The sequence below is a fragment of the Microbispora triticiradicis genome (assembly GCF_005864065.1).
Taxonomy (GTDB): Bacteria; Actinomycetota; Actinomycetes; order Streptosporangiales; family Streptosporangiaceae; genus Microbispora; species Microbispora triticiradicis.
The window spans coordinates 57,064-112,973 of record NZ_VANP01000002.1; the positions used below are offsets into that span (position 1 = coordinate 57,064).

General features: G+C 71.5%; 54 protein-coding genes (2 of these 54 only partly in view). 37 read left to right on the forward strand and 17 right to left on the reverse strand.

Going from position 1 to position 55,910, the window contains the following annotated elements; all coding sequences use genetic code 11:
• On the reverse strand, positions 1 to 34 hold the beginning of the coding sequence (locus tag FED44_RS05400) for a potassium channel family protein (RefSeq protein WP_111698081.1). 635 nt of this gene lie to the left of the window's left edge; the window shows 34 of its 669 coding nt (coding positions 1–34); the start codon lies at positions 32 to 34; its stop codon lies off the left edge, out of view.
• Between the two features lie 107 nt (positions 35 to 141).
• On the opposite strand from FED44_RS05400, the gene FED44_RS05405 reads away from it, so the two are divergent.
• The 5 genes from FED44_RS05405 to FED44_RS05425 all read left to right on the forward strand — a co-directional run bounded on the left by FED44_RS05405 (position 142) and on the right by FED44_RS05425 (position 8,638).
• Positions 142 to 2,184 (forward strand): APC family permease, encoded by a 2,043-nt coding sequence (locus FED44_RS05405; RefSeq protein WP_111698080.1) that lies wholly within the window; start codon positions 142 to 144, stop codon positions 2,182 to 2,184.
• Positions 2,185 to 2,207: 23 nt separating this feature from the next.
• Complete coding sequence (locus FED44_RS05410; RefSeq protein ID WP_138460240.1) at positions 2,208 to 3,494, forward strand: class I SAM-dependent RNA methyltransferase; 1,287 nt, start codon at positions 2,208 to 2,210, stop codon at positions 3,492 to 3,494.
• Between the two features lie 81 nt (positions 3,495 to 3,575).
• Positions 3,576 to 4,493, forward strand: a complete 918-nt coding sequence (locus FED44_RS05415) for an LLM class F420-dependent oxidoreductase (protein WP_111698079.1) — start codon at positions 3,576 to 3,578, stop codon at positions 4,491 to 4,493.
• A 45-nt stretch (positions 4,494 to 4,538) separates the two neighbouring features.
• Positions 4,539 to 6,074: a 3' terminal RNA ribose 2'-O-methyltransferase Hen1 gene (locus FED44_RS05420; protein ID WP_138459968.1), complete on the forward strand. Its 1,536-nt coding sequence runs from the start codon at positions 4,539 to 4,541 to the stop codon at positions 6,072 to 6,074.
• Entirely contained in the window at positions 6,071 to 8,638 is a 2,568-nt protein-coding gene (locus FED44_RS05425; protein ID WP_138459969.1) for a polynucleotide kinase-phosphatase, read from the forward strand. The genes FED44_RS05420 and FED44_RS05425 overlap by 4 nt, the downstream gene beginning before the upstream one ends.
• A 184-nt stretch (positions 8,639 to 8,822) precedes the next feature.
• Here the strand turns inward: FED44_RS05425 and FED44_RS05430 are convergent, their stop codons facing one another.
• On the reverse strand, positions 8,823 to 9,395 hold the full coding sequence (locus FED44_RS05430; protein ID WP_111698076.1) for a TetR/AcrR family transcriptional regulator: 573 nt from the start codon (positions 9,393 to 9,395) through the stop codon (positions 8,823 to 8,825).
• A gap of 87 nt (positions 9,396 to 9,482) precedes the next feature.
• Here FED44_RS05430 and FED44_RS05435 point away from each other — a divergent pair, with 87 nt between their 5' ends.
• From FED44_RS05435 to mug, 3 genes are read left to right on the forward strand one after another with little or no spacing between them, the layout of a single operon-like run.
• On the forward strand, positions 9,483 to 9,854 hold the full coding sequence (locus tag FED44_RS05435; protein WP_111698075.1) for a DUF4267 domain-containing protein: 372 nt from the start codon (positions 9,483 to 9,485) through the stop codon (positions 9,852 to 9,854).
• A 23-nt stretch (positions 9,855 to 9,877) separates the two neighbouring features.
• Positions 9,878 to 10,057: a hypothetical protein gene (locus FED44_RS05440; RefSeq protein ID WP_208758843.1), complete on the forward strand. Its 180-nt coding sequence runs from the start codon at positions 9,878 to 9,880 to the stop codon at positions 10,055 to 10,057.
• Positions 10,058 to 10,066: 9 nt separating this feature from the next.
• Positions 10,067 to 10,606, forward strand: a complete 540-nt coding sequence (gene mug / locus FED44_RS05445; protein ID WP_138459970.1) for a G/U mismatch-specific DNA glycosylase — start codon at positions 10,067 to 10,069, stop codon at positions 10,604 to 10,606.
• Positions 10,607 to 10,624: 18 nt separating this feature from the next.
• Here the strand turns inward: mug and FED44_RS05450 are convergent, their stop codons facing one another.
• Positions 10,625 to 11,584 carry an alpha/beta hydrolase gene (locus FED44_RS05450; protein ID WP_138459971.1) on the reverse strand — a complete coding sequence of 320 codons (960 nt, stop codon included), beginning with the start codon at positions 11,582 to 11,584 and terminating at the stop codon, positions 10,625 to 10,627.
• Positions 11,585 to 11,695: 111 nt separating this feature from the next.
• Between FED44_RS05450 and FED44_RS05455 the strand changes: the two genes are divergently transcribed.
• Positions 11,696 to 12,139: a MarR family winged helix-turn-helix transcriptional regulator gene (locus FED44_RS05455; protein WP_138459972.1), complete on the forward strand. Its 444-nt coding sequence runs from the start codon at positions 11,696 to 11,698 to the stop codon at positions 12,137 to 12,139.
• Between the two features lie 31 nt (positions 12,140 to 12,170).
• Here the strand turns inward: FED44_RS05455 and FED44_RS05460 are convergent, their stop codons facing one another.
• The 5 genes from FED44_RS05460 to FED44_RS05475 form a co-directional block, all read right to left on the reverse strand.
• On the reverse strand, positions 12,171 to 12,800 hold the full coding sequence (locus tag FED44_RS05460; protein ID WP_111698072.1) for a DUF6879 family protein: 630 nt from the start codon (positions 12,798 to 12,800) through the stop codon (positions 12,171 to 12,173).
• A 104-nt stretch (positions 12,801 to 12,904) separates the two neighbouring features.
• Positions 12,905 to 13,033 carry a hypothetical protein gene (locus FED44_RS38005; protein WP_259402306.1) on the reverse strand — a complete coding sequence of 43 codons (129 nt, stop codon included), beginning with the start codon at positions 13,031 to 13,033 and terminating at the stop codon, positions 12,905 to 12,907.
• An 80-nt stretch (positions 13,034 to 13,113) separates the two neighbouring features.
• Entirely contained in the window at positions 13,114 to 13,725 is a 612-nt protein-coding gene (locus tag FED44_RS37095) for a DUF1707 SHOCT-like domain-containing protein (protein WP_244301739.1), read from the reverse strand.
• Positions 13,726 to 13,727: 2 nt separating this feature from the next.
• Positions 13,728 to 14,495 (reverse strand): PadR family transcriptional regulator, encoded by a 768-nt coding sequence (locus tag FED44_RS05470; protein ID WP_111698071.1) that lies wholly within the window; start codon positions 14,493 to 14,495, stop codon positions 13,728 to 13,730.
• 139 nt (positions 14,496 to 14,634) lie between these two features.
• Positions 14,635 to 15,546: a hypothetical protein gene (locus FED44_RS05475; RefSeq protein WP_138459973.1), complete on the reverse strand. Its 912-nt coding sequence runs from the start codon at positions 15,544 to 15,546 to the stop codon at positions 14,635 to 14,637.
• 25 nt (positions 15,547 to 15,571) lie between these two features.
• Between FED44_RS05475 and FED44_RS05480 the strand changes: the two genes are divergently transcribed.
• The 3 genes from FED44_RS05480 to FED44_RS05490 all read left to right on the forward strand — a co-directional run bounded on the left by FED44_RS05480 (position 15,572) and on the right by FED44_RS05490 (position 17,857).
• The gene (locus FED44_RS05480; protein ID WP_138459974.1) at positions 15,572 to 15,991 is read left to right on the forward strand and encodes a DUF4158 domain-containing protein; all 420 of its coding nucleotides are present in this window, start codon (positions 15,572 to 15,574) and stop codon (positions 15,989 to 15,991) included.
• Between the two features lie 205 nt (positions 15,992 to 16,196).
• Positions 16,197 to 16,724 (forward strand): RNA polymerase sigma factor, encoded by a 528-nt coding sequence (locus tag FED44_RS05485; RefSeq protein WP_244301740.1) that lies wholly within the window; start codon positions 16,197 to 16,199, stop codon positions 16,722 to 16,724.
• The gene (locus FED44_RS05490) at positions 16,721 to 17,857 is read left to right on the forward strand and encodes a CU044_5270 family protein (RefSeq protein WP_138459975.1); all 1,137 of its coding nucleotides are present in this window, start codon (positions 16,721 to 16,723) and stop codon (positions 17,855 to 17,857) included. The genes FED44_RS05485 and FED44_RS05490 overlap by 4 nt, the downstream gene beginning before the upstream one ends.
• 111 nt (positions 17,858 to 17,968) lie before the next feature.
• Here the strand turns inward: FED44_RS05490 and FED44_RS05495 are convergent, their stop codons facing one another.
• Complete coding sequence (locus FED44_RS05495; RefSeq protein ID WP_208758844.1) at positions 17,969 to 18,244, reverse strand: hypothetical protein; 276 nt, start codon at positions 18,242 to 18,244, stop codon at positions 17,969 to 17,971.
• Positions 18,245 to 18,949: 705 nt separating this feature from the next.
• On the opposite strand from FED44_RS05495, the gene FED44_RS05500 reads away from it, so the two are divergent.
• Positions 18,950 to 19,672: a metal-dependent hydrolase gene (locus FED44_RS05500; RefSeq protein ID WP_111698065.1), complete on the forward strand. Its 723-nt coding sequence runs from the start codon at positions 18,950 to 18,952 to the stop codon at positions 19,670 to 19,672.
• A 208-nt stretch (positions 19,673 to 19,880) separates the two neighbouring features.
• Complete coding sequence (locus tag FED44_RS05505) at positions 19,881 to 22,655, forward strand: aconitate hydratase (RefSeq protein WP_111698064.1); 2,775 nt, start codon at positions 19,881 to 19,883, stop codon at positions 22,653 to 22,655.
• A 69-nt stretch (positions 22,656 to 22,724) separates the two neighbouring features.
• Here the strand turns inward: FED44_RS05505 and FED44_RS05510 are convergent, their stop codons facing one another.
• Together FED44_RS05510 and FED44_RS05515 are read right to left on the reverse strand one after the other, a co-directional pair.
• The gene (locus FED44_RS05510; RefSeq protein ID WP_208758845.1) at positions 22,725 to 23,057 is read right to left on the reverse strand and encodes a type II toxin-antitoxin system PemK/MazF family toxin; all 333 of its coding nucleotides are present in this window, start codon (positions 23,055 to 23,057) and stop codon (positions 22,725 to 22,727) included.
• A complete protein-coding gene (locus FED44_RS05515; RefSeq protein WP_111698063.1) occupies positions 23,054 to 23,374 on the reverse strand; it encodes a type II toxin-antitoxin system TacA family antitoxin in 321 nt (106 codons plus the stop codon). The genes FED44_RS05510 and FED44_RS05515 overlap by 4 nt, the downstream gene beginning before the upstream one ends.
• A 187-nt stretch (positions 23,375 to 23,561) precedes the next feature.
• On the opposite strand from FED44_RS05515, the gene FED44_RS05520 reads away from it, so the two are divergent.
• Positions 23,562 to 24,287 (forward strand): sulfite exporter TauE/SafE family protein, encoded by a 726-nt coding sequence (locus FED44_RS05520; protein ID WP_111698062.1) that lies wholly within the window; start codon positions 23,562 to 23,564, stop codon positions 24,285 to 24,287.
• 57 nt (positions 24,288 to 24,344) lie between these two features.
• Here FED44_RS05520 and FED44_RS05525 read toward each other — a convergent pair whose 3' ends face one another.
• Positions 24,345 to 26,324, reverse strand: coding sequence for an alpha-L-fucosidase (locus FED44_RS05525; RefSeq protein WP_138459976.1), 1,980 nt, complete (start codon positions 26,322 to 26,324; stop codon positions 24,345 to 24,347).
• Positions 26,325 to 26,658: 334 nt separating this feature from the next.
• On the reverse strand, positions 26,659 to 27,372 hold the full coding sequence (locus FED44_RS05530) for a FadR/GntR family transcriptional regulator (protein ID WP_111698060.1): 714 nt from the start codon (positions 27,370 to 27,372) through the stop codon (positions 26,659 to 26,661).
• Positions 27,373 to 27,699: 327 nt separating this feature from the next.
• Between FED44_RS05530 and FED44_RS38010 the strand changes: the two genes are divergently transcribed.
• Genes FED44_RS38010 through FED44_RS05545 form a run of 4 tightly spaced genes read left to right on the forward strand, consistent with a single transcriptional unit; the run spans position 27,700 to position 31,529 of the window.
• Positions 27,700 to 27,822 carry a hypothetical protein gene (locus FED44_RS38010; RefSeq protein WP_259402304.1) on the forward strand — a complete coding sequence of 41 codons (123 nt, stop codon included), beginning with the start codon at positions 27,700 to 27,702 and terminating at the stop codon, positions 27,820 to 27,822.
• Positions 27,819 to 28,907 carry a sugar ABC transporter substrate-binding protein gene (locus FED44_RS05535; RefSeq protein WP_165900480.1) on the forward strand — a complete coding sequence of 363 codons (1,089 nt, stop codon included), beginning with the start codon at positions 27,819 to 27,821 and terminating at the stop codon, positions 28,905 to 28,907. Before FED44_RS38010 ends, FED44_RS05535 begins: the two co-directional genes overlap by 4 nt.
• 5 nt (positions 28,908 to 28,912) lie before the next feature.
• Positions 28,913 to 30,484, forward strand: a complete 1,572-nt coding sequence (locus tag FED44_RS05540) for a sugar ABC transporter ATP-binding protein (protein ID WP_138459977.1) — start codon at positions 28,913 to 28,915, stop codon at positions 30,482 to 30,484.
• Positions 30,477 to 31,529 (forward strand): ABC transporter permease, encoded by a 1,053-nt coding sequence (locus FED44_RS05545; RefSeq protein WP_111698058.1) that lies wholly within the window; start codon positions 30,477 to 30,479, stop codon positions 31,527 to 31,529. The genes FED44_RS05540 and FED44_RS05545 overlap by 8 nt, the downstream gene beginning before the upstream one ends.
• Before the next feature lie 55 nt (positions 31,530 to 31,584).
• Here FED44_RS05545 and FED44_RS05550 read toward each other — a convergent pair whose 3' ends face one another.
• Entirely contained in the window at positions 31,585 to 32,661 is a 1,077-nt protein-coding gene (locus FED44_RS05550; protein ID WP_111698057.1) for a LacI family DNA-binding transcriptional regulator, read from the reverse strand.
• Positions 32,662 to 32,849: 188 nt separating this feature from the next.
• Here FED44_RS05550 and FED44_RS05555 point away from each other — a divergent pair, with 188 nt between their 5' ends.
• Genes FED44_RS05555 through FED44_RS05570 form a run of 4 tightly spaced genes read left to right on the forward strand, consistent with a single transcriptional unit; the run spans position 32,850 to position 37,227 of the window.
• Positions 32,850 to 34,208 (forward strand): ABC transporter substrate-binding protein, encoded by a 1,359-nt coding sequence (locus FED44_RS05555; protein WP_111698056.1) that lies wholly within the window; start codon positions 32,850 to 32,852, stop codon positions 34,206 to 34,208.
• Positions 34,209 to 34,214: 6 nt separating this feature from the next.
• Positions 34,215 to 35,138, forward strand: a complete 924-nt coding sequence (locus FED44_RS05560; RefSeq protein WP_111698055.1) for a carbohydrate ABC transporter permease — start codon at positions 34,215 to 34,217, stop codon at positions 35,136 to 35,138.
• A complete protein-coding gene (locus FED44_RS05565; protein WP_111698054.1) occupies positions 35,135 to 35,959 on the forward strand; it encodes a carbohydrate ABC transporter permease in 825 nt (274 codons plus the stop codon). The genes FED44_RS05560 and FED44_RS05565 overlap by 4 nt, the downstream gene beginning before the upstream one ends.
• 5 nt (positions 35,960 to 35,964) lie before the next feature.
• Positions 35,965 to 37,227, forward strand: coding sequence for a glycoside hydrolase family 68 protein (locus FED44_RS05570; RefSeq protein ID WP_208758846.1), 1,263 nt, complete (start codon positions 35,965 to 35,967; stop codon positions 37,225 to 37,227).
• On the opposite strand, the gene larE is transcribed toward FED44_RS05570, so the two are convergent.
• Together larE and FED44_RS05580 are read right to left on the reverse strand one after the other, a co-directional pair.
• Complete coding sequence (gene larE / locus FED44_RS05575; protein WP_138459979.1) at positions 37,174 to 38,040, reverse strand: ATP-dependent sacrificial sulfur transferase LarE; 867 nt, start codon at positions 38,038 to 38,040, stop codon at positions 37,174 to 37,176. The genes FED44_RS05570 and larE overlap by 54 nt on opposite strands.
• Before the next feature lie 13 nt (positions 38,041 to 38,053).
• Positions 38,054 to 39,343, reverse strand: a complete 1,290-nt coding sequence (locus FED44_RS05580) for an L-fuconate dehydratase (protein ID WP_111698052.1) — start codon at positions 39,341 to 39,343, stop codon at positions 38,054 to 38,056.
• Positions 39,344 to 39,511: 168 nt separating this feature from the next.
• Between FED44_RS05580 and FED44_RS05585 the strand changes: the two genes are divergently transcribed.
• The 12 genes from FED44_RS05585 (at position 39,512) to FED44_RS05640 (ending at position 51,666) form a co-directional block, all read left to right on the forward strand.
• Positions 39,512 to 40,360: a fumarylacetoacetate hydrolase family protein gene (locus FED44_RS05585; protein WP_111698051.1), complete on the forward strand. Its 849-nt coding sequence runs from the start codon at positions 39,512 to 39,514 to the stop codon at positions 40,358 to 40,360.
• On the forward strand, positions 40,357 to 41,091 hold the full coding sequence (locus tag FED44_RS05590; protein WP_111698050.1) for an SDR family NAD(P)-dependent oxidoreductase: 735 nt from the start codon (positions 40,357 to 40,359) through the stop codon (positions 41,089 to 41,091). The genes FED44_RS05585 and FED44_RS05590 overlap by 4 nt, the downstream gene beginning before the upstream one ends.
• Entirely contained in the window at positions 41,088 to 42,011 is a 924-nt protein-coding gene (locus FED44_RS05595; protein WP_182880028.1) for an aldo/keto reductase, read from the forward strand. The genes FED44_RS05590 and FED44_RS05595 overlap by 4 nt, the downstream gene beginning before the upstream one ends.
• Complete coding sequence (gene larA, locus FED44_RS05600) at positions 42,001 to 43,257, forward strand: nickel-dependent lactate racemase (protein WP_138459980.1); 1,257 nt, start codon at positions 42,001 to 42,003, stop codon at positions 43,255 to 43,257. Before FED44_RS05595 ends, larA begins: the two co-directional genes overlap by 11 nt.
• A 2-nt stretch (positions 43,258 to 43,259) precedes the next feature.
• On the forward strand, positions 43,260 to 43,682 hold the full coding sequence (locus FED44_RS05605; protein ID WP_138459981.1) for an RbsD/FucU family protein: 423 nt from the start codon (positions 43,260 to 43,262) through the stop codon (positions 43,680 to 43,682).
• Positions 43,679 to 44,380 carry a nickel pincer cofactor biosynthesis protein LarB gene (larB, locus tag FED44_RS05610; protein ID WP_138459982.1) on the forward strand — a complete coding sequence of 234 codons (702 nt, stop codon included), beginning with the start codon at positions 43,679 to 43,681 and terminating at the stop codon, positions 44,378 to 44,380. The genes FED44_RS05605 and larB overlap by 4 nt, the downstream gene beginning before the upstream one ends.
• The gene (gene larC / locus FED44_RS05615) at positions 44,377 to 45,510 is read left to right on the forward strand and encodes a nickel pincer cofactor biosynthesis protein LarC (RefSeq protein WP_138459983.1); all 1,134 of its coding nucleotides are present in this window, start codon (positions 44,377 to 44,379) and stop codon (positions 45,508 to 45,510) included. Before larB ends, larC begins: the two co-directional genes overlap by 4 nt.
• A gap of 8 nt (positions 45,511 to 45,518) precedes the next feature.
• Entirely contained in the window at positions 45,519 to 46,394 is an 876-nt protein-coding gene (locus FED44_RS05620; RefSeq protein ID WP_208758847.1) for an amidohydrolase family protein, read from the forward strand.
• A 662-nt stretch (positions 46,395 to 47,056) separates the two neighbouring features.
• Positions 47,057 to 48,181 (forward strand): sugar ABC transporter substrate-binding protein, encoded by a 1,125-nt coding sequence (locus FED44_RS05625; RefSeq protein ID WP_111698044.1) that lies wholly within the window; start codon positions 47,057 to 47,059, stop codon positions 48,179 to 48,181.
• Positions 48,182 to 48,357: 176 nt separating this feature from the next.
• Entirely contained in the window at positions 48,358 to 49,134 is a 777-nt protein-coding gene (locus tag FED44_RS05630; protein WP_111698043.1) for an ATP-binding cassette domain-containing protein, read from the forward strand.
• Positions 49,131 to 50,372: a sugar ABC transporter permease gene (locus FED44_RS05635; RefSeq protein WP_111698042.1), complete on the forward strand. Its 1,242-nt coding sequence runs from the start codon at positions 49,131 to 49,133 to the stop codon at positions 50,370 to 50,372. The genes FED44_RS05630 and FED44_RS05635 overlap by 4 nt, the downstream gene beginning before the upstream one ends.
• Positions 50,373 to 50,460: 88 nt before the next feature.
• Positions 50,461 to 51,666: an ROK family transcriptional regulator gene (locus FED44_RS05640; RefSeq protein WP_111698095.1), complete on the forward strand. Its 1,206-nt coding sequence runs from the start codon at positions 50,461 to 50,463 to the stop codon at positions 51,664 to 51,666.
• A gap of 35 nt (positions 51,667 to 51,701) precedes the next feature.
• Here FED44_RS05640 and FED44_RS05645 read toward each other — a convergent pair whose 3' ends face one another.
• Positions 51,702 to 52,496 (reverse strand): neutral zinc metallopeptidase, encoded by a 795-nt coding sequence (locus FED44_RS05645; RefSeq protein WP_138459985.1) that lies wholly within the window; start codon positions 52,494 to 52,496, stop codon positions 51,702 to 51,704.
• A gap of 237 nt (positions 52,497 to 52,733) precedes the next feature.
• Here FED44_RS05645 and dxs point away from each other — a divergent pair, with 237 nt between their 5' ends.
• Positions 52,734 to 54,647 (forward strand): 1-deoxy-D-xylulose-5-phosphate synthase, encoded by a 1,914-nt coding sequence (dxs, locus tag FED44_RS05650; RefSeq protein WP_111698040.1) that lies wholly within the window; start codon positions 52,734 to 52,736, stop codon positions 54,645 to 54,647.
• A 63-nt stretch (positions 54,648 to 54,710) separates the two neighbouring features.
• On the forward strand, positions 54,711 to 55,910 hold the 5' portion of the coding sequence (locus FED44_RS05655; RefSeq protein ID WP_111698039.1) for an amino acid permease. The gene runs 288 nt beyond the window's last position; the window shows 1,200 of its 1,488 coding nt (coding positions 1–1,200); the start codon lies at positions 54,711 to 54,713; the stop codon falls past the right edge of the window.

Here is a 55,910-nt window from a genome sequence, read left to right on the forward strand (position 1 = left end):
CGACCCGCCCGCATCCCATGATCACGATATGCATGCTCCCCCGCCGTGGGTGTGTGGCGGACTCCTATTGGAGACAGTATGTCGCCCATGCCGTACACCGCATGACCCGGGCATGGCGTGGGGGGACTAGGCTCAACAGACGTGTCCAAGGTGCCAGATCTTGTCAAGCGGCTCCTCGTGGGGCGTGCCCTGCGCAGCACCCAGCTCCACCACCAGCTGCTGCCCAAGCGTGTGGCACTGCCGGTCTTCGCGAGTGACGCGCTGTCCTCGGTCGCGTACGCACCGCAGGAGATCCTGGTCATCCTGTCGCTCGCCGGGGTCAGCCTCTACGCCATCAGCCCGTGGGTCGCGGCGGCGGTCGTCCTCGTCATGCTCGTCGTGGTCGCGTCCTACCGGCAGAACGTGCACGCCTACCCCAGCGGCGGCGGCGACTACGAGGTGGCCACGACGAACCTCGGCCCCACCGCCGGCCTGACCGTGGCGAGCGCCCTGCTCGTCGACTACGTGCTGACCGTGGCGGTGTCGGTCGCCAACGGCGCCGACTACGTGGGCGCGACGATCCCGTTCGTCGCCGAGCACCGCCCACTGGTGGCGATAGCCATCGTCGTGCTCCTGACGATCATGAACCTGCGCGGCATCCGGGAGTCGGGTGTCGCGTTCGCCGTGCCCACCTACGCCTTCATGGCCGCGGTCATCGGCATGATCCTGTGGGGCCTGTTCCGCGTGTTCCTGCTCGGTGACGAGCTGCGGGCTCCGACGGCGGGCTACCGGCTCCTCGCCGAGCAGACGGACCTCGCCGGGTTCGCGCTGGCGTTCCTAGTGCTGCGCGCCTTCTCCTCCGGCTGCGCCGCGCTGACCGGAGTCGAGGCGATCAGCAACGGCGTCCCGGCCTTCCGCAAGCCCAAGAGCAGGAACGCCGCGACGACGCTGCTCATGATGGGCCTCATCGCGGTCACGATGTTCGGCGGGATCATCTTCCTCGGCCTGGAGTCCGGGGTGAAGGTGACCGACCCGGCCACCGTGGCCAGGGACCTCATCATCGACGGGCACCCGGCAGGACCCGGCTACTACCAGCAGCCGATCATCGCGCAGGTCGCCTCGGCCGTCTTCGGCGACGGCTCGGCCCTGTTCGTCGTCATCGCCGCGGTGACCGCGCTGATCCTGTTCCTGGCGGCCAACACCGCGTTCAACGGCTTCCCCGTGCTGGGGTCGATCCTCGCCCAGGACCGCTATCTGCCGCGGCAGCTCCACACCCGCGGCGACCGCCTGGCGTTCAGCAACGGCATCGTCATCCTCGCGGCCGGGGCCTGCCTGCTCATCTGGGCGTTCGACGCGGACGTCAGCAAGCTGCTCAACCTCTACATCGTCGGCGTGTTCGTCTCGTTCACCCTCAGCCAGATCGGGATGGTCCGGCACTGGACCCGGCACCTGAGGACCGAGAGCGACGCGAAGGCCCGCTTCCGCATGATGCGCGCCCGGGTGATCAACGGCTTCGGCGCGGTCATGACCGGGCTGGTGCTCGTCGTCGTGCTGGCGACGAAGTTCACCCACGGCGCGTACATCGTCTGTCTCGCGATGCCGCTGCTCTTCCTCATGATGAAGGGCATCAGGCGGCACTACGACCGGGTCGCCGCGGAGCTCGCCGCGCCGGAGGAGACCGAGGTCGACGAGTCGATGCTGCCCGCCCGCAACCACGCGGTCGTCCTCGTCTCCAAGATCCACAAGCCCACGCTCCGGGCCCTCGCGTACGCCAGGGCGACCCGCCCGTCGAGCATCGAGGCCGTGACCGTCAGCGTGGACGCCGGCGAGGTGAGCAAGCTCAAGGACGAGTGGGAGCGGCGCGGCATCGGGGTGCCGCTGAAGATCCTCGACTCGCCGTACCGCGAGATCACCGGTCCGGTGCTGGAGTACGTCAAGTCGCTGCGCCGGAGGTCGCCGCGCGACGTCGTGACCGTCTACATCCCGGAGTACGTGGTCGGCCGCTGGTGGGAGCACCTGCTGCACAACCAGAGCGCGCTGCGGCTCAAGGGCCGCCTGCTGTTCAAGCCCGGCGTGATGGTCACGAGCGTGCCGTGGCAGCTCGCCTCCTCCGACCGGCTCAAGCGACGCAGGGAGCCGTCCGCGCCCGGCGCATCACGCCGTTCCTACCAGCAGCCGTCGAAGGACGCGCAGGTCGGGGCATGACCGATACGAAAGGGGCCGGCCGGATGAACGGGAACGGCAGCACGGCACCGCAGGAGCCGGGCGGGACGCACCCCGCGCGGCTCGAACTGACCGTGGGCGCCGTCGCCAACGGCGGCTGGTGCGTGGCCAGGCACGAGGGCCGGGTCGTGTTCGTCCGGCACGCGCTGCCGGGCGAGCGGGTCGTGGCCGAGGTCACCGAGGAGACCACCCGGTTCCTGCGGGCCGACGCGGTCGAGATCCTGGAGGCCTCACCGGACCGGGTGACGCCGCCCTGCCCGTTCGCCGGCCCCGGCCGGTGCGGCGGGTGCGACTGGCAGCACGCGTCACTGGAGGCGCAGCGCCGGCTCAAGGCCGACGTCGTCGCCGAGCAGTTGCGGCGCCTGGCCGGGCTGGACCACAAGGTCGTGGTCGAGGAGGTGCCGGGGGCGCCGGACGGCCTCGGCTGGCGCACCCGGGTGCAGTTCGCCGTCGACCGGGACGGCTCGGCCGGGCTGCGCAGGCACCGGTCGCACGAGATCGAGCACATCACCGGCTGCCTCATCGCCCATCCCGCCGTCGAGGAGGCCGGGGTGGAACGGCTCGCCTGGCCCGGAGCCTCCTCGGTGGAGGTGGTGGCGGCCTCCGGCGGGGACCGGGCCGTGATCGTCGAGCCCCTGCCGCACCGCAGGGCGACGATCCCGGACGTGGACGCCGCGGTCCTCCTCGACGAGGGCAGGCGGGGGACCCGCGCGCTGCGCGGCCGGGCCTCGCTGACCGAGCGGGTGGGGGAGCGGGACTACCGGGTCACCGCGAGCGGGTTCTGGCAGGTCCACCCCGGCGCGGCGGCCACACTGCTCGGCGCGGTGCTCGACCTCGGCCGTCCCGAGCCGGGGGAGTGGGCCCTCGACCTCTACTGCGGTGCCGGTCTGTTCGCCGCCGGCCTGGCCGAGGGGGTCGGCCCGGAGGGCGCCGTGCTCGGCGTCGAGTCGGATCCGCAGGCCGTCCAGGACGCCCGGATCAACCTGCGTGACCTGCCGCAGGCGCAGATCGAGAGGGGAAAGGTCGAGGAGGCCCTCGACCGGCTCGGGATCGAGCGGGCCGACCTGGTGGTCGCCGACCCGCCCCGCGCGGGCCTCGGCCGCCCGGTCGTCGAGCGCGTCGCGCGCCTGGAGGCCCCGCGGGTCGTCTACGTCTCGTGCGACCCCGCCACCCTGGCGCGGGACATCGCGTGGTTCGCGCCGTACGGCTACCGCCTGGAGGACCTGCGGGCGTTCGACCAGTATCCGATGACCCACCACGTCGAGTGCGTGGCGCTGCTCGTGCGGGAGTGATCCGGTCCCGCCCGTGCCTCGCGCGCTCCGGCGAGCCGGGGCGCACGAGGCGGGATATCCCGAAAGCGGGATAATGGACGGATGAAATTGAGGATCTTCACCGAGCCGCAGCAGGGCGCGACCTACGAGGACCTGCTCCGGGTGGCGCAGACGGCCGAACGCCTCGGATTCGACGCCTTCTTCCGGTCCGACCATTACCTGCGGATGGGAGACGGCGACCCGGGGCCGGGTCCCACCGACGCCTGGATCACCCTGGCTGGGCTCGCCCGGGAGACCTCGCGCATCCGGCTGGGCACGCTGGTGACCGCCGGGACGTTCCGGCTGCCCGGCCCGCTGGCGATCAGCGTCGCCCAGGTGGACCAGATGAGCGGCGGGCGCGTCGAACTGGGCCTCGGCACCGGCTGGTTCGAGGAGGAGCACACGGCGTACGGCATCCCGTTCCCTCCGCTGGGCGAGCGGTTCGAGCGCTTCGAGGAGCAGCTCGAGATCGTCACCGGGCTGTGGGCGGCGGCGAAGCCGTTCTCCTTCGACGGCGCGCACTATCGGCTGGTGGACTCGCCCGGGCTGCCGAAGCCGGCGCAGCGGCCGCGGCCGCCCCTGATCGTCGGCGGCGGGGGCGCCAAGCGGACCCCGCGGCTGGTCGCGCGGTTCGCCGACGAGTACAACGTGCCGTTCCTCCTGCCCGAGGACACCGCCGCCGCCTTCGACCGGGTCAGGGCGGCGTGCGAGGCGGCGGAGCGGGAGACCGTCCTGCTGTCGGCGGCGCAGATCGCCGTCGTGGGCCGGGACGAGGCGGAGGTCGCCCGGCGGGCCGCCGCCGTCGGCCGGGAGGTCGGCGAACTGCGTGTCAACGGCCTGGCCGGCACCCCGCAGGAGGTCATCGACAAGATCGGCCGGTTCGCCGAGATGGGCGCGGAGCGTCTCTACCTCCAGATCCTCGACCTCGACGACCTGGAGCACCTGGAGTTGATCGCCACCGAGGTGCTGCCGCACGTCTGAAAAGCCGGTAGCCGGTGAAAGGGGGCATCCGGCACACTTTGCCGGGTGCTCCTGACGATCACGACGACCATGCGGCCCGCCACGGACCTCGGTTACCTCCTGCACAAGCATCCCGGCCGGGTGCAGGAGTTCGGGCGATCGTTCGGCACCGCGCGGGTCTTCTACCCGGAGGCGGACGGGGACCGCTGCACGGCGGCGCTGCTCCTGGAGGTCGACCCCGTCCGGCTGGCGCGCTCGCGGGGCTCGTCCTCGCCCGACTTCTCGCTGAGCCAGTACGTCAACGACCGGCCGTACGCCGCGTCGTCGCTGCTGGCGTCGGCGCTCGCCGACGTGTTCCGCACCGCGCGGACCGGGCGCTGCGCCTCCCGGCAGGACCTCGCCGACTCGGCGATCCCGCTGGAGATCACGCTGCCCGCACTGCCCTGCCGGGGCGGGGCCGACCTCGCGCTGCGGCTGTTCGCGCCGCTGGGCTGGGAGGTCGACGCCGAGGCCGTACCGCTGGATCCCGGCTTCCCCGAATGGGGCGACTCCCGGTACGTACGGCTCGCGCTGCGGGGGCGGGTGCGCCTGGCCGACGCGCTCAACCACCTGTACGTCCTGCTCCCGGTGCTCGACGACGCCAAGCACTACTGGCTGGCCGGCGACGAGGTCGACAAGCTCGTCCGCGCCGGTGAGGGATGGCTCGCCGGGCATCCGGACAAGGCACTGATCACCCGTCGCTACCTCGGCCGGCGCAACGCGCTGACGCGCGACGCGTTCGCGCGCCTGGCGGAGGTCGGCGACGACGTCGAGGAGGCCCTGGAGCCACCGGTCGAGGAGGAGCCGGGCACCGAGACCCCCGAGCCCGCCGAGACCCCAGAGGCCACCGGGATCACCGAGCTGCCCGGGACCACCGAGCGGCCCGGCCCCGGCGATGACAGCGGTCTCGGGAACGACAGCGGTGCCGGGAGTGAGCCCGCCGAGGCCCGGGTGCCGCTGAACACCCTGCGCCGGGACGCGGTCGCCGCGGTGCTGACGGAGATCGGCGCGCGCTCGGTGATCGACCTGGGCTGCGGCTCGGGACAGCTGCTCGGCGTCCTGCTGCGCGACCCCGCCCTCACCCGGGTGACCGGCATGGACGTGTCGGCCCGCGCGCTCGCGCTCGCCGGGCGCCGTCTGCGCACCGACCGGATGCCGGACGCCGTGCGCGCCCGCTTCACGCTCTTCCAGGGCTCGCTGACGTACACCGACGCGCGCCTGGCCGGGTACGACGCCGCGGTGCTGATGGAGGTCGTCGAGCACGTGGACCCGCCGCGGCTGCCCGCCCTCGAACGGGTGGTCTTCGGCACGGCCAGGCCGTCCCACGTGATCGTGACGACTCCCAACGTGGAGCACAACGTGAGGTACGAGTTCCTCGCGGGCGACCGGCGGCACCCCGACCACCGGTTCGAGTGGACCCGCGCGGAGTTCGCGCGGTGGGTCGCGGGCGTCTGCGCGGCGTACGGATACACGGCCGATCTGCGGCCGGTCGGCGAGGACGACCCCGAGGTGGGCCCGCCGACCCAGATGGCGGTCTTCGGCAGGAGGGAGGAGCGGCCGTGACGGAGGTCAGCGTGCCGGAGCTGTCGCTGGTGGTGCTGGTGGGCGTCTCCGGCAGCGGCAAGTCGACGTTCGCCGCCCGGCACTTCGCGCCCACCCAGGTCGTCTCCTCCGACTTCTGCCGCGGCCTGGTCTCGGACGACGAGAACGACCAGACGGCGACGTCCGAGGCGTTCGACCTGCTCCACCACATCGTGGGCGTCCGCCTGCGGCGCGGCCTGCTCACGGTGGTCGACGCGACCAACGTGCAGTGGGAGGCCCGCAAGCGGCTGATCGAGCTGGCCAGGTCGCACGACGTGCTCGCCGACGCGATCGTGCTCGACGTGCCCGAGGAGGTGGCCCGCGCCCGCAACGCGGCCCGGCCCGACCGGGCCTTCGGGCCGCACGTCATCACGCGGCAGCGCAGGGAGCTGCGCCGGTCGCTCGGCAAGATCTCCAGGGACGGTTTCCGCCGGGTGCACGTCCTGAGCGGCGACGAGATCGACGACGTCACCGTCACGCGCGAGAAGGCGTGGACCGACAGGACCCACCTCACCGGGCCGTTCGACGTCATCGGCGACGTGCACGGCTGCCGGGCGGAGCTGGAGTCGCTGCTGACCAGGCTCGGCTGGGAGGTCGGGCCGGACGGCGCGGTCCACCCCGAGGGCCGTACGGCGGTCTTCGTCGGCGACCTTGTCGACCGCGGCCCGGACACGCCAGGGGTGCTGCGGCTGGTCATGGGCATGGTCGCGGCGGGCACCGCGCTGTGCGTGTCCGGCAACCACGAGCGGAAGCTGGTGCGGGCCCTGGACGGCCGCAAGGTGCGGGTCGCGCACGGCCTGGAGCGGTCGCTGGAGCAGCTCGACGCCGAGCCGGCGGAGTTCCGCGCGGCCGCCCGGACGTTCATGGACGGCCTGATCAGCCACTACCGCCTCGACGGGGGCAGGCTGGTCGTCGCGCACGCCGGGCTCAAGGAGGCCTACCACGGGCGCGCCTCCGCACGGGTGCGGTCGTTCGCCCTGTACGGCGACACGACCGGGGAGACCGACGAGTACGGCCTGCCGGTGCGCTATCCCTGGGCGGACGACTACCGGGGCCGCGCGATGGTCGTCTACGGCCACACCCCGGTGCCCGAGCCGGAGTGGGTCAACAACACGATCTGCCTCGACACCGGCGCCGTCTTCGGCGGGCGGCTGACCGCGCTGCGCTACCCGGAGAGGGAGCTGGTGTCTGTCCCGGCCGAGCAGGTCTGGTACGAGCCCGTGCGCCCGCTGACCGCGCGGCCGCCCGCCCGCGACCCGGGCGTGCTCGACATCGGCGACGTGGACGGCACCCGTTTCGTGGAGACGCGGTTCGGCGGCCGGATCAGGATCGCGGAGGAGAACTCCCGCGCCGCGCTGGAGATCATGAGCCGGTTCGCCGTGGACCCCCGCTGGCTGGTCTACCTTCCGCCGACCATGGCGCCGCCGGAGACCTCCACGCTGGACGGCTACCTGGAGCACCCGGCCGAGGCGTTCGAGGAGTTCGCCCGCGCGGGGGTGTCACGCGTCGTGTGCGAGGAGAAGCACATGGGCTCGCGGGCGATCGCCGTGCTGGCGCGGACGCCGGAGGCGGCGGCGCGCCGTTTCGGAATCGCCGACGGCACGGCGGGCAGCGTCTACACCCGCACGGGCCGGCCCTTCTTCGACACGCGCATGCCGGAACTGGTGGACCGGCTGCGCGAGGCGTGCGCGCCGCTGTGGGAGGCGCTGGACACCGACTGGGTGGCGCTCGACTGCGAGCTGCTGCCCTGGTCGGCCAAGGCCGAGGGCCTGATCCGCGACCAGTACGCCTCGGTGGGAGCGGCCGCGCGGGCGTCGCTGCCCGCGGCGGTCGCGATGCTTGAGACGGCGGCGGAACGTGGCCTGGATGTAGGCGCTCTGCTCGACCGCACCCGCCGCCGCGCTCACAACGCTGCCCTGTTCCGCGACGCCTATGCCCGTTACTGCGGGCCGGTTTCGGGTCTCGACGGCGTACGGCTCGCACCGTTCCAGATCCTCGCCTGCGAGGGCAGGGCGACGGCGGTGGACGAGCCGCACGAATGGCACCTGAAGACCCTCGGCCTGATCGACTCCCCGCTCGTCACCGCGACCCGTCACCGGTTCGTCGACCTGGGCGTACCGGAGGAGCGCGACGCGGCCGTGGCGTGGTGGACGGACCTGACCGAGGCCGGGGGCGAGGGAATGGTGGTCAAGCCCGCGTCCTTCACCCCCGTTCCGGTGGCCGGGGTGCCTCCGGCCGGGGTTCGGGAGGCCGGCCCGGCCGGCGAAAGGCCCGAGGACGCGCCGCGGCCGGCGAGGGCGCAGCCCGGCGTGAAGGTGCGCGGCCGGGAGTACCTGCGGATCGTCTACGGCCCCGACTACACCGAGTCGCTCGGCCTGCTGCGCCGCAGGTTCACCGGCAGGAAGCGCTCGCTGGCGCTGCGGGAGCACGCGCTCGGGCTGGAGGCGCTGGCGCGCCTCGCGGAGGGGGAGCCGCTCTGGCGGGTCCACGAGGCGGTCTTCGCCGTGCTCGCCCTCGAGTCGGAGCCGGTCGACCCCCGTCTGTGAGACCGGACAGCCCCCGGGTACGTCCTTCCGCTCACGCGACGGGAGCCGTACCCGGGGGCCGGGTTCAGCGGGACACGGTTCAGCGGGCCAGGGCTCAACTGACTCGCCGTACAGGAGGGCGTCCTCCTTGCTGCCGAGGGGGCGGGGCGACCGCCTCGGGCTTCCCGAGACCCGGCGGCGGGGTTCAGCCCGTGAAGCGGGCCAGGAACAGACTGAGCCTGAGCTCGTGGTGCTCGCGCGGCAGCCGCCCGCCGCGCATGAGGGTCACCAGGCCGTGCAGGGCCGCCCAGAAGGTCTCGGTCAGCGCGCCCAGGCTGTCGCCGCCCGAGTAGGGGCGGACGGCCTCGGCCAGCTCGCCGAAGGCCGCCTGCAGGGCGGGCGGCGCCTCGGGGGTGGCGAACGGCAGCGGGACGATCTGGCTGAACATCACGTCGTAGAGGGCCGGGTGCCGGTCGGCGAAGGCCATGTAGGCCGCGCTGACGCCGGCGATGGCGCGGCGGGCGTCCGGCGCCGCGGTCCTGGCCGCGCGCAGGTCCACGGCCAGGTCGGCGCAGCCCTCCACGGCGACGGCCGCCATGATCGCGTCCTTGCCCTTGAAGTGGCTGTAGAGCACCGGCTGGCTGTACTCGACGCGCTCGGCCAGCCGCCGGGTCGTGACCGCTTCCCAGCCCTCGGCCTCGGCCAGCTCCCGGGCCGCCGTGATGATCAGCTTCTCCCGCTCGGCGCGCTCCCGCTCCCTGCGTGACTGGATCGACATGCCCGAACTCTAGCAGCGCTAGCGTTTATGGCGATGCTCTGCTAGCGTCATTATTGTTCCTAGCGCTGCTAGTTCCCGGAGAGAGACATGCTCACCCCCATCGCGTACGGCCTCGCCGTCGTCCTCAACCTGTTCGTCCTGTTCATCGGAGCCCGTTTCCTGTTCGCGCCCCACGCGGCGGCCGCCGGCTACGGCGTCCCGGCCAAGAAGGACGGCGACGTCGCCTACCTGACGATCAAGGGCCTGCGTGACGGGGGCTACGGTCTGCTGGGCCTGGCCCTGCTGGCCTTCGCCGGCGCCCGCGCCGAGGCCTGGTACATGCTGATCGTCGCTCTGTTGCCCCTGGGCGACACCCTGATCGTGCTGCGCAACGGCGGCACCCGGGCGGTCGCCTTCGGCATCCACTTCGCGACCGCCGTGATCGTGCTCATCAGTGCCGCCCTGCTCTTCGCCGTCTGACACCCGCACCCGTCGCACCACTGTTGGCCGACATCCTCATCGTCGTCACACCGGGCGTGGAGCGCTTCGAGTACTTCCGTCAACTGGAGCGCATCGCCTACGGCAGGCAACCCCTGGAGTCCCTCCTGGAGGTTCAGGAGCTCTACGACAACCACCTGCGCACCAGCGCCGTCTGGAACGCGACCAGGAGCGGGCGGCACTAGCATCGCGGCATGGCCCCCACCAAGGCCGACCTCGAGGCGGCCAGGAACGCGACGATCGAGGACGTGCTCGGCCCCCGGCTCGACGTGCTGTTCTGCGGGATCAACCCCAGCCTCTATTCGGCCGCGACCGGTCACCACTTCGCGCGGCCGGGCAACCGGTTCTGGCCCGCCCTGCACCTGTCCGGTCTCGTGCCACGCAGGCTCGCGCCGTCCGAGCAGCACCTGCTCCCGTCGTACGGGCTGGGCATCACCAACATCGCGGCCCGGGCGACCGCCCGTGCCGACGAACTGGACCCGGAGGAGCTCCGCGTGGGCGGCGAGCGGCTCGCGCGGCTGGTGGCGGAGGTCCGGCCCCGCGTCCTGGCGGTAGCGGGGGTGTCGGCCTATCGGGTCGCCTTCGCGCGCCCCGCCGCCCGGATCGGCCCGCAGGAGGAGACGATCGGCGGGACGGCGCTGTGGGTGCTGCCCAACTCCAGTGGGCTGAACGCCCACTGGAGGCTGGAGGCCATCGCGGCCGAGATGGCCCGCCTGCGCCCACCGCGGGCCTGACGGGATCGACCGCGGCGGTCAGGGACGGCCCGCACTGGGCTCCTCAGGGTCCTCCGGGTCCAGGCACCGGTCCGCCTGTGCGCCGTACCCGGCCTGCACCCGTGCGGACAGGAAGCGGGCGGCCTCGTCGAGCGCCTCGTCGGCCTCGTCGAGGTGGCCGAAGTGATTCTGGAAGACATGCGGCACCTGCGGCCAGACCCGCAGCGTGACCGCCACCTCGTCGGCGGCCGCGCGTCCGGCGAGCCGGACGGCATCGTCCAGCAGGAGTTCGTTCGAGCCGGCCTGCACCAGTAGCGGGGGCAGGCCCCGCAGGTCGGCGAACACGGGGCTCGCCAGCGGCTGGGCGGCATCCTGACCCGCCAGGTAGGGGGTGGCGAACGCCTGGATCGCCTGCCGGGTGAAGATCGGGTCGGCGTCCTTCTTCGTGCGCATGCTCTGCCCGCCGAGTGTCAGGTCGGCCCACGGGGAGAAGACGACGGCGCCGGCCGGCTGCGGCAGTCCGGCGTCGCGGGCCGCGACCAGGGTGGCGACGACCAGCCCGCCGCCCGCGGAGTCCCCGGCGAGCACCAGTTCCTCCGGTCGCACACCCCCGTCGAGCAGTGCCCGGTAGGCGGCGAGGCCGTCGTCCACCGCGGCGGGGAAGGGATGCTCGGGGGCCAGCCGGTAGTCCAGGGACGTCGCCCGCAGCCGGGCACGGCGCGCCAGCTGGGCGGTGACTCCCGCGTGCGTGCCGGGCGACCCCAGGACGTAGCCGCCGCCGTGGAAATGGAGCAGCCGCCCGCGGCCGGTGGCGGTGGCCGGGGTCAGGTCGAGCGCGGGACGGCTGGCGAGCACCGTCTCGTGCGCCGCGACGTCGCCGGGCAGGGGCCGGGAGAGTGCCTGGGCGAATCCGGCGCGCTGCTCCGCCAGCGTCGGGTTCGGGGGGGCGGGGGCGTTGCGATGCAGGGCGTCGACGGCCTCGCGCTGCAGGCGGGTCATCCGGACCTCCATGATGTCGGGGGTGAGAGGATGCATTCCGTGGAATGCACATGTGGTCCTCAAGTCGATTCCGCAGAAGATGATTCCCTGGAATCAATTGAATCGGCGGATGTGACGGACATCACTCGCCTGTTCACCGATCTCGTCCGCGTCGAGACCCGCCTGTACAACGCGGTGAGCGACCGGCTGCGCGCCGAGCACGGCATCGGCCTGGGTCAGTTCGAGTTCCTGCAGATCATCGACGGCCGCCCCGGGTGCCGGGTGCTCGACATCGTGCGCGAGGTGGGGATCACCGTCGGAGCCGTGAGCAAGGCCGTCGACCGGCTCGAGAGCGCGGGTCTGTGCGTGCGCGCGGCGCATCCGGAGGACCGGCGGTCCTCCGTCCTCAGCCTCACGCCGGAGGGGTCCCGGCTCCTGGCCGCGGCCCGCCCGACCTTTGAGGCCGAGCTGGCCGCCCGCACCGCCGCCGTCCCGGCCGCCGACCTCGCACGGACCGCCGGGACGCTCACCATCCTGCGCACGGTGCTGGAGGAGCACCAGCGGGACGGGGCCTGAGCCCTGTCCCGCCGGCCGGAACGGGCGAGTCTCAGGGGTGGCCCGGGTGGGAGAGGATGCGCCAGGGCGAGGGAGGCGGCAGGGGCGCCACCTCACGGTCGTGGAAGGCCACCATGTCCTCCGCCTCCGCGTACAGCTCGGCGATGATCTCGGCGCACTCGTCGATCACGGCCGGGTCGGTGATCCGCCGGCCGCCCACGTGCGCCCCCATATCGTCGTAGAGGACCTCGTACATCAGGCCCGGGCCGAGGATGAGCAGCTCGGGCAGGGGTCCGCGGTCCTCCAGGTGCCGCACCGACCGGGCGTGCAGCGCCCTCGCCCGCTCACCCGCCCGGGTGCGGGCCGCGAGCAGGACGATCTCCCATTGCAGGTACGGCGTCGGCGGCGTCTCCACGATCCGCAGGCGGCGTAGCTCCGCCCGGGGCGGGAGGTCGTCGGCGAAGCGCATCTCGCCCATCAGCGCGAGTGCCCGGTCCCAGTCTCCGCTCACCATGGCGACCCAGCTCGGCGTGTCGGGCTCGTGGAAGTGCTGGGCGCGTTCCAGCTTCCACACCACGCCCTCCACCTCGCGTAGGTGCTCGTAGAGCTCGGTCCGGTACTCCGCCGCGTGGAGGACTTCTCCCGCGACCTTTCTGACGTGCTCGAACGCTTCTCCGGGCATGGGGCCTCCTCGGCCGAAGCCGAATAGTGGTCGGAGCGCGCCCGGCCTCGGCCCGGATCGAGGAACGTGGCGCGCGTCGATCTTCCGCGGACGTGTGGCGCGTGTCAGTTCCCCGTCGAGTTGCTGCAGGCGCTCGTCTCCGCGGCGTCCAGCAACCTGATCCTGATCTGCCTCGTCCCCGCCGTTCGCTCGGTCTGCGGCACCACCTCGGGTTCCGGCTCGGCTGCCTGCATATCACCCTCCGTTCATCGGGGTGGCCGCAAACTCTCCCCCGAGGGCGACATGTCGATCGTTGGCCTCCGCCGATGCCGGGTCAAGGCCCAATTCGCGAGCGGCGCGGCCGGTGCCGGTGCCGGGCGAGGCCCAGGACCGTCGTCACCAGCCAGGCCAGGAACAGCAGCTTGGCGACCAGGAACAGCGGCCAGGCGAACCCGGAGACGAACGCGACCACGAGGACCACCGCGGCGACGAGCGGCAGGACCGGTGGCCCGCCCCTCGCGCGCCTCGCGCCCGCCCAGTGGGCCCCCCGGGGCGCGCCCCACGCCGCCCCCCAAGGCGCCGCGTACGGTCCCCGGGCCGCGCCGTACGGCCCCCAGGCCGCGGGGAAGCCGTGGCGGTGGTGGTGACGCCCGGGGTACGGCGATCCGGGCAGGGGAGCCGCAGCCCGGAAGCCGGGCCGGAAGTCGGCCCGGACGTCGGGGAGGAGGTCGGCGGTCACCCGCCGCAGGTCCTCCTCCGTACGGGCGGCGAGGGTGGCGTCGAGGCGCTCGTCGAGTTCCTCGCGGGTGATGCGGCCCTGCGCGAACGCGTCGTGCAGGACCCGCATCACCTCGTCGCGCTCCCTGTCGCCGATGCGCAGGGCGCCGGCGGGGGGCCGGCCGGCCCCGTCGCCATACCCGCCGCCGGTGTCGTCGGGGAATGCCATGGTCACTCCTCGGCGGGGTCGCCGTCGGCGAGGATCCGGTAGAGCTGCCGCCGGGTCTCCGTCAGGACCTGCCTCGCCTGCCTGATCTGCCCGTCGCTGCCCGACTGGGCGATCTGGAACAGCGCCGACGCCGCCTGCCGGGACAGGCCGAACAGCTCGTGGACGTCGTCCCCGATGTCCGGCGTCATCTCCTCCCAGGGAGCGCGCACCTCGGACTCGTGCTGCGCGACGTACTCCCGGCCGGCCTCGGTGAGCTGGAACGTCTTGCGCCCGTCGGTCTCCTCGGCACGGACCAGGCCCTCGTCGCTGAGCTGCTGGAGCGCGGGGTACACCGCGCCCGGGCTGGGCTTCCAGCCGCCCTGGCTGCGCTCGGCGATCTCCTGGATGATCTGGTAGCCGTTGCGCGGCTCCTCCGCGAGCAGGGCGAGGATCGCCGCGCGCACGTCACCCCGCTTGGCCTTGCGGGGCCGCCCGAAACCCCGGCCGCCGAACGGGAAGTTCCCGCCCGCCCACGGCCCGAACGGGCCGCCCGGGCCGCCCGGACCGAAACCGCCCCACGGGCCGCGCCCCCGCATGCCGCCCCTGTGCCGGTGCTCGTGCGGACCGGTCTCCTGATGCTCCTGGTGCCACATGGCCGCCTCTTTCATGTTCGCGTACGCCCGGCGCAGGGCGCGCCGCAGGTGGCGGCGCATCTCGTCGCGGAGCGCGTCCCGGGCGTCCCGGGGGTCGTGGCCGGCCCAGGGCCCGCCGAACGTGTGTGCCTGGCTCATCGCGTGTCCCTTCTTTCCGATCCGTTCTCGATGCCTCAAAGATATATCGAGATTGTTCTCCTGGCGCGAGCGGGGAAGAGTGATGTAGCTCACCCGGAACTTTTTCCGGTTGCGGGGAACACCGGCCGAGACCGTAGCGTTATCTGCCACAGGCGGGATCGTTCTGCTCTGGGAGGGCTGGGGGGTGCTCTTGGAGCGGGACGATCCCGCACCCTTTTCTGGTTGTCGACGTGCAGCCCGATCCACCGGCCGCTTTGGTGGAGGTGGCACGTGGTGGTCTGCCCCCGGGGGCTGTCGGCGCAGCGGCGCAGGTCAGTGCACGGGCCGCGTGGCCGGTGACCGCCGGGAGGTCGCCGATGGTGGCGGAGGTGTGGGCCACGAGCAGGGACCAGCCGCACCCGGTCAGCAGCACCAGCGGGGCCAGCCCCCGCGCCACGGCGGCGTGCCGGGCCCGCGACCGCCTTTGCCCCACCCGGATCGGCTGGGGTCCCGGCGGCGGCTGTGCCTCAACCTCGGCCCGGGCACCCGCTGGCTGGTGGTCGGCGACCGCACCATCATGAGCATCTGCCGCGTCCTGGGCCGCGACCAGGCCGGGCACCTGCCGCCCACCGACGACGTGCGGGCCTACGTCGCCGACGGGCACCCGCTGCGGTGCCTGCGCATCCGGCTCGGCCCCGGCGAGGAGCGTGGCGTACATCGGGACGATCACGATGGTCGAGACGATCAGCGGGTGGTGGTGGAGGAGATCGATGACAGCGCCGACGGGTACGTCGTCACTGACGGTGGTCGGCCGCGGCGTCCCGGTGACCTGCTTGTCGTCGTCGTTGTCTCGCAGGGACGGCACGGCCGTCAGGTGCTCGTGCCCGGTCGTGACCGACCAGGCGATCTTCACCTGGGGGACGCGGCCCGCCAGCCACGACGGCTTACCGAAGTAATACGTGCCGCCGGCCTCGAACGCGGTGAAGCCGATCTCCTCGGCCAGGCGCAGGCCCAGGTCCCACGACAGCTCACGCCGGGACTTACTGGTCCCTGCCGCTTCGGGCGGATCCATAGATGTGGAGCGTCCGCCGTTAGGCATGGATGAACTGGTCGACCACTGGACGGTGCTCAGCGACGAGGCCGACCTGGTCAACTGCCGCGAGATCCGCGATCATCTCGGTTTTCGGGAGTGCTCGGTCGCCGACGCTGACAAGCTGATCGACTGGCTGGCGGTCAACGTCGCGCACGCCGAGCGGCAGTCGGACCGGGTTCGCGAGGAGTTGCTCAAGCAGTGCCGGACTGAGCGGATCGAGCCGCCCACGTCTGGGCGCATCACCCGGATCGTGCGGTCGGCGCTGCACAACGCCGAGGAGACCTGGTTCGCGAAGATCGCGGCCCGGCTGGATGCCGAAGCCACGGCCCGTGTGCTGGCCCTGATCGCCCCTGAAGGCGATGCCGGTGAGGCCCAGCAGGAGGTCGAGGAGGACCAGGCGGACGCGATCGGTGCGTGTCAGTGACTGGGCCCACGTCGCCGGACGGCCCGCGTCCGCACACTCAGCGATCGTGGCCACTCTGATGGTCGCGTCCGGCGGCAGGGATGCCCAGGTCGGGAGGAACTCAGTCGGTCGGGCCAAAAACCTTTTTTGGAGTTGTTTGTAACACTTAGGGGTCTCGGCCCACTTCCTCCTGTCGGAACAAACACCGGGACGAAGGGGGCAGGCGGTGACGGACGATTCTCAACAGTTCACCACCATGTATGACGAGTGCCGCCAGCGAGTATGGGCCTACGTGGTCAGCCAAGCGGGCCGGCAAGTCGCGGACGAGGTGGTGAGCGAGACGTTCGCGATCGCCTGGCGGCGATTCGACGACGTGCCCGACCCCGCGCTGCCGTGGCTGCTCGGCGTCGCCCGCAACGTGCTGCGTGACAACATCCGCGCCGAGATCAGGCGTGAGTCGCTCGCCGCCGAGCTGCGGGCCTGGACCGAAGAGGACCACGCCGAGCGGGTGGCCGAGCGGCTGGCCGTCGTCAACGCGCTGGCCTCTCTGACCCAGGAGGAGCGAGAGCTCCTGATTCTCGTGGCCTGGCAGGGGCTCACACCCCGCGACGCGGCACGTGTCATCGGCTGTTCACCGGCGGCCTTCCGTGTACGCCTGCACCGTGCCCGCAAGCGGCTGGTCCAGGCGATGAGGACGGCCCCGGTGGCCCGCTCCCAGTCCCGAGTGCGCAATCTCAGTGAGGAGTGGTCATGAACCCGATGGAGCAGCTGCGGAAGGCGCGCCCGGCTCACCTCGACACCCCGGTGGACGAGGGCACCAGGGCCGCCGAGCTCACCCACGCCATGGCGCAGTTCAGGCCGGCCAAGCCGGCCCGCGCCAGGAAGATTGCCAAGCCCGTGTGGGGTCTCGGCCTGGCCGGCGTCGCGGCGGCGACCGCCGTCGCCGTCGGGATCACCGCGACCGGTGGCACGACGTCGGCGCCGAGCGCGCCGGCCGTCGCCCAGGGCACGCAGCCCGCCGCCGTCAAGCTTTCCGCGAAGCAGCTCCTCCTGGTCGCGGCCGAGTCGTCGCTGAAGGCCAAGGCGGGCAGCGGCGCGTACTGGTACGTCGAGAGCACGAGCGGCAACGCCGACATCGTGGGCACCAAGGTGCGCTACACGGTGAACAGCCTGGGCCGCAGCGAGACATGGATCGCCCGTTCGCCGAAGGTCGACAGCTGGTGGATCTCGCAGAACCTGGGCACCAAGCCCGCCCCCGGCTCGGAGGCCGCCTGGAAGCGGGACGGCTCGCCGACCACGTGGTCGGTGAAGGTGGCGAAGAGGGGCGCCACCGGCAAGAGGGTGATCGACTCCAAGGCCGGAAAGCCCTTCGGTAACCCGATCAACGTCGGTGACAAGGTCGCCGACCTGGCCGGGAAGAACGTGTCGTTCGCCGAACTCCAGACGCTGCCCACCACCGCGGCCGCGCTGAAGGCGCGCCTGCTGCAGGGGTACGCCGGTCACGGCACCGAATCCAACGACCCGCAGGACGCGGACGCCTGGCTCTTCCAGGTGACCTCTGGCCTGCTGAGCAGCATGCCCGTCAAGCCGGCCGTCCGGGCCGCGGCCTACCAGGTGCTCGCCGGTCTGGACGGCGTGCGGTCCCTGGGCGAGGTGACCGACGCCCTCGGCCGCAAGGGCCAGGGCATCGGCAGGGCGGAGAACTGGCCCAACGGCCAGTACGAGCGGCAGATCATCGTCGACCCGCAGACCGGCGTCCTGCTGACCGACCAGATCGTGGCCGTCCACGCCGGCGGCCAGTGGGCGGGGGCGAAGCCGGGCACCGTCGTCAACTGGAACGCGATCACCAAGGCCGCGTGGACGGACGACAAGCCGGTCAAGCCGTAACGGCCGGATGATCGGACTCCTCTGACAGGGGCCCCACCGGACGCCGGCGTCGGCATCCGGTGGGGAGAGGAACGGGGACACCGGGACTTCGAACGCGGTCCGGTCGGCGAATCAGAGCTCGCCCCTCTGAATCGCTGCCCAGGACCGAGTTCGAACCTTTTGCGGAGCAGGCCGGCCGCGCATGCCGAACAGGAAGCGGGTCGGTCGCGTGCGGCGCACCAGCAGGTCGTACGCGATGACGGTCAGGATGAGCGAGGCTCCGACGATCGCGAGGTACTTGACCCCGATCGGCGCGTCCCAGCGGACCACGCCGTACGCGACGGCGACGACGATCGGCTGGTGCAGGATGTACAGCGGCAACACCGCGGCGGCCAGGGAACCGTACAACCGCTTCCCCGCACCGGGCCGCGAACTCGCGCCGGCTTAGTCGGTCACGCTGTGCGGGGATCACGGGCAGCGTTCCGGGAGGGTGGCCGTGCGCGTACGACCTGTGGCGGAGACAATCGCCTTGCCGATCGCGTCGCAGGGTGTCGGCTTGTCCTGCGGGTGAGCTGGCAAGCGGGGGTGTCGCTTATCAAGACCCTTCGGACGTAGGCGTAGGCGCGGACGTTGTAGGTGACGTCGTAGGCGTCGCCCTCGGGGATGGACTCGACCATGGTGAGGGCCGGTGTCTCGCGCCCGACGACCATGATCCACGGTCAGTCCTCCACCGGGAGCTGGGCGGCGTCGAGCGCGAACCACGAGATCAGCTGCGGCATTGGGTTGGCGCCGGCCGGGGTGCAGGGGCCGAGCTCGTCTTCGAGCATTTGCAGTCGGGGGGCAAGTGCTCGGCGAGGTGGTCGGTGACGGCGCGGGAGGCGCCTTCGAGGCCGATCACCGCGGCCGCCCGGGCCGGTGCAGGGCCGCGCCGGCGGTGCGGCGGCGGTGGAGGGCCAGGGTGGTGATGAGCACGTGGCGGCCCGCTAGGCCGCGTTCTTCGACTCCGGGACTGCCGCGGCGCCGATGACGCGAGCCCGACACAGGTACGGCCTCGTGGGCGCTTCGCGGATTTTGTCGGTGCTTTGCCGTACAGTCTCAAGGCGTGATCTTGACATGATGGGGCACTCGCACGCCCTCAGCGGGGCGGCGGTGTGGCTCGCGGTCGCGCCGGCCCTGGTGGCGCTGCCGGGCGCGGTGGGCCATGCGGAACTGGCGACGCTGACGGGCCCGATCCTCACCCCGCCGGAACTCGTCGCGGGGGCCGTGGTCTGCGCGGGCGCGGCCATGCTGCCCGACCTCGACCACCCCAGCGCCACGATCGCCCAGACGTTCGGCCCGGCGACCTACCTGCTGAGCAAGGGCGTCAACTTCGTGAGCGGCGGGCACCGGCACGCGACGCACTCGTTGCTGTTCAGCGTCGTGACCGGGGTGGGCGCGCACCTGCTCGGCGACCGCTACGCGGTGGGCCGCGACATCCTGGTCGTCCTGATGATCGGCCTGGCGCTGCGCGCCGTGGGGCTCGGCGTGCCCGGCAAGACGCTCACCTCCGCGGTGGTGAACGTCGGGATGACCGCCGCGCTGTTCCTGACGTTCATGACGCTCGGGGTCACCTACTCCTGGCTGGGGATCGCCATCGGGGTCGGCTGCCTCGTGCATGTCATCGGCGACTGCCTGACCGAGCGCGGCTGTCCCGTCTTATGGCCGATCAAGGGGCGCTGGCTCCTGCCGTTCGACATCGGCATCAAGACCGGCAGGGCGTTCGAGAAGCAGTTCCTCGGCCCGGCCCTGTCGATCGTGGTGATCGCGCTGCTCTGCCTGCGGCTGATGCCCGCCTGAGCGCGGGCCGGCGGCCTGCGGAGGCGCGAAATTCGGGCACCTACTCATAAGTAACTTGATGTCGAGATATCCGGGGAGATATCTTGATGTCGAGACATCCTCGCGCCGCACAGGTAAGGGCGACCTTATTGTCAGGAGTGTTCCTTCGGTGCGGGAGGATGCATAGCGAACTTGTGAACAAGCCCGGAACCCTGGGGAGGCGAACTTCGTGTCCGCGAACAGCTTCGGCAGCCGTGACACGCTGCGCGTCGGTGACGCGTCATACGAGATCTACCGGCTGGACGCCGTCGAGGGGTCGGCGCGCCTCCCGTACAGCCTGAAGATCCTGCTGGAGAACCTGCTGCGCACCGAGGACGGCGCGAACATCACCGCCGACCACATCCGCGCGCTCGCCGGCTGGGACCCGAACGCCACGCCGAGCGTGGAGATCCAGTTCACCCCGGCCCGAGTGATCATGCAGGACTTCACCGGCGTCCCGTGCGTGGTGGACCTCGCCACCATGCGTGAGGCCGTCCGCGACCTGGGCGGCGACCCCGCGAAGATCAACCCGCTGGCCCCCGCCGAGATGGTCATCGACCACTCGGTCATCGTGGACTACTTCGGCCACCCCGACTCCTTCCAGCGCAACGTCGACCGGGAGTACGAGCGCAACCGCGAGCGCTACCAGTTCCTGCGCTGGGGCCAGACGGCCTTCGACGAGTTCAAGGTCGTGCCGCCGGGCACCGGGATCGTCCACCAGGTCAACATCGAGCACCTGGCCCGGGTCGTCATGATCCGTGACGGCCGGGCGTACCCCGACACCTGCGTGGGCACCGACTCGCACACCACGATGGAGAACGGCATCGGCGTCCTCGGCTGGGGCGTCGGCGGCATCGAGGCCGAGGCCGCGATGCTCGGCCAGCCGATCTCCATGCTGATCCCCCGGGTGGTCGGGTTCAAGCTGACCGGCAAGCTGCCCGCCGGCGCCACCGCCACCGACCTCGTGCTCACGATCACCGAGATGCTGCGCAAGCACGGCGTCGTCGGCAAGTTCGTCGAGTTCTACGGCGAGGGTGTCAGCAGCGTGCCGCTGGCCAACCGCGCCACGATCGGCAACATGAGCCCGGAGTTCGGCTCCACCTGCGCCATCTTCCCGATCGACGGCCAGACGACCGACTACCTCACGCTCACCGGCCGCTCGCCCGAGCAGGTCGCGCTGGTCGAGGCGTACGCCAAGGAGCAGGGCCTGTGGCTCGACCCCTCGGCCCCCGAGCCCGTCTTCAGCGAGTACATCGAGCTCGACCTGGCGACCGTCGTCCCGTCGATCGCCGGGCCGAAGCGCCCGCAGGACCGCATCCCGCTGTCGGACGCCAAGTCGGCCTGGCGCGCGGCGGTGCGCACGTACGTCACGGACGAATGCATCGAGGGCCCCGCCGACGAGGCGTCGGCCGAGTCGTTCCCGGCCTCCGACTCGCCCGCGATCTCCCACAGCGGGGCGGGCGACGTGCCGCACGCCGTGCGGCGTAACGGCGAGCGGCCGCACCGCCCGACGCGGGTCACGCCGGCGGACGGCGCCTCGTTCGAGATCGACCACGGCGTGGTCACCATCGCCGCGATCACCTCCTGCACCAACACGTCCAACCCGTACGTCATGCTCGGCGCGGCCCTGCTCGCCAGGAACGCCGTCGACAAGGGCCTGGCGCGCAAGCCGTGGGTGAAGACCTCCCTCGCCCCGGGCAGCCAGGTCGTCACCGGCTACTTCGAGCGGTCCGGCCTCCAGCCGTACCTCGACAAGCTCGGTTTCAACCTGGTCGGGTACGGCTGCACCACCTGCATCGGCAACTCCGGCCCGCTGGACCCGGAGATCTCCGAGGCGATCCAGGAGAACGACCTGGCGGTCACCGCCGTGCTGTCGGGCAACCGCAACTTCGAGGGGCGCATCAACCCCGACGTCAAGATGAACTACCTGGCCTCGCCGCCGCTGGTCGTGGCGTACGCGCTGGCCGGGACGATGGACATCGACCTGAACAACGAACCGCTCGGCGTCGGCGCCGACGGGCAGCCGGTCTTCCTCAAGGACATCTGGCCCGCGCCCGAGGAGGTCGCGGCCGTGGTGTCCGAGTCGATCGGCCAGGACATGTTCCTGCGCGACTACGCGGACGTGTTCAAGGGCGACGAGCACTGGCGGTCGCTGCCGATCCCGACCGGTGACACCTTCGAGTGGGACTCCGACTCGACGTACGTCCGCAAGGCGCCGTACTTCGACGGGATGCCCGCCAAGCCCGAGCCGGTGACGGACATCAGGGGCGCCCGGGTTCTCGCCAAACTGGGCGACTCGGTCACGACCGACCACATCTCGCCCGCCGGATCGATCAAGGCCGACACTCCGGCCGGTCGCTACCTGCGCGAGCACGGCGTCGAGGTCAGGGACTTCAACTCCTACGGCTCCCGCCGCGGCAACCACGAGGTGATGATCCGCGGCACCTTCGCCAACATCCGGCTGCGCAACCTGCTGCTGGACGGCGTGGAGGGCGGCTTCACCCGCGACTTCACCAAGGGCGGGGAGCAGGCGTTCATCTACGACGCCTCGCAGAACTACCAGGCCGCCGGCATCCCGCTGGTCGTCCTGGCCGGCAAGGAGTACGGCTCGGGCTCGTCGCGCGACTGGGCGGCCAAGGGCACCGCGCTGCTCGGCGTCCGCGCCGTCATCGCCGAGTCGTACGAGCGCATCCACCGGTCGAACCTGATCGGCATGGGCGTGCTGCCGCTGCAGTTCCCCGAGGGCGAGACGGCGCAGTCGCTCGGCCTGACGGGCGAGGAGACCTTCGACATCGTCGGCGTCGAGGAGCTCAACGCCGGCGCGACCCCCGCCACCGTGACCGTGCGGGCCGGGGACGTCGAGTTCCAGGCCGTGGTGCGGATCGACACCCCGGGAGAGGCCGACTACTACCGCCACGGCGGCATCATGCAGTACGTCCTGCGCTCCCTGCTCGCCAAGAGCTGAACCACGTCCTTGCCGGACACGGCGTCGTCCTGGGCGGAATCCAGTCCCGTCCAGGACGACGCCGTCGTCCTACAGCATGTCGGCGACCCAGTCGGTGATCTCCGACATCACGTCGGGCGGGACCACTCCGATTCTTGTGCCGAAGCGTTCGGGTGAGAGCGCGCGGATCTGTTCGACCATCGCCCAGCTCGTCTTCGGCAGCCCCGTCTCCTCAGGCGTCATCTCGATGTGCGTGTCCCAGTCGCGGAACCGCGTCGTCAACGGGACGGCAAGCACGGGATCTCGCACAAGCCTGTTGAAGATGTCGTTGCTGACGACGACGGCGGGCCGCTTGTACCCTTGCTCGCGGCCGATCGGCTCGCCGAGGCTGGCCCACCAGATATCGCCTTGCCTAGCCCTCAATTCCTCTCCTCAGGTCCGTCGGGGAGATCTTCGGGCAGATCGAGCAGACCTTCCCAATCGGGGGCGATGCGATTCGACGGAGGGCCGAGCCACAGGTCGCGCTCCGCGACGTACTCCGCCCAGCTTTCGGGGTCTTCCCTCCGCGTCCGCTCCATCTGCGCCGCGACACGCTGCCAGCGGAGCTTCTTCCTGTGCTCCTTCACGGCGTCCTCGACCAATGCGGTCATGCTCTTGCCTTCCTGCTCCGAGAGGCGCGCTATCAGGTCCCTGATCTCGACACTGACCCGGATCGTCGTGTGGCGTTGCTCGCTGCTCATACCGCGAGGCTACGATCCTGTCTACAAAGGGGTCTACAGAAAGCGCTATGGCGCTGTCGCTGTGAGGGAGTCTACGGACCCTGTGATTACTCTCGCAACATATAGTGATTACTGACGGTGATTGTCTAGGCTTCCGGGCCGGATAACCGGTTGCCGCGACGCGGGGAGCCCCCGCTAGGGTCCCGCCATGGATCACGAGGCGGCATTGCTGCTGGTCGCGGGAGTGGCCGTCTTCGCCGGGGCGGTCGTGCAGGGCGGGGTGGGGTTCGGCCTCGGCCTGGTGGCGGCTCCCGTGATCACTCTGCTCGACCCGACGGTGATGCCCGGCGCGGTGCAGGTCGTCAACATGACGATGCCGCTGTTCACGCTGGCCCGGGAGTGGCGCCGGACCGAGTGGCGGGGCGCGGGCTTCGCCCTCCTCGGCAGGCTGCCGGGAAGCGCCGCCGGGGCCCTGGTGATCGTCTACGTCAGCACGGCGACGCTGGGCGTGCTGGTCGGCGTCATGGTGCTGGCCGCGGTGGTGCTGACGGCGCGCGCCGTCGCGGTGCCCCGCAACGGCGCGACACTGACCGCGGCCGGGTTCCTGTCGGGCATCACCGGCACTGCCACGGGGATCGGCGGGCCGCCGATCGCCCTCGTCTACCAGAGCGCCCGCGGCCCGGAGATCCGGGCGACGCTGGCGACGTTCTTCTGTTTGAGCGCCGCGCAGTCGCTCGTCATCCTCGGCCTCCTCGGCAGGCTGCCGGCCCGCGCACTGGTCGCGGGGGCGGCTCTGGTGCCGTTCGTCCTGCTCGGCCACGCCGCGTCGGGGCCGCTGCGGCGCTATCTCGACGGCGGACGGGTGCGCGGGGCCGTCCTCGCCGTGGCGGCGGTCTCCGCGTGCGCGCTCCTCGGCCAGAGTCTCGCCCGGTGAGCGCGCACGTGCCCCGAGGACGGCGGCCCGCCCCGTGAGGGCGGGCCGCCCGGCGGGTCATACCCCGGTGACGGTCCACAGGTTGTTGGTGTTGGTGTTCGGCGTCCACATGCCGACGTTGGAGCCGGCGCTGGTGTAGCCCATGCCGTCGAGGGAGGTCCCGGTGCCGCGGTTGATGATCTGGGAGCGGCCGTTGCCGACGTCGTTGAGGCGCCACTGCTGGTTGTTGCCGCCGTTCCAGGCCGACTGCCTGGCGTTGGCGCCGTTGGCGGTGTTGCCCCAGCTGTCGACGACCATGCCGTTGGTGCGGTTGACGATGCGGTACCAACCGCCGCCCAGGTCGACCAGCTGCCACTGCAGGTTGTTGCTGCCGTCCCAGTTCCACTGCTTGAGGTTCGACCCCGACGCCACGTTGCCGCCGCTGTCCAGCACCAGTCCGGTGGCCACGTTGGCGATCCGCACGTAGCCGGTCGGGGTGCCGCCGGAGCCCAGTGAGGGGATCTGGCCGTTGAAGGTCAGCTTGACCACGTACGCGGGTGCGGTGAACGGGGCGTTGGACGAGGGCATCGAGATGTGCAGGCCCGAGCCGTCCTGGGTGCGGTTGGGCAGGTTGGTGTACTGGCCCGCCGACGAGCCGAGCAGCTGCACCGAGGCGAGGTTGCTCAGGCTGATCCGGTTCGAGCCTAGCGTCGCGATGTTCAGCGTGGCGCCCGGCCAGCCCAGCACCGTGGCGTACAGGACGGTGTTGTCCTTGCTGCGGGTGAACCGGATGTCCTGCGCGGTGCCCGCGCGCGGGGTGGTGAAGGAGCCGCCGCCCATCTGCGTGGGCCCCTCGCCGAAGGCCGCCCAGGCCCGGGTGGCGTAGATGGACTCGCCGAAGCGCTTGAGGTAGTCGCCGATGCCCAGCAGGATCGACCGCTGCCCGGAGGGGATGGTGCCGTCGGCCATGGGCGCGATGTTGAGCAGCATGTTGCCGTTCTTGCTGACCCGGTCGATCAGCGAGTGCAGCATGGCGTTCAGCGAGTAGTAGCCGATGCCGTTCGTGTAGCACCAGCTGGAGCTGGAGATGCTGTCGTCGGTCAGCCAGTAGGGGGTCTGGATGCCCGCCGGGCCGCCGCGCTCGTAGTCGACCACCTCGCCCCGGGTGTTGTACCCGTCCTTGTAGGTGGCGACGACGTCCTTGTTCCAGGCGACCGCCTGGTTGTAGTAGTACGACAGGAAGTTCAGCCGGTACGACTCGGGTATCTGGCTGAGGTTGAAGTCCTCCCAGATGACGTCGGGCTGGTAGCCGTCGATGATCTCCTTGAGCTTGTCGTACCAGAGCTGGTATTCGGTGGTCTTGTCGAGCTGGCCGTACAGCTTCTTGAGGCTGGTGCTGGACTGTGACGGCACCCATTGGTAGAAGCCGGTGAAGTTGTAGGCGTGGTGCATGGCCACCAGCAGCTTCAGGCCCTTGGCCCGGATGGCGTCCGCGTGCAGGCGCAGCAGGTCGAGCTTGGGGCCGGTGGCGACCGAGTTCCACTCGTTCACCCTGCTGTTCCACATCGAGTAGCCGTCGTGGTGCTCGGCCACCGGCCCGGCGAACCTCGCGCCGGCGTCCGCGAAGAGCTGCGCCCACTCGTCGGGGTCGAAGTTGCCGCCGGCCGACTTCAGCTTCGGTGCGAACTGCACCCAGTTGCCGGCCTTGTCCCGGGCGCCGTTGATGAAGTTGTGGTACGGCCACGCCGACGGGTCGCCGTAGACGCTCTTGTGGTGGTTGTTCTCGTTCGACCCGCTGTTGTACATGTTGCGCGGATACCACTCGTTGGCGTACGCCGGGACGCTGAAGACGCCCCAGTGGTAGTAGATGCCGAACTTCGCGTCCTGGAACCATTCGGCGGCCGGCGGGTGCTGGTCGACCGAGGACCAGCTCGCGCTGTAGCTCTGCGGGCCGGCGGTGGCCCACGCGGGGCCGGCTTTCAGCACACCGGCGGCCGTGGCGACCGCGGCCGAGGCGAGCAACTGGCGGCGGCTCATCCGGAACGAAGGCGAAGACATGGGCGTGCCTTTCGGTGGAGGGGGTCCTGTGGGTGCCGCGCACGAGGGTTACTGCTAAGACATGGGATGTCTTTGTAGGACGGGCCGGGAGGCCTGTCCAGACCCAACGCGACCGGCGGCCCCTCACCGGTGCCTGTCCCACCGTCCGCCGCGCTGCCGGAGGGGGGTCAGGCCGGACCCCTTCGGCGACGTTCGCGCATGCCCCGGGCCCTGGCGGCCGGCGCCGGCCCGCTCTCGTAGTCCGCGCCACGGCGCCGGGCCCGGGATGACGGCCGGCCTTACAAAGGCATGGGATGTCTGTAAGTTTCACGGCGCGCTCTCGCCACCGGTGCGGTCACTCCGGCGGCTCGTCCGCGAGGCCGGGCACCGGACGGCCGAGGTTCTCCCTGAGCCAGGTCTCCGTGGTGTTCACGTGCAGCAGCGCGGCCGCCTGGGCGAGGGGCGCGTCGCCGTCCGCGAGCGCCCGGTAGATGGCGGCGTGCTCGGCGATCGTCCGGCCGGCCGCGTTCTCCACCACCAGTCCGCGCCACACGCGGGCGCGGAGCGTCCGGCCGGCGATGCCGGCGAGCAGGGCGCACAGCGATCGATTGCCCGTGGCCGCGAACACGGCGCGGTGGAAGGCGTCGTCGTGGTGGTTGAGCAGCTCCACGTCGTCCTGGGCGGCGATCATCGCGTCGAGGTGGCGTCCCACCTCCGCGAGCTGGGCGGCGGTGATCCGGGTGGCGGCCAGGGCCGTGGCCACCGGTTCGAACAGCCGCCGCACCTCGGTGATCTCAAGAAGGTCGTCGCCCCGCATCATCTCCACGGCGAGGCCGACGCCCTCCAGCAGCAGTTCCGGCTTGAGGCTCGTGACGAAGGTGCCGTCGCCCCTGCGCACCTCCAGCACGCGGGTGGTGACGAGAGAGCGGACGGCCTCCCTGAGCAGGTTGCGGGACAGTCCGAGCTCGGCGGCCAGATCCTGCTCCGGCGGCAGCCGCGCGCCCGGGGGCAGGGTCCCGTCCTTGATGAGCTGCCGGATGCGTTCGATCGCCTGCTCGGTCAACGACATACCCGAATCTTCGTACGCGGGGGTCGTGAACAGCCACACGGCCCAGTGCCGCGCCGGCCCGGGAGCGCCGGATATGGGACGGCCGGAAAGGGGCGGCGGCGCGCCGAGGCTCACGGAAGGTCACGTCGCACCCTCCGGCGGTGGTGGCAAACATGCGATGTATTCGGCCCGGCCTCCCCACCCCGCCAAGCCACGGAACCGGTTGCACTCCGGCCGGGGAGCAGGACTTTAACCCCGAATTTCAGGGGTTTCGGCGATTCCGACGCCGGGAGGTCTGGACACTGACATGGTTTTGGCCATAGAAAGACATCCCATGTTCTGTCAATAATGAGCACGTACGAGGGCAGCCTCGCCGGAGGCTCGCGCGTCCCTGGCGCGGGCCCGATCGAGCCCGCGGGCGCGGTCGGTCACGGCAGGCCCGTCGTGGCGATGCAGAAGGAGAGACTATGAGACGCAGACGCTTCGGGGCCGGGCTGATTCTGGCCATGTCGGGTTTCCTCGCCGCCGCGTGCGGGGGGAACGGCGGTTCCGGGGGCGAGGGGAGCGCGGCTTCCGGCGGGACGGACACGGCGGCGAAGACGGTGGTCGGCGTCGACTACCCGCGGTCGGACACCGACTTCTGGAACTCCTACATCCAGTACGTGCCCAAGTTCGCCGGCGAACTGGGCGTCGACCTCAAGACCACCAACTCCCAGAACGACGTGGCCAAGCTGGCCGCGAACGTGCAGACGCAGATCGGCCAGGGCGTCAAGGCCGTGGTCATGGCGCCGCAGGACACCGCCGCGGTGGCCCCCACGCTGCAGCAGCTGGAGGGGAAGAAGATCCCCGCCGTGCTGGTGGACACGCGCCCCGACACGGGGAACGCGTTCATGGTCGTGCGCGCCGACAACCGCGCGTACGGCGAGAAGGCCTGCAAGTTCCTGGGCGAGAAGCTTCAGGGCAAGGGCAAGGTGGTCATGCTGGAGGGCGACCTGGCCTCCATCAACGGCCGTGACCGCACCGAGGCGTTCAACGACTGCATGAAGCAGAACTACCCCGGCATCACGGTCTTCGGCGAGGCCACGAAGTGGGACGGCGCCGTGGCCGCGCAGAAGCTCTCCACGAGGCTCACGGCGAACCCGGACATCAAGGGCGTCTACATGCAGTCGAGCTTCGCTCTCGCGGGCACGCTGCAGGTGCTGAAGCAGCGGAACATCCTGGTGCCGCCGGACGACCCCAAGCACGTCTTCGTCGTCTCCAACGACGGCATCCCGCAGGAGCTCAAGGACATCGCCTCCGGGAACATCGACGCCACCGTGTCGCAGCCCGCGGACCTCTACGCCAAGTGGGCGCTGTCGTACGCGCAGGCGGCGGCCGAGGGCAAGACCTTCCAGCCGGGCAAGACCGACCACGACAGCAACATCATCGAGGTGCGGCCCGGTCTGCTGGAAGACCAGCTCTCCGCGCCTCTGGTCACCGCGGACGGCGGTACGTACGGTGACATCCCCAGCGTCAAGCACGACGACAAGTCGCTGTGGGGCAACAACCTGAGCTGAGAGGCATGACAATGGGCGATTTCGCGGCAGGGCCCGCGAGCCCTTCGCCCGCCCGCGACGGCGAGCCGGTCCACGCCGGCCCGCCCGTCGCCGAGGCGGAACGCATCACCAAGAGATACGGCGAGACGACGGCGCTGGACCGCGCCCACATCACGATCAGGCAGGGCGAGACCCACGCGCTCGTCGGCCGCAACGGCGCGGGCAAGTCGACGCTGGTCTCCATCCTCACCGGCCTGCAGGCGCCGGACGAGGGCGAGGTCCGCTTCGCCGGTGCGCCCGCGCCGCGGTTGTCCGACCGCGACGCGTGGCGGGAACGGGTCGCCTGCGTCTACCAGAAGTCCACGATCATCCCTGAGCTGACCGTGGCGGAGAACCTGTACCTGAACCGGCACGATCGCAACCGGTTCGGGCTGGTCGGCTGGAAGGGCGTGTGGCGGAAGGCCGCCGAGCTCCTGGAGGCCTGGTCGGTGGACGTCGACGTCCGCCGGCCGGCCGGGGAGCTCGGCGTGGAGCAGCGGCAGTTCGTGGAGATCGCCCGGGCGCTGTCGTTCGGCGCGCGGTTCATCATCCTGGACGAGCCGACCGCGCAGCTCGACGGCGCGGCGATCTCGCGGCTCTTCGACCGGATGCGGGCGATGCGGGACCAGGGAGTGACCTTCCTGTTCATCAGCCATCACCTGCAGGAGATCTACGAGATCTGCGACACGGTCACCGTGTTCCGGGACGCCCGGCACATCCTGACCGCGCCGGTGGCGGACCTGCCGCAGGGAGAGCTGGTCGCGGCGATGACCGGTGAGGCGGCCGGCCTGCGGGAGCACGCCGTGCGCCCGCCGGTCGCGGCCGAGGCCCCGGTGGTTCTCGACGTCCGGGGCCTGACCGACGGCGACGTCTACAAGGACGTCGACCTGCGGGTCCGCGAGGGGGAGATCGTGGGCCTGGCCGGTCTGGGCGGCAGCGGGAAGACCGAGCTCGCCGAGACCATCGTGGGGCTGCGGGCCCCGCAGGCCGGGACCATGGAGGTGGCCGGTGAGCGCCCGCGACCGGGGAGCGTGCCGGACTCGCTCGCCGCGGGCGTGGGATTCGTCCCCAGGGACCGGCACCACCAGGGGCTCGTCCCGCTGATGTCGATCGCCGACAACACCACGATGACCGTGCCCGAGCGGCTCGGGTCGGCGGGCTTCGTCAGCGGCCGCCGCAAGGACGCGCTGGCCCGCCAGATGATCACCAATCTGGCGATCAAGACCCCCGGCCCGGACCTGCCGGTCTCCGGCCTGTCCGGCGGCAACCAGCAGAAGGTGGTGATGGCCCGCGCCCTGGCGAACGACCCCCGCCTGCTCGTGCTGATCACGCCGACCGCCGGGGTCGACGTCCGGTCGAAGGAGTTCCTGCTCGAAAAGGTCGAGGAGATCGCCGGGAACGGCACCGGCGTCGTGATCGCCTCCGATGAACTTGACGATCTGCGGCTGTGCAACCGGGTGCTCGTGCTGTTCCACGGCCGGGTCGTCGCGGACCTGGCCGCCGGCTGGCACGACCACGAGATGGTGGCCGCCATGGAAGGAGTCGACCTCGATGCCTGAGACCACCGCCGCCCACCCGGGGACGGGGCACCCGCAGGGCTCGGCGCCGCCGGAGAACGCGGGAACGGGAGGGCGTCGCTCCCCGATTCCGCTGGCGCGGCTCCGGGACTTCGCCCTGGTCCCCGCGATCATCGTGATCGCGATCGTCGGGCAGATCGTGAGCCCGATCTTCCTGCAGGCCGACAACCTGATCAACATCCTGCAGACGATGTCGGAGATCTCGCTGCTCGTCCTGGCACAGACGCTCGTGCTGGTCGCCGGCCGGATGGACCTCTCGCTGGAGTCGACCTTCGGGCTGGCTCCCGGCGTGGCCGCCTGGCTGACGGTCGCGGCGGGGGCGGGACACGGGCTCGGGCTGCTGTCCGGGGCGTGGGCGATCCCGATCACCCTCCTGGTCGGGGTGCTCGTCGGAATGGTGAACTCGCTGTTCATCGTCCGCTTCGGGCTCAACGGCTTCATCGTCACGCTGGGCATGCTCATCGTGCTGCGCGGCCTCCTGACGGGCATCTCCGGCGGGCAGACCTTCTTCAACCTCCCCGAGTCCATGACCTACCTCGGCTCGACGATGTGGCTCGGCGTGCCCGCGTCGATCTGGATCTGCCTGCTGCTGTTCGCGGCCGGCATCGTCCTGCTGGGGTTCACCCGGTTCGGCCGCGCGCTGTACGCCATCGGCGGCAACGTGGACGCCGCCAAGGCGGCGGGCATCCGTACCGACCGGGTGCTGTGGATCACGCTGATCTCCGCCGGCGCGCTGGCCGCGCTCGGCGGGCTGATGCTGTCGGGCCGGCTCGCCTCCGTCGCCGCCTCCCAGGGGAACGGAGCGATCTTCACCGTGTTCGCGGCCGCCGTCATCGGAGGGGTCAGCCTCAACGGCGGCAAGGGAACGGTGTTCGGCGCGTTCACCGGCATCCTGCTGCTCTACATGATCCAGAACGTCCTGACGCTCGCGGGCGTGCCCGCGCAGTGGATCGACGCGCTCAACGGGGCGATCATCCTCACCGCCCTGGCGATCTCCCGGCTGACCGGGGGCAAGTCACAGAACTGAGGGGGTTCCGGCAGCCCGGGCACGGCTGCCGGAACGCCTTCGCGCGGCCGCCGGATCACGGCGCCGCCGCGGCGACCGACTCCCGGAGGCGGACGGGCATCGGCACCCGGTGCACCTCCCCCTCCCGGGCGGCGCCCTCCCCGACGGCGTCGTCACCGTCACGGCCCATCTCCGCGAACAGGACGTCCACCGCTTTACGGCCCAGTTCGTAGTGGGGGAGCGCCACCGTCGTGAGCTTGGGGCGCATCCACGCGGCGATGGGGTGGTCGTCGAAGGAGACGACCGAGACGTCGCCGGGCACCTTCAGCCCGAAATCGTCGAGCGCCTGGTAGGCGCCCAGGGCGACCCGGTCGTTGAAGCAGATCAACGCGCGCGGCCGCCCGCCCTCCAGCAGCGCCCTGGTCGCGGCGAGGCCGTACTCGGGCTGCCAGTCGGCGCAGACGTGGGCGCCTGCCACCTTGACCCCCGCCTCGCCGAACACCTCCCGGATGCCGATGAGCCGCTCGACGGCCGCGACGCCGCCTCCCCGGGGAAGGTCACGCCGCCCGGGACCGGCGCCGATCAGATGGATGCCCTCGCGATGGCCGGCGTCGAGCAGGACCCGCGCGGCGCGGCGGCCGGCCTCGACCTCGTCGGGGAGCACCGAGGGCAGCGGAGACCGCTGCTTGGGCAGCGCGTTGAGCAGCACGGCGGGGGCGGCCCCCATCCCCTTGGGCACCCTGATGGTCCGCGTGTACATCGCGGCCAGGATGAGCCCGTCCACCTGACGGTCGTGCATGGCCTGCAGCAGGAGACGTTCGAGCTCGGGGTCTCCCTCCGTCTCACCGATGAACAGCATGAAGCCGCGCTCCCGCGCGGCCTCCAGCGCCCCCTTGATCATGTCGCCGGCGAGCCGCGACGTGGCGATCGTGTCCGAAACGAAGCCGATAGTCCGAGTTGTCCCAGTTCGTAGGCCTACGGATACGATGTTCGGCCGATACTGCAACTCGGCCGCGGCCTTGAGCACACGCTGCTCGACATCCTGGGAGATGCGCAGCTCCCGCCCGCGTCCGGACAACACGAGCGACGCGGTGGTCGGCGAGACGCCGGCGATCTTGGCGACGTCCGCCAGCGTGACCCGTCGTGGGCTCACCGAGCGACCTCCTGTGCTGTGAGGGGGTTGACACCCCGCGACGCGTATGGTGAGACTACCGCATTGCTAATCCGATTTAGCAAACCGAACCCCGGGGTGTCCGGCGTCAGCCGTCGAGGGGATCCCCGAGTGGTCCGTTCACGCAACCAACCCGAGCAACCAAACCCGAGCAACCCAAGGAGACGCACATGTCGCGTCGAATCCGCCGATGGAACGGAGCGGTGCTGACGGTCGCGCTGGGAGGGGCGCTGGCGGCGGGGTGCGGGGCCCCGGGCGGCGACGCCCCCCAGGCGGAGGCCACCGGCACGTCCCCCTCGTCCGCGCCCACCTGCGGTACGGCGCCGGTCACGCTCAACGGCTACTTCGAGACCGGCTTCCCGCTGCCGAAGGATCTCGCCGACGAGTTCACCAAGCAGCATCCGAACGTCAAGTGGAACATCCGTGAGGACCAGTTCGCGGTCATCACCCAGAACGCGCCGCGCGTCCTGGCGGACGACCCGCCGGACCTGATGCGGCTTCCCCAGGTGTCCGAGCTCGTCAAGAACAACCTGCTGAAGAACCTCGACGGCTACGCCAAGGCGTTCGGCTGGGACACCTGGCCGGCGTCGCAGCTCCAGCAGATGCGGATGGTCCCCGGCGGGAAGACCCGCGGCGAGGGCTCCCTGTACGCCATGGGACTGAACTTCAGCATGACCGGCGTCTTCTACAACAAGAAGCTCGCCGCGAAGATCGGCATGTCGGCGCCCCCGGCCACCCTGGCGGAGCTGGACGACGCCCTCGCCAAGGCCAAGAGCGCGGGCGTCCAGCCCATCGCCCAGTTCAACGGCGGAGCCACCGGCGGGCTCGCCTTCCCGCTGCAGGACCTCATGGCCGCCTACGGTCCCCCCGGGCCGATCAACGACTGGATCTTCCAGAAGCCGGGAGCCACCATCGACACGCCGTCGAACCTGCAGGCGACGCGGCACCTGGAGAAGTGGATCAAGGCTGGGTACTTCTGGAAGGACGTCAACGCCGTCGACTACGCGACGATGATGAGCCGCTTCATCAAGGGCGAGGGCCTCTTCATGTTCAACGGCGACTGGGAGTCGGGGAACCTCGACAAGCAGATGCCGGGCGACGTGGGCTTCTTCCTGATGCCGCCGGAGCAGGAGGGCGGCGCCCAGGCCGCGATGTCCGCGCCGCTCACCTTCGGGATCAGCTCCCGGGCGAAGAACGCCGACTGCGCCGCGTTCTTCCTCAACTGGGTGGCGACGGACGCGAAGGCGCGGGAGATCGGCGTGAAGGTCGGCGGATCCCACCCGATGGGCCCCGCCGACGCCGCGATGCCCGAGGTCGAAGCGGGCACGGTCACCGCGAGCACCCTGGAGGCGGGCGCGAAGATCGGCAAGGACAACGGCGCGATGGACTTCATCGCCAACGCCACGGGCGCGATCTACGCCAAGAGCTGGACCCCGCAGCTGCAGAAGCTGGTCGCCGGGCAGCAGACCCCCGACGGGCTGCTGAAGTCGGTGCAGAGCGACTACACGAGCCAGGTCGGGGGGAGCTGAGCGCCGATGGCACGGCGCACTCCGAAGACGAGAGGAACGGTCCCCGCCCGCGCGGCGGGGCTCCGCACCCCGAGCTGGGTCGGCTGGCTGTTCGTCGCTCCGGCGCTGGCCGTCTACGCGGTCTTCGTGCTGCGGCCCATCGTCCTCACCTTCCAGTACTCGGTGTACCGCTGGGACGGCATCGGCTCGTCCACCTGGGTCGGGCTCGGCAACTACGGGAAGGTGTTCACCGACCCCGACCTGTTCGCGACCATCCTCAACGCGGTCAAGCTGATCGTCTTCTTCAGCCTGATCCCCGTCGTGCTCGGCCTCGTGATCGCCTCGACGATCCGGCGGATCGCCGCGAGCCGGCTCGCGCTGGCCGCCCGGACGGTCCTGTTCCTGCCGCAGGTCATCCCGCTCGTCGCGGCGGGCATCACGTGGAGCTGGCTGCTGTCGTCCACCGGCCTGGTCAACCAGCTGCTGTCGCACATCGGTCTCGGCGGCGTGACGCGCGCCTGGCTGGGCGACTTCTCCACCGCCCTGCCGGCGGTCGGCGTGATCGGCGCGTGGGTGCTCCTCGGCCTGTGCACGATCCTGCTCCTGTCCGGGATGAGCAAGATCGATCCGGCGCTGTACGAGGCGGCCCGGATGGACGGCGCCGGGCCGATCCGCGAGTTCGTCTCGATCACGGTGCCGAGCCTGCGGCAGGAGATCGGCGTCTGCGTCACGGTGACCGTGATCGCGGCCCTGGCGAGCTTCGACATCGTGTACGTCGCGACCCAGGGAGGCCCGGGGAACGCGACGATGGTCCCCGGCCTGGAGATCTACTACCTCGCCTTCTCCGAACGGCAGGTGGGCACGGCCTCCGCTCTCGCCGTCGTGCTCATGGTGCTCGTCATCGTCGTCGCCATTCCCATCCAGTGGCTCACGAAGGACAGAACCTCATGATCGTCGGACGCGGGGAGACGTGGAGCGGGAGGGTGCTGCTCGTCCTGCTGATGGCGGCCACGCTCATGCCGTTCGCCAGCCTGTTCGTCACGGCCCTGCATCCCCCGGGCAGCTACCCGTCCGGTCTCGACTGGCCTGCCGACCCGCACTGGGGCAACTTCGTCGCGGCCTTCCAGGCCGCGCGGATGGGCGAGCTGGTGAAGTCGAGCACGCTCATCGTCCTCGGCGTGGTGCCCGTCTCGCTGCTCCTCGCGACGCTGGCGGGCTTCGCCATCGGCCACCTCCGCATCGCGGGACGCAACGTGGTGTTCCTGACGTTCGTGCTCGGGCTGACGCTCCCCTTCGAGGGCATCATCACGCCGCTGTACTACCAGGTGCGCGACATGGGCCTGCTGAACACCAGGTGGGCCATCATCCTGCCGCTCATCGGGCTGTTCATGCCGTTCGCGGTGTTCTGGATGCGGGCGCACTTCGTGAACATGCCCGACGAACTGTCCGAGAGCGCCCGGATGGACGGGGCGAACCTCTGGCAGCTCTTCTGGCGCATCCACGTGCCGCTGGCCATGCCGGCGCTGTCGTCCCTCGCCATCCTGCTGTTCCTGTGGACCTGGAACCAGTTCCTGCTGGCCATCGTCCTCGTCGACGACCCGCTGAAACGGACGATGTCCGGGGCGCTCGGCGCCTTCCAGGGACAGTGGGGGACCGACATCCCGCTGCTGTGCGCGGGCTCGCTGCTGATCCTGACCCCCACACTCGCCATCTTCCTGATCTTCCAGCGCCGCTTCGTCACGGCTCTGCTTCAGGGTTCGCTGAAGGGATGAACCGCGTGAACGAGGACGGCCCCGCGCGCTGGACGCGGCGGCATCTCGACCTGCTGACCACCGGCCCGCTGACCCTCGCGCCGGAGACGACGGCGCCGCCCGCCCACACGCCCGCCCCGCCGCGTGTGCTGCCCGGCGACGACGTCTGGGACCTGTGGCCGATCCAGGAGGAGGACGGATCGATCTCCGTGGTCCTCGGCCGCGAGCTGTGGATGGCCCTCTCCGCGCCCGCCGCCGGCCATCCGGAGGAGCGTCACGACCACGCCCGGATCCGGCTGCTCGCCAGGGACGGCGACGGCTGGCACGACCTCGGGCCCGCGTTCGCCGACGGCGCCTCGCCGGGCAGCCGCGAGTGGTCCGGATCGGCGGTCCGCCGCCCCGACGGCACCGTTTCGGTCTTCTACACGGCGGCCGGGCGGCGGGGCGAGGCACGCCCGACGTTCCTCCAGAGCGTCGTCGAGACCCGGCCCGCCGTGGTCGTCGCCGAAGGCGGCCGCGTCCTGCTCGACCGGGCCGCCGGGCACCGGGAGGTCCTCCGGTCGGACGGCCGGGCCTACCTGCCGGCCGACGAGATCGACGGCGGACCCGGACGGATCAGGGCCTTCCGCGACCCGGGCTGGTTCCGCGACCCGGCCGACGGGCGTGAGTACCTCCTCGTCGCGGCCTCCGTGGCGGCGTCCGCGGGCGGAGCGGCTGTGGACGACGGAGACGGCGGCTACATGGGCGCGGTGGCCCTCGCCGAAGCGCGGGACGGCGGCTGGTCGCTGCTGCCTCCCCTTCTCGTGGCCGACGGCGTCAACCACGAGATCGAGCGGCCGCACGTGGTGGTCCGCGACTCGTCGTACTACCTGTTCTTCTCGACCCAGCGGCACTCGTTCCACCCGCCGGGAAGCGCGCCCACCGGGCTCTACGGCTTCGTCGCGCCCCGCCTGACCGGGCCGTACGCGCCGCTCAACGGGTCGGGGCTGGTGGCCGCCAATCCGCCGGAGGAGCCCGACCAGGCGTACGCCTGGCTGGTGCTGCCCGATCTCCGCGTCGTGAGCTTCGTCAACTACCGGTCCGTCGGCGGCGGCGCGGACCCCCTGCGGGCCGGGGCCGCCGAGGCGCGGGCCGCCTTCGGCGGGACGATCGCGCCGGTCTTCCGGCTCGCCCTCGACGGAGCCCGCACCCGCGTGGTCGTCCCCGCGGCCACCGCCGCGCCCATCGCTGGGCCCTCAGGAGGGGAGCAGCGGGAGCAGGGCGTTCAGCCGCCCGGACGCGAAACCTGAGAGATCCAGCGAGCAGAAGGTGAAGCCGGCGCCGCGTACGGCGGCGTCGACGCGCTCGCGCGCCTCGGTCACGCGCGGGATCTCGTCCCGCGGCACCTCGACCCGGGCGAGCGTGCCGCCCGCGTGCGCGCGCACCCGGCACACCGGGAAGCCGAGGTCGCGCAGCGCGGCCTCGGCGGCCTCGACCCTGGCCAGCACCTCGGGCGTGACCGGGTCGCCGTAACTCACCCGCGAGGCCAGGCACGGCGCGGCGGGCTTGTCCGCGGTGACCAGCCCGAGCGTACGGCTGACCAGGCGCACTCCGGCCTTGGTCAGCCCGGCGTCCACCAGCGGCGCGATGGCTCCGCGCTCGGCCGCGGCCCGCTGCCCCGGGCGGTGGTCGCCGAGGTCGTCGAGGTTCGTGCCGAGGGCGACCCGGGCGCCCATCGCCGCCGCCAGCGGCCCCAGCGCGTCGAACAGCGCCGACTTGCAGTGGTAGCAGCGGTCGGCGCCGTTGGCGGCGTACTCGGGCCGCTCGGCCTCGTCGGTGCACACCTCCAGGTGGGCCAGGCCGTGGCGCCGCGCGAACGCGCGGGCCGCGGCCCGCTCGGAGGCGGCCAGGCTGGGGGAGACCGCGGTGACGGCGAGGGCCCGCCGCCCGAGCACCCGGGCGGCGGCGAAGGCGAGCAGCGCCGAGTCGGCGCCGCCGGAGTAGGCGACGACGAGCGCGTCCTCCCGGCGCAGCCGGGCCGTCAGCCGCTCCAGGGCGTCGTCGGCGGCTCCGTCGGCCGTGGGGTCGGCCGCGTCGTCCAAGCCGGTCGGGCGGTCAGTCATCGGCGCCTCCACGTCAGCCTCCCCAGCGGTGCCCGTCAGGGTAGCGGTAGGCGGCGACGGACTCGTCGTGCATGCGGGCGTTGTACCCGGGCGCGTCGGGCAGCCGGTAGCGGCCCCGCTCGATGCGGACCGGGTCGACGAAGTGCTCGTGCAGGTGGTCGACGTACTCCAGGACGCGCCCCTCCAGGCTGCCGCTCACGCAGACGTAGTCGACGACCGACATGTGCTGGACCAGCTCGCACAGGCCGACCCCGCCCGCGTGCGGGCAGACGGGCACGCCGAACTTGGCCGCCATCAGCAGGATCGGGACGATCTCGTTGACCGACGCGAGCCGGCACGAGTCGATCTGGCAGAAGTCGATCGCCCCCGCCTGCAGGAGCTGCTTGAACATGACCCGGTTGTGCGCGTGCTCCCCGGTGGCCACCCCGACGGGAGCGATCGCCTTCCGGATGGCCGCGTGGCCGAGCACGTCGTCGGGGCTGGTCGGCTCCTCGATCCACAGCGGCTCGTACGGCGCCAGCCGGTTCACCCACTCGATGGCCTGGGGCACGTCCCACACCTGGTTGGCGTCCATCATGAGGGTCAGGTCGCCGATCTCCTCGCGGGCGATCGCCAGGCGGCGTACGTCGTCCTCCACGTTGGCGCCGACCTTGAGCTTGACGTGGGTCCAGCCGTCGGCGACCGCCTCGCGGCACAGGCGGCGCAGCTTGTCGTCGTCGTAGCCGAGCCAGCCGGGTGTCGTGGTGTAGGCGGGGTATCCGTGCGCGGCGAGCTCGGCGATCCGCTCCTCCCGCGTGGGGGCGAGCCGGGCCAGCATCTCGACGGCCTCGTCCGGGGTCAGCACGTCGGACAGGTAGCGGAAATCACAGGCGGCGACCAGCTCCTCGGGCGTCATGTCCGCCACGAACCGCCACAACGGCTTGCCGGCCCGGCGGGCGGCGAGGTCCCAGGCGGCGTTCAGCACGGCCGCCGCGGACAGGTGCACCACCCCCTTCTCCGGGCCCAGCCAGCGCATCTGGCTGTCGGACATGATCTGGCGGTAGAGACCGCCGAGGTTCCCGGCCAGCTCGTCGACGTCGCAACCGGTCAGCCGTGCTCCGATCTGCCGCGCGGCGGCCACGCACAGGTCGTTGCCCCGTCCGATGGTGAAAGTCAGGCCGTATCCGGCGAGGTCGCCGTCGGTCTGCAACACGACGTACGCCGCGGAGTAGTCGCCGTCCGGGTTCATGGCGTCCGACCCGTCGAGCGTCGCGGAGGTCGGGAACCTGATGTCGATCACGTTCACCGAGGTGATCGTCGGCATGGGCGAACTCCAAATGATCCGATGAATGTGATTCGAACAGTATGGTCACGCCCACCTGAGGTCAAGTAAGTCGGCAAATATCCCACCAAACGGCTTTACTTCAACCCGATGAATCTGACAGGCTCGGCACCACACTTGCCCCTGTGAACCAGTCGGAGTGGACGGATCGTGAAGCTGTTGCGGGTGGGTCCGCCGGGTTCTGAGCGGCCCTGTGTCATGGGCCCCGGCGACCGGGTGCTGGACCTGTCGTCACTGACGAAGGACATCGACGGCGCGTTCCTCGCGGGAGGAGGCGTTGACCGGGTGCGGACGGCCCTCGCGGAGGGCACGCTGCCCGAGGCGGAGCCGTACGAGCGGGTCGGAGCGCCGGTGGCCAGGCCGGGGAAGGTCGTCTGCATCGGCCTGAACTACTCCGACCACGCCGAGGAGACCGGAGCCGCCCTCCCGGCCGAGCCCGTGGTCTTCATGAAGGCGTCCAACACCGTCGTCGGCCCCGACGACGAGGTCCTGGTGCCCCGCCTCAGCGTGAAGACCGACTACGAGGTCGAGCTGGCCGTCGTCCTCGGCGGCACCGCCCGCTACCTGTCCTCCCCGGAGGAGGCCGCCGGTCTGATCGCCGGATACGCGATCTCCAACGACGTCTCCGAGCGGGAGTTCCAGAACGAGCGCGGCGGCCAGTGGGACAAGGGCAAGTCGTGTGAAACTTTCAACCCCCTCGGCCCCTGGCTGGTGACGCCCGACGAGGTCGGCGACCCCCAGGCCCTCGGCCTGCGGCTGTGGGTGAACGGCGAGCAGCGCCAGAACGGCAACACCAAGAACCAGATCTTCGGCGTGCACCACGTGATCTGGTACCTCAGTCAGTTCATGGTGCTGGACCCCGGCGACGTGGTGAACACCGGCACCCCCGCCGGCGTGGCGCTCGGCCGCGGCCCGCAGGCCTACCTGCGGGAGGGCGACGTGGTCGAGGTGGAGGTCGACGGCCTCGGCCGGCAGCGCCAGCGGATGGGGCAGGCATGAGCGAGTTCGAGGGGCTGGTGGCGGTGGTCACCGGCGGCGCCTCGGGCATCGGCAGGGCGGTCGCCGAGGAGCTGACCGCGCGGGGCGCCCGGGTGGCGGTGCTGGACCTCAAGGACACCGAGTTCACGTGCGACGTGACCGACGACGCCTCCGTACGGCGGGCGGTCGCGGCGGTGGCCGAGCGGTACGGCCGGATCGACGTGCTGGTGAACAACGCGGGCATCGGCGCGGCGGGCACCGTCGCCGACAACGACGACGCCGAATGGCTGCGGGTGTTCGATCTCAACGTCGTCGGGATCGCCCGCGTCACCCGGGCGGCCCTGCCGCACCTGCGGGAGTCCCCGCACGCGGCGATCGTCAACACCTGCTCGATCGCCGCCACCGCGGGGCTGCCGCAACGGGCGCTGTACTCCGCGTCCAAGGGGGCGGTGCTCGCGCTGACCCGCGCGATGGCGGCCGACCACATCCGTGAGGGCATCCGCGTCAACTGCGTGAACCCCGGCACCGTCGACACCCCCTGGGTCGGGCGGCTGCTGGACGCCGCCCCCGACCCGGCCGCAGAACGGGCCGCGCTGGCCGCCCGCCAGCCGCACGGCCGGCTGGTGACGGCGCAGGAGGTCGCCCACGCCGTCGCGTACCTCGCCAGCCCGAGGGCGGGGTCGACCGCCGGGACCGAGCTGGCCGTGGACGGCGGCATGGCCGGCCTGCGACTGCGGCCGGTGGGCTCGTGAAGGTGTCCCTCGGGCCGTACGGGCTCGGCACCGCGCCGCTGGGCGGACTGTTCGCGCAGGTGGACGAGGAGCAGGCCGAGCGCACCCTGGCCGCCGCGTGGGCGGCGGGCATCCGCTACTTCGACACCGCGCCGCACTACGGCACCGGCCTCGCCGAGGAGCGTCTCGGGCGCTTCCTGCGCGGCCTGCCCGGCGGAGGGGCGGGGGAGGCGATCGTCTCCACCAAGGTCGGCCGCGTCCTGGTGCCCGGTGAGGGCGAGGAGGACGGCTTCCCCGGCCGCACGCAGTACGTGCGGGTGCGGGACTACAGCCGCGACGGCGTGCTGCGCTCGCTGGAGGACAGCATGCGGCGCACCGGGCTCGACCACTTCGGCGCGGTGTTCGTCCACGACCCCGACGAGCACTGGGAGCAGGCCGCGGGGGAGGCGTTCCCGGCCCTGGCCGAGCTGCGCGACCAGGGCGTCGTCGGCGCGATCGGCGCCGGGATGAACCAGACCGCGATGCTGACCCGGTTCGTCCGGGAGACGGACGTCGACGTGGTCCTCGTGGCCGGGCGCTACACACTGCTCGACCGGTCGGCGGAGGAGGAGCTGCTGCCCGAGTGCGCGCGGCGCGGCGTCGCCGTCGTCGTGGGCGGGGTGTTCAACAGCGGCGTCCTGGCCGGCGGCGGCACCTACGACTACGCCGCCGCCCCGCCCGAGGTGCTCGACCGGGCGCGCGAGATGGCCCGCGTCTGCGAGTCGTACGGCGTGCCGCTGCCGGCGGCGGCGCTGCGGTTCCCCCACCGGCACCCGGCCGTGGACACCGTACTGATCGGCGCACGCAGCGCGGAGGAGATCACCGAGGACCTGGAGCTGGCGGCGGCGGACATCCCCGACGCCCTCTGGGACGATCTCGAAGGTCTGGGTCATGCGGGTTGACCTCGCCTACGGCGCCGACGGCCTCGCCGTCGACTTCCCCGGCGACCGGACCACGGTGATCGCGCCGGTGGCCCGGCCCGCCGTCCCGGACGAGACCGCCGAGCTGCGGCGGGCCCTGCGCGAACCCGTCGCGGGACCACCGCTGCGCGAGCGGGTGCGCCCCGGCCAGACGGTGGCGATCTCCGCCTGCGACGGGACCCGGCCCCAGCCCAGGCACCTGATGATCCCCGCGATCCTGGACGAGCTGGACGGGGTGGTCGACCTCGGAGACGTGGTGATCCTGGTCGCCACCGGCACGCACCGCGGCAACACCCCCGAAGAGCTGCGCGCGATGTTCGGCGACGAGGTCGTGGACGCCGTGCGGATCGTCAACCACGACGCGCGCGACGCGTCCTCGCTGCGGTGGATGGGCCGGCACGGCAAGGACGTGCCGGTCTGGCTGAACCGCGAGTGGACCGACGCCGACGTGCGGATCACGACGGGGTTCGTGGAGCCGCACTTCTTCGCCGGGTTCTCCGGCGGGCCCAAGCTGGTCGCGCCGGGCCTCGCCGCCCTGGAGACCGTGCTCACCCTGCACGACGCGGCCCGCATCGGCGATCCCCGGGCGACCTGGGGGGTCATCGAGGGCAACCCCGTCCACGACGACGTCCGCGCGATCGCCGCGGCGACCGGCGTCACCTTCGCCCTCGACGTCGTGCTGAACCGGGAGCAGAAGATCGTCCAGGCGTTCGGCGGCGACCTCGCGCCGATGCACGCCGCCGCCACGGCGGCGGCCCGCGCCGCCGCGATGCGGCCGGTCGCCGAGCCGTTCGACGTGGTGGTCACGACCAACGCCGGTTTCCCGCTGGACCAGAACCTCTACCAGTCGGTGAAGGGCATGAGCGCCGCCGCCCAGGTCGTCCGGCCCGGCGGGACGATCATCTGCGCGGCCGAGTGCCGGGACGGGTTCCCCGACCACGGCTCCTACCGCGAGGTGCTCACCTCCGCGGCCTCGCCCGACGCGCTGTTCGAGGAGATCTCCCGCCGCACCGAGACCATCCCCGACCAGTGGCAGGTGCAGATCCAGGCGCGCATCCAGCGGCAGGCCCGGGTGATCATGCACACGGCTCGTCTCGGCGACGCCGACCTGGCCGCCGCCCACCTGGAGCGGACCGAGGACATCGCCGCCACCGTGCGGGCCCTGCCGGGGCGGGTGTGCGTGCTGCCGGAGGGGCCGATGACGATCCCCTACCTCTCGGGAGAGTGAGCGTGCTCCGCTATCCCCTGATCCACCCGCCGCTGCTGGCCGCGCTCGCGGCGACCGGGCACGGCTCGCGCGTCCTGCTCGCCGACGCGAACTACGCCCACGCCACCAACGTGCGTAGGGGCGCCTCGGTGATCCACCTCAACCTGCGCCCCGGGCTGGTCCGCGTGGACGACGTCCTGGAACTCCTGGTGGACGCCGTACCGCTGGAGGCCGTGCACGCGATGCGGCCCGACGAGGGGGGCGAGCCCGGCGTGTTCGCCCGCTACCGCGAGCTGCTCGGCCCGGCCCTGCCGATCCAGGTCCTGCCCAGGTTCGGCTTCTACCAGGCCGCGAAGGAGCCGGACGTCGCGTTCGCGGTGGCGACCGGCGACGACCGGCTCTACGCCAACCTCCTGCTGACCATCGGGTACGTCGTACCGGTATGAGTGAGGCACTCGACCTCGGCTACGCCCGGGTGGACCTCGGCCGCGAGGCGCGGCAGGGGCTGCCCGAGATCGTGTACGGCCCGGGCAAGCGGGTGAGCGAGATCGCCGGGATCGTCACCGCACTGCTCGCCCGGAACACCGGGCCGGTCCTGGTGACGCGGGTCGAACCCGGCCCCGCCGCCGAGGTGCGCGAGCACGTCCCGGGCGGCGCGTACGACCCCGGCGCCCGGCTGCTGGTCTGGCGGCCCGCGCCGCCGGTCGCGCACACCGTGGCGGTGGTCACGGCGGGCACGGCGGACGGCCCGGTCGCGGCCGAGGCGGCGGCCGTCGCCTCCGCGCTGGGCCTGCGGACCACCCTGATCAGGGACGTCGGGGTGGCCGGGCTGCACCGGGTGCTCGCCGCGGCCGGCGACCTGCGCGCGGCCGACAGTGTGATCGTCGTCGCCGGCATGGAGGGCGCGCTCGCCAGCGTCGTCGGCGGTCTCGTCGAGACGCCGGTGATCGCGGTGCCCACCTCGACCGGGTACGGCGCCGCGCTGGAGGGCGTGACGGCCCTGCTGGCCATGCTCACCTCCTGCGCCGCCGGGCTGACCGTGGTGAACATCGACTCCGGCTTCGGCGCCGCCCTCGCCGCGTACCGGCTGACCAGGAGGGCCTCCCTGGCGAAGGCGTCTCCGGCGGGCGAGGAGCCCCGATGATCCTCTACCTGAACCCGTTCACCGGACTCGCGGGCGACATGCTGCTCGGCGCGCTGCTCGACGCCGGCGCCTCGCTCGACGCCGTACGGCGGGCGGTCGCCGAGACCGGCCTGACCGGCTGGCGGCTCGACGCCGAGCGGGTGCGCACCGGCGCGCTTACCGCCACCCGGGCGCTGGTGACGGTGGACGACGACGCCACCGAGCGCCGCGCCGCCGAACTGCTCGCGATGGCGGCCCGCACCGGGCTGCCCGTCGCGGAGGCCGCGCTGACCGCGATCGCCGAGGCCGAGGCCGCGCTGCACGGCGAGCCGGTCGCCGAGGTGCACCTGCACGAGCTCGGCGGGCACGACACGCTGGTCGACATCGTCGGCTGCGCGGCGGCGCTGCGCGACCTGCGCGTGACGCGTGTGCACTGCGCGCCGCTGCCCCTGGGCGCCGGAGTCGTCCGCACGCGTCACGGCGTGCTGCCCGTCCCGGCCCCCGCCACGCTCGCCCTGCTGAAGGGGGCGCGGGTGCGGGGCGGAGAGGCGGGGGAGGCGGTCACCCCGACGGGCGCGGCCCTGCTGGGCGCCGCAGGCACGACGTACGGCCCGGCTCCGGAGATGGTCCTGCGCGCCACCGGGTACGGCGCGGGCGGGCGCGTGCTGCCCGACCGGCCCAACGTCACCGTCGCCATGCTCGGCGAGCCCGTGGCCGAGCCGGAGGCGGTGACCGGGCCCGGCCGCCAGGTCGTCCTGTCGACGAACCTCGACGACGTGACGGGCGAGGTGCTCGGGCACGTCGTCGAGCGCGCCCTGGCGGCGGGCGCGGCCGACGCGTGGGTCACGCCCGCCGTTATGAAGAAGGGCCGCCCCGCCCACATCCTGCACGTGCTCACGCCCCCCGAGCTGGCCGGCGAGCTGCAGAACCTGGTCCTCGCCGAGACGGGGAGCCTGGGCCTGCGGCGCAGCGTGGTCGAGAAGGTCGCGCTGCCCCGGCACTTCGAGACCGTGCGCCTGCACGGCCGGGACGTGCGGATGAAACACGGGCCGTGGGGGGTCAAGCCCGAGTACGACGACCTCGCCGCGCTGGCCGAGGCCACCGGCAGACCACTGAGGGAACTGGCACGAGAGGCCTACGACGCACTGTGACTCCTCCTGTGACTTCTTCTGAGACATCCGCCGCACGGATCGACGCCCACCACCACCTGTGGGATCTGTCCCGGCGCCCCCAGACGTGGCTGGAGCCGCCGCAGATGGCTCCGATCCACCGCGACTTCACGGTCGCCGACTACGACTCGGCCGCGGCCGGGGCGGGCGTCGGCCGGTCCGTGCTCGTGCAGGTCCTGCCCGACGCCGAGGAGACGCGCGAGTTCCTGGCGCTGGCGGCGGACTCGCCGACCGTCGCCGGGGTGGTGGGATGGGCCGACCTGACCCGGCCCGATCTCGCCGCCGAGCTCGCCGCCCTGGCCGCCTCGCCCGGCGGCGGCCTGCTGCGCGGGATCCGCCACCTGGTGCAGGGCGAACCCGACCCGCGCTGGCTCGCCAGGGACGACGTGCGCGCCGGGCTGCGGGAGGTGGCGGCGGCCGGGCTCGTCTACGACCTGCTCGTCGTGCCGCACCAGCTGCCCGCCGCGATCGAGACCGTGCGCGCCCTGCCGGAGCTGAACTTCGTCCTGGACCACCTGGCGAAACCCCCGGTCGCGACCGGAGAGGTCGAACCCTGGGCGGGGCTCGTCCGCGAGCTCGCCGCCGAGCCCAACGTGACGGCCAAGCTCTCCGGCCTGATCACCGAGGCGGTCTGGGACGACTGGGACGCCGCCGCCCTGCGGCCGTACGTCGACGTGGCGCTCGACGCGTTCGGCCCCGGCCGCCTGATGTTCGGCTCCGACTGGCCGGTCTGCCTCCTCGCCGGCTCCCTTTCCCGCTGGTCCGAGACCGTCTCGGCGCTGCTCGCGGAGGCCGGACTGCCGGACGCCGAGCGCGAGGCCGTCTTCCGGGGCACGGCGGCCCGGGTCTACGGCCTGAAGGACTGAGCGATAGACCCTATTCATCCCATGAAACATGTGTATGACACATCATCGGGATGAGGCGAACTTGGGCACGCATGTGCTCATAAAGCGGTAGATGTACGTTTCGCAGTTCCCGTAGCCGTGCCCGCGGGCCTGCCGGGACACCCGGCCCGGCAGGCCGGTTTCGTAGGGCTCCTCTGACGAGGGGCGATGTCCCCTGCCGCGTCCGGCACCCCTCGGCCGGGCGTGACGGGCCTGCGGCGCGTGCCGCCCTCCCGGCCCGGTGGCGGTGCCGGCGCTTGACGGTGGAAGGGGCGGTTCGTGCTGTCCGCCTGTCGGATAGATCCCATGTCTCCGGCAGGCACCCCCGCTTCTGGAAGTGCACCACGTCACGTCCGTCCGACCGGCCCCGGCCGCGCGGACGGACGCCGTCGTGTGTTGATCCCACGTTTCTTGATTGTTACCGCGGACAACAAACGTTACCGTCCTGTGTCTTTCACCACCTGGGCTTTGGGCTTACGTTGTCTCAAACAACATTCCCTGGAGCGGTGAACGCCGTGACCCGGCCACTGCCGTACCGGGTGGCCGGAGCGCCTCGACCCGAAGGATCTGCGAAGACGTCGGGAAGGCGCGGGCTCGGCCGCACCCCCTCATAGACCCCCAGTCAGAGAAAGGACCCACGCATCATGCGCAAGGGGATCCTCAGCATCGGCGCCGCCGCCGCGGCGCTCACCCTCGGTCTCACCGCCTGCGGGGGCGAGAGCGGTGACACCTCCGCCCAGAGCGGCAGCAGCGCCGCGCCCTCCGCCGCGGACAACGCCAAGGCCGGCAAGATCGGCGTCATCCTCCCGGACAGCAAGTCGTCCGCCCGGTGGGAGACCGCCGACCGCAAGTACCTGGAGGAGGCGTTCAAGACGGCGGGTGTCCAGTACGACATCCAGAACGCGCAGGGCGACAAGTCCGCCTTCCAGACGATCGCCGACCAGATGATCACCAACGGCGCCACCGTTCTGATGATCGTCAACCTCGACAGCGGCACCGGCAAGGCCGTGCTCGACAAGGCCAAGTCGCAGGGCGTCGCCACGATCGACTACGACCGCCTCACGCTGGGCGGCAGCGCGGCCTACTACGTGTCGTTCGACAACAACAAGGTCGGCCAGCTGCAGGGCGAGGGCCTGGTCAAGTGCCTCACCGACAAGAAGGCCGACAAGCCGATCATCGCCGAGCTGAACGGCTCGCCGACCGACAACAACGCCACCCTGTTCAAGGAGGGCTACGACAGCGTCCTCAAGCCGAAGTACGACTCGGGCGACTACAAGAAGGGCCCGGACCAGTCGGTTCCGGACTGGGACAACACCCAGGCCGGCACGATCTTCGAGCAGATGCTGACCCAGGAGCCGAAGATCGCCGGTGTCCTGTCCGCCAACGACGGTCTCGGCAACGCCGCGATCTCGGTGCTGAAGAAGCAGAACCTCAACGGCAAGGTCCCGGTCACCGGCCAGGACGCCACCGTGCAGGGCCTGCAGAACATCCTCGCCGGCGACCAGTGCATGACGGTCTACAAGGCCATCAAGAAGGAGGCCGACGCCGCCTCCCAGCTGGCCATCGGCCTCGCCAAGGGTGAGCAGCCCTCGGTGAGCGGCTCCGTCAAGGACCCGGAGGGCAACCGGGACGTGCCGTCGGTGCTGCTGGAGCCGCAGGCCATCTACTTCGACAACGTCAAGGACGTCGTCGCCGACGGCTTCGTCACCAAGGACGAGCTGTGCACCGGCGACTTCGCCGACAAGTGCAAAGAGGCCGGTATCAGCTAACCCACCCCACCCACCGGGTGCGTACGGCGGCGCGAACCCCCCAGGGGTGACCGGCTGAGCCGCGACGAGCACCGTGCGGGGCGCCCCTTCCAGGGCGCCCCGCACCGCTCGGAGCGGCGAGAGGCGGCCCCGAGGACGGCGCCGTACCGGCCCATAGATCTACGGAGAAGCCCATCGTGTCCCAGGGACCGATCCTGGAACTGCGCGGCATCAACAAGAGCTTCGGCCCCGTGCAGGTCCTTCACGACGTCGCCTTCTCGGTCCATCCGGGAGAGGTGACCGCACTGGTCGGCGACAACGGCGCCGGCAAGTCAACGCTGGTCAAGTGCATCGGCGGAATCCACCCGATCGATTCGGGCGAGTACCTCTTCGAGGGCGAGCGGGTCCACGTGAACGGGCCCAGGGACGCCGCGGAGCTCGGCGTCGAGATCGTCTACCAGGACCTCGCCCTCTGCGACAACCTCGACATCGTGCAGAACATGTTCCTGGGCCGCGAGCGCAAGAGCGGGCTCGTCCTGGACGAGGACACGATGGAGGAGATGGCGGCCAAGACCCTGGCCGGGCTCTCGGTGCGAACCGTGAAGTCGCTGCGCCAGCACGTCTCCAGCCTCTCCGGCGGCCAGCGGCAGACGGTGGCCATCGCCAAGGCCGTGCTGTGGAACAGCAAGGTCGTCATTCTCGACGAGCCGACCGCCGCCCTCGGCGTGGCGCAGACCGCCCAGGTGCTGGAGCTGGTCCGCCGCCTGGCCGACAAGGGCCTCGCGGTGGTGCTCATCTCGCACAACATGAACGACGTCTTCGCCGTGTCCGACCGGATCGCGGCGCTCTACCTGGGACGGATGGCGGCCCAGGTGAAGGCCTCCGAGGTGACCCACTCGCAGGTCGTGGAACTCATCACCTCCGGGCGCAGCGGGGAGCTCGGCATCGGGAACGGCATCGGAGCGGCATCATGACAACCGAAACGCTCCCCAAGCAGGAGAACGCCGACTCCGCGATCGGCACGCACGTCAGGGGCTACGTCGAGCGGGTGCGCGGCGGTGAGCTGGGCGCGCTCCCCGCCGTCTTCGGTCTCATCATCCTGTGCGTGGTCTTCTCGGTCCTGCGGCCGTCGTTCCTGTCGGCGCTGAACTTCGCCAACCTGTTCACCCAGGGCGCGGCGGTCGCCGTCATCGCCATGGGCCTGATCTTCGTGCTGCTCCTCGGCGAGATCGACCTGTCCGCCGGCTTCGCGAGCGGCGTCTGCGCGGCGGTGCTCGCCGTGCTGCTGACCTTCCAGGGCTGGCCCTGGTACCTCGCGGTGCTGACCGCGATGGTCACCGGCGCGGTCATCGGCCTGGTCCTCGGGTCGCTGGTGGCCAAGCTCGGCATCCCGTCCTTCGTGGTCACGCTGGCGGCGTTCCTCGCCTTCCAGGGCGTCGTCCTGCTGCTGGTGAAGAACGGCACCAACATCTCGATCCGCGACGAGACGATCCTCGCGATCGCCAACAAGAACGTGCCGCCGGCCGCCGGCTGGATCGCCACCGCCGTGGGCGTCGCCGCCTACGCGGCGATCCAGTTCGTGCAGGCGCGCCGCCGGGCCGCGCGTGGCCTGGTCGCCGCGCCCATGGCGGTGATCGCCGCCCGTGTCGCGGCGCTCGCCGTCATCGCGGGCGCCGCGGTGTACATGCTCAACCTGGAGCGCAGCCGCACGGCCATCGTGTCGCTCAAGGGCGTGCCCATCGTCGTCCCGCTGATCGTCATCCTGCTGATCATCTGGACCTTCGTGCTGCGGCGCACGGCGTACGGCCGGCACATCTACGCCGTCGGCGGCAACGCCGAGGCCGCCCGCCGGGCCGGCATCAACGTGGACCGCATCCGCATCTCCGCCTTCGTCATCTGCTCCTTCATGGCCTCGATCGGCGGCATCATCGCGGCGTCCCGGGCCAACTCGGTCGACCCCAACACGGGCGGCAGCAACGTGCTGCTGTTCGCGGTGGGCGCGGCCGTCATCGGCGGCACCAGCCTCTTCGGCGGCAAGGGCCGGGCGCTCGACGCGGTGCTCGGCGGCGCGGTGGTCGCGGTGATCGAGAACGGCATGGGCCTGATGGGCTACAGCGCCGGCGTCAAGTTCGTCGTGACCGGCTCGGTGCTGCTGCTCGCCGCGGGTGTGGACGCGCTGTCCCGCAAGCGTTCGGCGGCCACCGGCCGCTGACAGGGCGGGCTCCGCTCTCCGATCAGTCCCAGAGGCCTTCCGGGCCTCTGACCCCCACCCCCCACGGAAGTCCGAGGCCGTTCCGATGATGCGCGCAGGTCCCTCACAGGAGGAGATCCGCAAGCACAACCTCGGGACGCTGCTGCGGCACGTCCACGTGGGAGGGCCGACCTCGCGGGCCGAGCTGACCTCGCTGATGGGGCTCAACCGCAGCACCATCATGGCCCTGACGGCCGACCTCACGGCGGCCGGGCTCGTCCGGGAGGAACTGCCCAGGGACACCGGAAGGGCGGGGCGGCCGTCCCTGGTCGTCCGCCCGGAGACGGCCCGCGTCTACGTGCTCGCCTTCGACGTGGGGGTGGACCGGCTGGCCGCCGCCCGCATCGGCCTCGGCGGCGTGATCCTCGACCGCCGCGAGACCAGGCGGGAGCGCGGGCCCTTCGACCTGGCGCAGGTCGCGGGCACCCTGGCGGGCTTCGCCCGGCAGATGCGGCGCCGGACGCGGGAGGACACGATCTGCGTCGGCGCGGCCGCGGGGGTCTCCGGCGTGGTCCGCCGCTCCGACGGCGTGGTCAGGCTCGGGCCGAACATCGGCGCGGTGGAGACACCGCTGCGGGAGGAGCTGACCCGGCGCCTCGCGCTCGGCATGCCGGTGGCGGTGGGCAACGAGGCGAACCTCGGCGCGCTCGCCGAGCACACCCGCGGGATCGGGATCGGCTGCCGCGACCTGGTCTACCTGCACGGAGACGTGGGCATCGGCGGCGGCATCATCGTGAACGGCCAGCTTCTCGGCGGGCACGGCGGGTACGGCGGCGAGGTGGGCCACATGGTGGTCAACCCCGACGGCCGCCGGTGCGGCTGCGGCTCCCGCGGCTGCCTGGAGGCCGAGGTGGGGGAGCCCGCCCTGATGGAGCACGCCGGCCGGTACGGCGAGATGATCGGCAGGGACGCGGTGCGGGCGGTGGTCGACGCGGCGGACCGGGGCGACGTGCGGGCCCAGGAGGCCCTCGCCCACGTGGGCGGCTGGCTCGGCCTCGGCGTCGCCAACCTCGTGAACGTCTTCAACCCCGAGATGGTCGTCTTCGGCGGCATCCTCAGGGAGATCTACCTCGGCTCGGCGGCCCAGGTGCGCAGCCGGATCGCCACCGGGACGCTGTCGGCGGCGCGGGAGCGGCTGCGGCTGCGCACCACGGCGCTGGGCGACGACGCGACGCTGATGGGGGCCGCCGAGCTGGCCTTCACGCAGGTGCTCGCCGACCCCCTGGAGGCGCTGTCGCGTCTCGGCCCCGCCTGACGGGGACCGTCAGGCGGAACTGCCGGGCGGAACCGTCAGGCGGTCGTCCGGGCGGGGGCGCTGAAGGTGTCGCACGCCTTCGGGCCGTTGCCGATCCAGCCGCGCTTGAGCCAGTAACGGATGCTCCGGGCCTTGCCGTGCGCGGCGTCGCCGGTGATCCAGTCGAGCTGCTCCTCGAAGTCGAACTCGTCGCGGCCGAGGGAGTGCCACACGCTGCCGATGAAGGCGCCGGAGAAGCACTCGGCCTGAAGCTCGACGCGGCGGGTGAGGTCGTAGGCCCGCTTCTTGCTCACCGTGCGGTAGCGCCGGTAGACCTCCGGCAGGATGCCGGCGCGGTCCTGCGCGTAGTGGCCGTACTCGTGGGCGATGACCGTGAACAGGTTGAACTCGGTCGGGTCGGACAGCTGCGACTTGTACAGCAGGATCCACATGGTGTCGTTCTTGGGGCAGTACATGCCCGCGGCGTAGCCCGCCGGGTACTTGCCGCAGCCCGTCGGCACGCTCTTGGTGATGTAGCGCACCTTCGGCGGGGAGAACCTCAGCCCCGCCTGCCGGAACTCCTCGGCCCACGACTTGTTGAGGCAGTCGAGCAGGTGGTCGAGGTAGACCCGGTAGGTGTCCAGGTCGTCGGGGCGGCGGGACAGCTCCGAGCACTCGGGGAAGTCGAACTCGCCCGTCTTGTAGAGGGGGTTGGCCGTCAGCGCGGCCTGGCCCCTGGGCATGGGCCGGGCGGCCTTGCCCGGGGACGCGCCCGCCGTGCCGGCGAGGGAGAGGACGGTGGCCGCCGCCGTGGCCGCGACGGCGGCAGCGCGGAGGCTTATGCGAATCATGAGTGGGCATCCCCAGCGGACAGAGAAACAGGGTCACAGAAGGTGGCGAGGGGCTCGAACGCCTCAAAGCGGACTCCCTCGCGAGATCATGAGAGTAGGGCAGGAGGCGGCGACGGGTAAAGCGGAATAGATGTCGTTACGGAGAAGGTCTGTGGAGGTTCAGTGCGACCCCTGGTAACACCCGGCCTCCGTCGAACTAGACTCGATCCGTTCGATGGCGAGCGGGAAGGATGCACGGTGGGGATTCTGGAGACGATCAAGGACCCGCTCGACGTGAAGCGCCTCGAGGCCGGGCAGCTGCCCGCGCTGGCGGAGGAGATTCGCGACGTGCTGGTCTCCACGGTCGCGAAGACCGCCGGCCACCTCGGCCCCAACCTGGGGGTGGTCGAGCTGACCATCGCCCTCCACCGGGTCTTCGACTCGCCCCGCGACCCCATCTTGTTCGACACCGGCCACCAGTCGTACGTGCACAAGCTGCTGACCGGCCGGGCCGAGCGGTTCGGCACCCTGCGGCAGGAGGGCGGCCTGTCGGGGTATCCCAGCCGGGCCGAGTCCGAGCACGACTTCATCGAGAACTCCCACGCCTCCACCGTCCTGTCGTACGCCGACGGGCTCGCCAAGGCGTTCGTGCTGGGCGGCGAGACCGACCGCACGGTGGTGGCGCTGATCGGCGACGGCGCGCTGACCGGCGGGATGGCCTGGGAGGCGCTGAACAACATCGCCGGGCGCAAGGACCTGCCGCTGATCATCGTGGTCAACGACAACGGCCGGTCCTACTCGCCGACGATCGGCGGCCTCGCCTCGCACCTGTCGTCCCTGCGGATGACCCAGGGGTACGAGCACGTGCTGGAGCTCGTGAAGAACAACCTCGGCCGGGTGCCGGTGGTCGGCACGCCGCTGTACGACACGCTGCACGGAATGAAGAAGGGCCTGAAGGACATCCTGACCCCGCAGGCCATGTTCGAGGACCTCGGGCTGAAGTACGTCGGCCCGATCGACGGCCACGACGAGGGCGCCGTGGAGGCGGCCCTGCGCCGCGCCCGGGGCTTCCGCGGGCCCGTCATCGTGCACGTGCTCACCCGCAAGGGGAACGGCTACGCGCACGCGGAGAACCACGACGAGGACTGCTTCCACTCGCCGCAGCCCTTCGACGTCGAGACCGGCGAGGAGCGGCCCAGGCCGCACAGCTGGACCAACGTCTTCGGCGACGAGATGGTGAAGATCGGCGCGGAGCGGACGGACGTCGTCGCGATCACCGCGGCGATGCTCCACCCCACCGGCCTGGCGGCGTTCGCCGAGGCGTACCCGGACCGGACCTACGACGTGGGCATCGCCGAGCAGCACGCTCTCACCAGCGCCGCCGGACTCGCGTTCGGCGGTCTCCACCCGGTGGTCGCGGTCTACGCGACCTTCCTCAACCGGGCCTTCGACCAGCTTCTGATGGACGTGGCGCTGCACCGGCAGCCGGTCACGGTCGTGCTCGACCGGGCCGGGGTGACCGGCGACGACGGGCCGAGCCACAACGGCATGTGGGATCTGTCACTCCTCCAGGTCGTCCCCGGGCTGTCGGTCGCCGCGCCCCGCGACGGCGCGCGGCTGCGTGAACTGCTGGCCGAGGCGGTGAGGATCGAGGACGGCCCGACGGTGGTCCGCTTCCCCAAGGGCGCGCTGCCCGCGGACGTCGACGCGGTCGGCAAGCTCGGCGAGATGGACGTGCTGCGTGCCGGGGACGCCGACGTGCTGCTCGTCGCGGTTGGCCCGATGGCGGAGATCTGCCTGGAGGCCGCGACCCTGCTCGACGCGCAGGGCATCTCGGCCACGGTGGTCGACCCGCGCTGGGTGAAGCCGCTGGACAAGGCCCTCGTGCTCGCCGCCTCGGCGCACCGGCTGGTCGCGGTGGTGGAGGACAACGGCCGGGTCGGCGGCGTGGGCGACGCCGTGGCGCGCCTGCTGCGCGACGCGGACGTGGACGTGCCGGTGCGGACCTACGGCGTCCCGCAGCGGTTCCTCGACCACGCCAAGCGGGCCAAGATCCTCTCCGACGTCGGCCTGACCGGGCAGGACCTCGCCCGCCAGATCACCGAGGCCGTCGCGCGGCGCTCGCAGGTGATGGAGAGCCACCCGGCCAGGTTGGTGCATCCGACTGACTGATCACCATGCGTAATACCGGTCCGACCGGGAAGTCTGCAGGTCATCGACGTGAGGAGCCTGCGGATGAACGTTTTCCGGACGAAACCGGTAGAACAGTCCATCGAGGACGCCGAGGGCGGCGAGCACCGGCTCAGGCGCACGCTGAGCGCCCTCGACCTGACGGTCTTCGGCGTCGGGGTCATCGTGGGCACCGGCATCTTCGTGCTGACCGGCGTCGCGGCGCGCAACACGGCCGGTCCGGCGGTCGCGATCTCCTTCGTGGTCGCCGGGGTGGTGTGCGCCCTCGCGGCCCTGTGCTACGCCGAGTTCGCCGCCACGGTCCCGGTCGCCGGATCGGCCTACACCTACGCGTACGCCACGATCGGCGAGTTCCCGGCCTGGATCATCGGCTGGGACCTGATGCTGGAGCTGGCGCTCGGCGCGGCGGTGGTCGCCTCGGGCTGGTCGGGCTACTTCGCCTCGCTGCTGAAGAACTTCGGCATCGATCTGCCGCCGTCCCTCGCCGGTGACCACGCCGTCTTCAACATCCCCGCAGCCGTGATCGTGCTCCTGCTGACCGGGGTGCTGGTGGCCGGGATCAAGATGTCGATCAGGTTCAACGGCGCCATGGTGGCGATCAAGCTGGCCGTGGTGCTGCTCGTGATCATCGCTGGGCTGTTCTACGTCAAGGGGGGCAACTACCAGCCGTTCGTCCCGCCGGCGCACCAGCTTCCTCCCGACGAGGGGCTGAAGGCGCCCCTCATCCAGGTGCTGTTCGGCGTGCAGCCGGTCGCCTACGGAGTCTTCGGCGTCTTCACCGCCGCGGCGCTGGTGTTCTTCGCCTACATCGGCTTCGACGTCGTGGCGACCGCCGCCGAGGAGACCCGCCGCCCGCAGCGCGACCTGCCGATCGGGATCATCGCCTCCCTCGTCGTCTGCACGATCCTCTATGTGGTGGTCTCGCTCGTGGTCGTCGGCATGCAGCACTACTCCGAGCTCAGCGAGTCGGCCCCGCTCGCCGACGCGTTCCGGTCGGTGGGCCAGCCCTGGATGGCGACCCTGATCAGTGTCGGGGCCATCGCCGGGCTCACCACGGTCGTGATGACCCTCATGCTCGGCCAGAGCCGGGTGCTGTTCGCGATGTGCCGCGACAGCCTGCTGCCGCGCTCCCTCGCCCGGGTCCACCCGAGGTTCCGCACGCCGTACCGGATCACCATCGTCATCGGCGTGGTGACCGCGCTGCTCGCGGCGCTGATCCCGCTCAGCGCGATCGCCGAGCTGGTG

Bases quoted from the DNA above. Each gene is read 5' to 3' on its own strand.
- FED44_RS38005 (WP_259402306.1), bottom strand. From the start codon at position 13,033: ATGCAGGCAGCCGAGCCGGAACCCGAGGTGGTGCCGCAGACCGAGCGA.
- FED44_RS05535 (WP_165900480.1), top strand. From the start codon at position 27,819: ATGAGACGCAGACGCTTCGGGGCCGGGCTGATTCTGGCCATGTCGGGT.
- FED44_RS05560 (WP_111698055.1), top strand. From the start codon at position 34,215: ATGGCACGGCGCACTCCGAAGACGAGAGGAACGGTCCCCGCCCGCGCG.
- larB (WP_138459982.1), top strand. From the start codon at position 43,679: ATGAGTGAGGCACTCGACCTCGGCTACGCCCGGGTGGACCTCGGCCGC.
- FED44_RS05590 (WP_111698050.1), top strand. From the start codon at position 40,357: ATGAGCGAGTTCGAGGGGCTGGTGGCGGTGGTCACCGGCGGCGCCTCG.
- FED44_RS05480 (WP_138459974.1), top strand. From the start codon at position 15,572: ATGGATGAACTGGTCGACCACTGGACGGTGCTCAGCGACGAGGCCGAC.
- FED44_RS05435 (WP_111698075.1), top strand. From the start codon at position 9,483: ATGCTCACCCCCATCGCGTACGGCCTCGCCGTCGTCCTCAACCTGTTC.
- FED44_RS05540 (WP_138459977.1), top strand. From the start codon at position 28,913: ATGACAATGGGCGATTTCGCGGCAGGGCCCGCGAGCCCTTCGCCCGCC.
- FED44_RS05490 (WP_138459975.1), top strand. From the start codon at position 16,721: ATGAACCCGATGGAGCAGCTGCGGAAGGCGCGCCCGGCTCACCTCGAC.
- larE (WP_138459979.1), bottom strand. From the start codon at position 38,040: ATGACTGACCGCCCGACCGGCTTGGACGACGCGGCCGACCCCACGGCC.
- FED44_RS05530 (WP_111698060.1), bottom strand. From the start codon at position 27,372: ATGTCGTTGACCGAGCAGGCGATCGAACGCATCCGGCAGCTCATCAAG.
- FED44_RS05410 (WP_138460240.1), top strand. From the start codon at position 2,208: ATGAACGGGAACGGCAGCACGGCACCGCAGGAGCCGGGCGGGACGCAC.
- FED44_RS05565 (WP_111698054.1), top strand. From the start codon at position 35,135: ATGATCGTCGGACGCGGGGAGACGTGGAGCGGGAGGGTGCTGCTCGTC.
- FED44_RS05525 (WP_138459976.1), bottom strand. From the start codon at position 26,324: ATGTCTTCGCCTTCGTTCCGGATGAGCCGCCGCCAGTTGCTCGCCTCG.
- larA (WP_138459980.1), top strand. From the start codon at position 42,001: ATGCGGGTTGACCTCGCCTACGGCGCCGACGGCCTCGCCGTCGACTTC.
- FED44_RS37095 (WP_244301739.1), bottom strand. From the start codon at position 13,725: ATGGCATTCCCCGACGACACCGGCGGCGGGTATGGCGACGGGGCCGGC.
- mug (WP_138459970.1), top strand. From the start codon at position 10,067: ATGGCCCCCACCAAGGCCGACCTCGAGGCGGCCAGGAACGCGACGATC.
- FED44_RS05500 (WP_111698065.1), top strand. From the start codon at position 18,950: ATGATGGGGCACTCGCACGCCCTCAGCGGGGCGGCGGTGTGGCTCGCG.
- FED44_RS05460 (WP_111698072.1), bottom strand. From the start codon at position 12,800: ATGCCCGGAGAAGCGTTCGAGCACGTCAGAAAGGTCGCGGGAGAAGTC.
- FED44_RS05450 (WP_138459971.1), bottom strand. From the start codon at position 11,584: ATGACCCGCCTGCAGCGCGAGGCCGTCGACGCCCTGCATCGCAACGCC.
- FED44_RS05430 (WP_111698076.1), bottom strand. From the start codon at position 9,395: ATGTCGATCCAGTCACGCAGGGAGCGGGAGCGCGCCGAGCGGGAGAAG.
- FED44_RS05645 (WP_138459985.1), bottom strand. From the start codon at position 52,496: ATGATTCGCATAAGCCTCCGCGCTGCCGCCGTCGCGGCCACGGCGGCG.
- FED44_RS05580 (WP_111698052.1), bottom strand. From the start codon at position 39,343: ATGCCGACGATCACCTCGGTGAACGTGATCGACATCAGGTTCCCGACC.
- FED44_RS05515 (WP_111698063.1), bottom strand. From the start codon at position 23,374: ATGAGCAGCGAGCAACGCCACACGACGATCCGGGTCAGTGTCGAGATC.
- FED44_RS05555 (WP_111698056.1), top strand. From the start codon at position 32,850: ATGTCGCGTCGAATCCGCCGATGGAACGGAGCGGTGCTGACGGTCGCG.
- FED44_RS05415 (WP_111698079.1), top strand. From the start codon at position 3,576: ATGAAATTGAGGATCTTCACCGAGCCGCAGCAGGGCGCGACCTACGAG.
- FED44_RS05475 (WP_138459973.1), bottom strand. From the start codon at position 15,546: ATGGATCCGCCCGAAGCGGCAGGGACCAGTAAGTCCCGGCGTGAGCTG.
- FED44_RS05545 (WP_111698058.1), top strand. From the start codon at position 30,477: ATGCCTGAGACCACCGCCGCCCACCCGGGGACGGGGCACCCGCAGGGC.
- FED44_RS38010 (WP_259402304.1), top strand. From the start codon at position 27,700: ATGAGCACGTACGAGGGCAGCCTCGCCGGAGGCTCGCGCGTCCCTGGC.
- FED44_RS05520 (WP_111698062.1), top strand. From the start codon at position 23,562: ATGGATCACGAGGCGGCATTGCTGCTGGTCGCGGGAGTGGCCGTCTTC.
- FED44_RS05640 (WP_111698095.1), top strand. From the start codon at position 50,461: ATGCGCGCAGGTCCCTCACAGGAGGAGATCCGCAAGCACAACCTCGGG.
- FED44_RS05635 (WP_111698042.1), top strand. From the start codon at position 49,131: ATGACAACCGAAACGCTCCCCAAGCAGGAGAACGCCGACTCCGCGATC.
- larC (WP_138459983.1), top strand. From the start codon at position 44,377: ATGATCCTCTACCTGAACCCGTTCACCGGACTCGCGGGCGACATGCTG.
- FED44_RS05470 (WP_111698071.1), bottom strand. From the start codon at position 14,495: ATGAGCCAGGCACACACGTTCGGCGGGCCCTGGGCCGGCCACGACCCC.
- FED44_RS05625 (WP_111698044.1), top strand. From the start codon at position 47,057: ATGCGCAAGGGGATCCTCAGCATCGGCGCCGCCGCCGCGGCGCTCACC.